This window comes from Bradyrhizobium sp. Ai1a-2 (genome assembly GCF_000426245.1).
In the GTDB taxonomy this organism is placed as follows: Bacteria; Pseudomonadota; Alphaproteobacteria; order Rhizobiales; family Xanthobacteraceae; genus Bradyrhizobium.
In genome coordinates, this window is record NZ_AUEZ01000053.1 from 1 (window position 1) to 57671 (window position 57671).

50 protein-coding genes (1 of these 50 running past the window's edge) are annotated in these 57671 nt (G+C 63.0%); 21 read left to right on the plus strand and 29 right to left on the minus strand.

The annotated features are described in order from the left end of the window. Positions 1-459: 459 nt before the first annotated feature. The 3 genes from K288_RS0128365 to K288_RS0128375 all read right to left on the minus strand — a co-directional run bounded on the left by K288_RS0128365 (position 460) and on the right by K288_RS0128375 (position 4242). A complete protein-coding gene (locus tag K288_RS0128365) occupies positions 460-1545 on the minus strand; it encodes a M48 family metallopeptidase (RefSeq protein WP_027582606.1) in 1086 nt (361 codons plus the stop codon). Positions 1546-1560: 15 nt separating this feature from the next. Next, entirely contained in the window at positions 1561-2712 is a 1152-nt protein-coding gene (locus tag K288_RS0128370; protein ID WP_027582607.1) for a DUF898 family protein, read from the minus strand. 357 nt (positions 2713-3069) lie between these two features. Then, positions 3070-4242, minus strand: a complete 1173-nt coding sequence (locus K288_RS0128375) for an isovaleryl-CoA dehydrogenase (protein ID WP_027582608.1) — start codon at positions 4240-4242, stop codon at positions 3070-3072. 361 nt (positions 4243-4603) lie between these two features. Here K288_RS0128375 and K288_RS0128380 point away from each other — a divergent pair, with 361 nt between their 5' ends. Next, the gene (locus tag K288_RS0128380; protein ID WP_027582609.1) at positions 4604-5875 is read left to right on the plus strand and encodes a cytochrome P450; all 1272 of its coding nucleotides are present in this window, start codon (positions 4604-4606) and stop codon (positions 5873-5875) included. A 22-nt stretch (positions 5876-5897) separates the two neighbouring features. After that, the gene (locus K288_RS0128385; protein WP_027582610.1) at positions 5898-7172 is read left to right on the plus strand and encodes a cytochrome P450; all 1275 of its coding nucleotides are present in this window, start codon (positions 5898-5900) and stop codon (positions 7170-7172) included. Between the two features lie 217 nt (positions 7173-7389). Here K288_RS0128385 and K288_RS0128390 read toward each other — a convergent pair whose 3' ends face one another. Next, entirely contained in the window at positions 7390-8310 is a 921-nt protein-coding gene (locus K288_RS0128390; RefSeq protein WP_027582611.1) for a LysR substrate-binding domain-containing protein, read from the minus strand. Positions 8311-8440: 130 nt separating this feature from the next. Between K288_RS0128390 and K288_RS0128395 the strand changes: the two genes are divergently transcribed. Genes K288_RS0128395 through mdlC form a run of 4 tightly spaced genes read left to right on the plus strand, consistent with a single transcriptional unit; the run spans position 8441 to position 13286 of the window. After that, positions 8441-9607: an acyl-CoA dehydrogenase family protein gene (locus tag K288_RS0128395; RefSeq protein WP_027582612.1), complete on the plus strand. Its 1167-nt coding sequence runs from the start codon at positions 8441-8443 to the stop codon at positions 9605-9607. 10 nt (positions 9608-9617) lie between these two features. After that, entirely contained in the window at positions 9618-10748 is a 1131-nt protein-coding gene (locus K288_RS0128400; RefSeq protein ID WP_027582613.1) for a CaiB/BaiF CoA-transferase family protein, read from the plus strand. Next, a complete protein-coding gene (locus K288_RS0128405; protein WP_027582614.1) occupies positions 10745-11599 on the plus strand; it encodes a MaoC family dehydratase N-terminal domain-containing protein in 855 nt (284 codons plus the stop codon). The genes K288_RS0128400 and K288_RS0128405 overlap by 4 nt, the downstream gene beginning before the upstream one ends. Positions 11600-11657: 58 nt before the next feature. Next, a complete protein-coding gene (gene mdlC, locus K288_RS0128410; protein ID WP_027582615.1) occupies positions 11658-13286 on the plus strand; it encodes a benzoylformate decarboxylase in 1629 nt (542 codons plus the stop codon). Positions 13287-13350: 64 nt separating this feature from the next. On the opposite strand, the gene K288_RS0128415 is transcribed toward mdlC, so the two are convergent. Beyond that, a complete protein-coding gene (locus K288_RS0128415) occupies positions 13351-13692 on the minus strand; it encodes a hypothetical protein (RefSeq protein WP_027582616.1) in 342 nt (113 codons plus the stop codon). A 255-nt stretch (positions 13693-13947) separates the two neighbouring features. Here K288_RS0128415 and K288_RS0128425 point away from each other — a divergent pair, with 255 nt between their 5' ends. Then, the gene (locus tag K288_RS0128425) at positions 13948-14466 is read left to right on the plus strand and encodes a hypothetical protein (protein ID WP_152535713.1); all 519 of its coding nucleotides are present in this window, start codon (positions 13948-13950) and stop codon (positions 14464-14466) included. A gap of 179 nt (positions 14467-14645) precedes the next feature. After that, the gene (locus K288_RS0128430) at positions 14646-15563 is read left to right on the plus strand and encodes an MBL fold metallo-hydrolase (RefSeq protein WP_027582618.1); all 918 of its coding nucleotides are present in this window, start codon (positions 14646-14648) and stop codon (positions 15561-15563) included. Between the two features lie 346 nt (positions 15564-15909). On the opposite strand, the gene K288_RS0128435 is transcribed toward K288_RS0128430, so the two are convergent. Continuing rightward, positions 15910-16230, minus strand: coding sequence for a hypothetical protein (locus K288_RS0128435; RefSeq protein WP_027582619.1), 321 nt, complete (start codon positions 16228-16230; stop codon positions 15910-15912). A 588-nt stretch (positions 16231-16818) separates the two neighbouring features. Here K288_RS0128435 and K288_RS0128445 point away from each other — a divergent pair. Further along, positions 16819-17046, plus strand: coding sequence for a hypothetical protein (locus K288_RS0128445; RefSeq protein WP_027582620.1), 228 nt, complete (start codon positions 16819-16821; stop codon positions 17044-17046). A gap of 42 nt (positions 17047-17088) precedes the next feature. Here the strand turns inward: K288_RS0128445 and K288_RS0128450 are convergent, their stop codons facing one another. From K288_RS0128450 to K288_RS0128515, 14 genes are all read right to left on the minus strand, one after another. Further along, positions 17089-19125 carry an alkyl sulfatase dimerization domain-containing protein gene (locus K288_RS0128450; protein ID WP_244443285.1) on the minus strand — a complete coding sequence of 679 codons (2037 nt, stop codon included), beginning with the start codon at positions 19123-19125 and terminating at the stop codon, positions 17089-17091. A gap of 186 nt (positions 19126-19311) precedes the next feature. After that, positions 19312-20274, minus strand: a complete 963-nt coding sequence (locus tag K288_RS0128455; RefSeq protein ID WP_027582622.1) for a dihydrodipicolinate synthase family protein — start codon at positions 20272-20274, stop codon at positions 19312-19314. An 81-nt stretch (positions 20275-20355) separates the two neighbouring features. Next, on the minus strand, positions 20356-21018 hold the full coding sequence (locus K288_RS0128460) for an ATP-binding cassette domain-containing protein (protein WP_043160946.1): 663 nt from the start codon (positions 21016-21018) through the stop codon (positions 20356-20358). Continuing rightward, positions 21015-21758: an ABC transporter ATP-binding protein gene (locus K288_RS0128465; protein WP_027582624.1), complete on the minus strand. Its 744-nt coding sequence runs from the start codon at positions 21756-21758 to the stop codon at positions 21015-21017. The genes K288_RS0128460 and K288_RS0128465 overlap by 4 nt, the downstream gene beginning before the upstream one ends. Then, the gene (locus K288_RS0128470) at positions 21758-22732 is read right to left on the minus strand and encodes a branched-chain amino acid ABC transporter permease (protein WP_244443286.1); all 975 of its coding nucleotides are present in this window, start codon (positions 22730-22732) and stop codon (positions 21758-21760) included. Before K288_RS0128470 ends, K288_RS0128465 begins: the two co-directional genes overlap by 1 nt. Beyond that, positions 22732-23631 (minus strand): branched-chain amino acid ABC transporter permease, encoded by a 900-nt coding sequence (locus tag K288_RS0128475; protein WP_027582626.1) that lies wholly within the window; start codon positions 23629-23631, stop codon positions 22732-22734. Before K288_RS0128475 ends, K288_RS0128470 begins: the two co-directional genes overlap by 1 nt. A gap of 50 nt (positions 23632-23681) precedes the next feature. Continuing rightward, a complete protein-coding gene (locus tag K288_RS0128480) occupies positions 23682-24983 on the minus strand; it encodes an ABC transporter substrate-binding protein (RefSeq protein ID WP_027582627.1) in 1302 nt (433 codons plus the stop codon). 153 nt (positions 24984-25136) lie between these two features. After that, a complete protein-coding gene (locus K288_RS0128485) occupies positions 25137-26006 on the minus strand; it encodes a GNAT family N-acetyltransferase (RefSeq protein ID WP_043160948.1) in 870 nt (289 codons plus the stop codon). A gap of 84 nt (positions 26007-26090) precedes the next feature. Continuing rightward, positions 26091-27704, minus strand: a complete 1614-nt coding sequence (locus K288_RS0128490) for a GMC family oxidoreductase N-terminal domain-containing protein (RefSeq protein ID WP_043160964.1) — start codon at positions 27702-27704, stop codon at positions 26091-26093. A 312-nt stretch (positions 27705-28016) separates the two neighbouring features. After that, the gene (locus tag K288_RS0128495) at positions 28017-29267 is read right to left on the minus strand and encodes an adenylate/guanylate cyclase domain-containing protein (RefSeq protein WP_027582630.1); all 1251 of its coding nucleotides are present in this window, start codon (positions 29265-29267) and stop codon (positions 28017-28019) included. Further along, entirely contained in the window at positions 29264-29653 is a 390-nt protein-coding gene (locus K288_RS0128500; protein ID WP_027582631.1) for a response regulator, read from the minus strand. The genes K288_RS0128495 and K288_RS0128500 overlap by 4 nt, the downstream gene beginning before the upstream one ends. Positions 29654-29655: 2 nt before the next feature. Beyond that, the gene (locus K288_RS46800; protein WP_043160950.1) at positions 29656-32700 is read right to left on the minus strand and encodes a GAF domain-containing protein; all 3045 of its coding nucleotides are present in this window, start codon (positions 32698-32700) and stop codon (positions 29656-29658) included. A 459-nt stretch (positions 32701-33159) separates the two neighbouring features. Next, positions 33160-34476 carry an MFS transporter gene (locus tag K288_RS46805; protein WP_084799763.1) on the minus strand — a complete coding sequence of 439 codons (1317 nt, stop codon included), beginning with the start codon at positions 34474-34476 and terminating at the stop codon, positions 33160-33162. Between the two features lie 155 nt (positions 34477-34631). Continuing rightward, positions 34632-35423 carry an SDR family NAD(P)-dependent oxidoreductase gene (locus K288_RS0128515; RefSeq protein ID WP_051334778.1) on the minus strand — a complete coding sequence of 264 codons (792 nt, stop codon included), beginning with the start codon at positions 35421-35423 and terminating at the stop codon, positions 34632-34634. Positions 35424-35486: 63 nt separating this feature from the next. Between K288_RS0128515 and K288_RS46810 the strand changes: the two genes are divergently transcribed. Together K288_RS46810 and K288_RS0128525 are read left to right on the plus strand one after the other, a co-directional pair. Then, complete coding sequence (locus K288_RS46810) at positions 35487-35975, plus strand: MarR family winged helix-turn-helix transcriptional regulator (protein WP_051334779.1); 489 nt, start codon at positions 35487-35489, stop codon at positions 35973-35975. A 264-nt stretch (positions 35976-36239) separates the two neighbouring features. Next, positions 36240-36989, plus strand: a complete 750-nt coding sequence (locus tag K288_RS0128525) for an aldolase/citrate lyase family protein (protein WP_027582633.1) — start codon at positions 36240-36242, stop codon at positions 36987-36989. Positions 36990-37081: 92 nt separating this feature from the next. Here K288_RS0128525 and K288_RS0128530 read toward each other — a convergent pair whose 3' ends face one another. The 4 genes from K288_RS0128530 to K288_RS0128545 all read right to left on the minus strand — a co-directional run bounded on the left by K288_RS0128530 (position 37082) and on the right by K288_RS0128545 (position 40649). Then, positions 37082-37828, minus strand: coding sequence for an alpha/beta hydrolase (locus K288_RS0128530; protein ID WP_027582634.1), 747 nt, complete (start codon positions 37826-37828; stop codon positions 37082-37084). A 122-nt stretch (positions 37829-37950) separates the two neighbouring features. Further along, positions 37951-38904, minus strand: coding sequence for an alpha/beta hydrolase (locus K288_RS0128535; protein WP_027582635.1), 954 nt, complete (start codon positions 38902-38904; stop codon positions 37951-37953). Positions 38905-39127: 223 nt separating this feature from the next. Continuing rightward, complete coding sequence (locus K288_RS0128540; protein WP_027582636.1) at positions 39128-39922, minus strand: SDR family oxidoreductase; 795 nt, start codon at positions 39920-39922, stop codon at positions 39128-39130. A 31-nt stretch (positions 39923-39953) separates the two neighbouring features. Further along, positions 39954-40649 carry a hemolysin III family protein gene (locus tag K288_RS0128545; RefSeq protein ID WP_027582637.1) on the minus strand — a complete coding sequence of 232 codons (696 nt, stop codon included), beginning with the start codon at positions 40647-40649 and terminating at the stop codon, positions 39954-39956. 213 nt (positions 40650-40862) lie between these two features. Here K288_RS0128545 and K288_RS0128550 point away from each other — a divergent pair, with 213 nt between their 5' ends. Then, complete coding sequence (locus tag K288_RS0128550; RefSeq protein WP_027582638.1) at positions 40863-42326, plus strand: YcjX family protein; 1464 nt, start codon at positions 40863-40865, stop codon at positions 42324-42326. Continuing rightward, the gene (locus K288_RS0128555) at positions 42323-43366 is read left to right on the plus strand and encodes a TIGR01620 family protein (protein ID WP_027582639.1); all 1044 of its coding nucleotides are present in this window, start codon (positions 42323-42325) and stop codon (positions 43364-43366) included. Before K288_RS0128550 ends, K288_RS0128555 begins: the two co-directional genes overlap by 4 nt. Before the next feature lie 155 nt (positions 43367-43521). Here the strand turns inward: K288_RS0128555 and K288_RS46815 are convergent, their stop codons facing one another. The 3 genes from K288_RS46815 to K288_RS46820 are packed head-to-tail and all read right to left on the minus strand — an operon-like array spanning position 43522 to position 46972. Next, on the minus strand, positions 43522-44445 hold the full coding sequence (locus tag K288_RS46815; RefSeq protein WP_051334780.1) for a fumarylacetoacetate hydrolase family protein: 924 nt from the start codon (positions 44443-44445) through the stop codon (positions 43522-43524). 3 nt (positions 44446-44448) lie between these two features. Beyond that, positions 44449-45423 (minus strand): tripartite tricarboxylate transporter substrate binding protein, encoded by a 975-nt coding sequence (locus K288_RS0128565; protein WP_160169013.1) that lies wholly within the window; start codon positions 45421-45423, stop codon positions 44449-44451. Next, on the minus strand, positions 45365-46972 hold the full coding sequence (locus tag K288_RS46820; RefSeq protein ID WP_084799764.1) for a glycosyltransferase family 39 protein: 1608 nt from the start codon (positions 46970-46972) through the stop codon (positions 45365-45367). The genes K288_RS0128565 and K288_RS46820 overlap by 59 nt, the downstream gene beginning before the upstream one ends. Before the next feature lie 363 nt (positions 46973-47335). Between K288_RS46820 and K288_RS0128575 the strand changes: the two genes are divergently transcribed. Together K288_RS0128575 and K288_RS0128580 are read left to right on the plus strand one after the other, a co-directional pair. Continuing rightward, the gene (locus K288_RS0128575; protein ID WP_027582641.1) at positions 47336-49072 is read left to right on the plus strand and encodes an adenylate/guanylate cyclase domain-containing protein; all 1737 of its coding nucleotides are present in this window, start codon (positions 47336-47338) and stop codon (positions 49070-49072) included. A gap of 333 nt (positions 49073-49405) precedes the next feature. Next, positions 49406-49606, plus strand: a complete 201-nt coding sequence (locus tag K288_RS0128580; RefSeq protein WP_027582642.1) for a cold-shock protein — start codon at positions 49406-49408, stop codon at positions 49604-49606. 115 nt (positions 49607-49721) lie between these two features. On the opposite strand, the gene K288_RS0128585 is transcribed toward K288_RS0128580, so the two are convergent. Next, on the minus strand, positions 49722-50267 hold the full coding sequence (locus K288_RS0128585) for a hypothetical protein (RefSeq protein WP_244443288.1): 546 nt from the start codon (positions 50265-50267) through the stop codon (positions 49722-49724). A 304-nt stretch (positions 50268-50571) separates the two neighbouring features. Here K288_RS0128585 and putA point away from each other — a divergent pair, with 304 nt between their 5' ends. The 5 genes from putA (at position 50572) to K288_RS0128615 (ending at position 56915) form a co-directional block, all read left to right on the plus strand. Next, positions 50572-53577, plus strand: a complete 3006-nt coding sequence (gene putA / locus K288_RS0128590; RefSeq protein ID WP_027582644.1) for a bifunctional proline dehydrogenase/L-glutamate gamma-semialdehyde dehydrogenase PutA — start codon at positions 50572-50574, stop codon at positions 53575-53577. A gap of 234 nt (positions 53578-53811) precedes the next feature. Continuing rightward, positions 53812-55017 carry a CoA transferase gene (locus K288_RS0128595; protein WP_027582645.1) on the plus strand — a complete coding sequence of 402 codons (1206 nt, stop codon included), beginning with the start codon at positions 53812-53814 and terminating at the stop codon, positions 55015-55017. 370 nt (positions 55018-55387) lie between these two features. After that, entirely contained in the window at positions 55388-55732 is a 345-nt protein-coding gene (locus tag K288_RS0128600; protein WP_027582646.1) for a hypothetical protein, read from the plus strand. A 60-nt stretch (positions 55733-55792) separates the two neighbouring features. Continuing rightward, the gene (locus K288_RS0128605) at positions 55793-56290 is read left to right on the plus strand and encodes a hypothetical protein (RefSeq protein ID WP_152535714.1); all 498 of its coding nucleotides are present in this window, start codon (positions 55793-55795) and stop codon (positions 56288-56290) included. 298 nt (positions 56291-56588) lie between these two features. Then, a complete protein-coding gene (locus K288_RS0128615) occupies positions 56589-56915 on the plus strand; it encodes a hypothetical protein (protein WP_027582648.1) in 327 nt (108 codons plus the stop codon). On the opposite strand, the gene K288_RS52705 is transcribed toward K288_RS0128615, so the two are convergent. Continuing rightward, positions 56816-57328 (minus strand): hypothetical protein, encoded by a 513-nt coding sequence (locus K288_RS52705; protein WP_152535715.1) that lies wholly within the window; start codon positions 57326-57328, stop codon positions 56816-56818. The two genes, K288_RS0128615 and K288_RS52705, sit on opposite strands and share 100 nt — an antisense overlap. A gap of 256 nt (positions 57329-57584) precedes the next feature. On the opposite strand from K288_RS52705, the gene K288_RS46825 reads away from it, so the two are divergent. After that, positions 57585-57671, plus strand: the 5' portion of a protein-coding gene (locus K288_RS46825) for an ATP-binding protein (protein ID WP_051334785.1). It continues 1338 nt past the right edge of the window; 87 of the gene's 1425 nt are visible here — the first part of the coding sequence; its start codon is at positions 57585-57587; the stop codon falls past the right edge of the window.

Genomic DNA, 57671 nt, shown 5'->3' on the forward strand with positions numbered 1-57671 from the left:
AGCATTCCGGCTTTCCCTGCGCGATGGTTTACGGCTTACTTCGTGCTCTCCCCGGTGACCGGGCTTTCTTGCCACCGTCACCCTTAGGGATGTTTCCATCCCCCAGGACTTAGCGCCAGCGTCGGGGCGCCAGGACCACACGACTTCGCCGTCCGTGATGCGCGTGCTCGTCAGTCACACCCATCGCGTCCACCGCACCTCACCGCAACGTTCGTGACGATCGCGACCCGCCCCTCATCCGCCGTGAGACGCGCGGAGTTAAATCACTGATTTGCCCGACGACGGAAGCGGAATGTTTTTTCTGCGAGGGCTGGACAGACTTTGGCTGATTTGCCTGTCGGGTTGTTATGTCGCACCCAAGCTAGCCACATCGTCATTGCGAGCGCAGCGAAGCAATCCATAGCGCCGCGAGCGGAAGCATGGATTGCTTGGCTTCGCTCGCAATGACGACAATGAGCGTCAGAGCCTGGTGCCGGCGCTGCAGATCGACTTCAGCGCGCGCCACTCTTCCGCGGTCAACAATGGTGGGCCGCTGGCGGGGCGGTCTTCGCGGGCCATGCGGGCGAGGCGGTCTTCGGTCATGGGATGGCTTGCGATCAGCGACAGGGCCTTGTCGCCTTCCTTGCCGGTGATGCGGAACATCAATTCGCCCATCGGCTTGGTCGGCCGGCCGAGCCGGTGCATGGTCTCGATCGCGAAACTGTCGGCGTTCTGTTCGGCTTCGCGGGAATGCGATGCGTTCACCAGCGTCCGAGAGGCGAAGATCACCGCGCCGGAGCCGGTGATGTCGCCGAACAAAAGGCCGATCAGAAACGAGGTGCCGCCGTTGTGGATCATGCCGCGCAGGCCGTCGCGATGCTGGAGATGGCCGATTTCGTGGGCGAGGATGCCCGCGAGTTCGTCGACATTTTCGGACTTCGCGAGCAATCCATTCAGGACATAGACCCTGCCGCCCGGCAGTGCGAAGGCGTTCGGGATCGAAGTCGAGAGCACGCCCGATTGCACCGAAGTGTCCATGCCGGCGGATTGGCGCAGCGTGTTGACGAGTTTTTCAAACGCGCGCTGGCCCGCGGGGTTGCCGCACGGCTTGCCGCCGAACACCATCTTCACCTGGCTGTCGGCGACTTCGCCGAGTCGTCGCTCGAACGAGGCCGGCACCAACGCCGCCAGCCGGTCGGCGGCAAGCGGCACGCCGAACAGCACGACCAGGATGATCGACACGGTCGCCGCCAACGACCAGCCGACGATGGTCGCAACACCGCGGCCGCCTAGCAAATGCTCGTCGAGCTTGTCGCAGCGCGCGATGATCTCGGCCGCGAGCGTGGCATCGCGGATCTCGAGCCGCGCCAGCGCCGGCGCCGATACGCAGGAAAGCCGCAGCTTGCCGGACGGACTGTCGGCGCGGCGAATATCGGCATAAGGCCAGGCGGCGAGCCGCTGTCCGTCCTCCTCAATCTCGAGCGCCTCGGCAAGACGCGGCGTGACCATGCGTCGCTTGCTCGACGTGCCGTCGAAATAGACGGCGGCGCTCAGCCCGCTGTCCATCCCGCCGCTCATGGGTCAAAAGCCCCCGACATCGAGGCCGTCGGCGAAACCTTCGCCGAGCGCGTTCGCGAGTTCACCTCGGGCGGAGACGTTGGCCGTCGCCTCGATGCCATGGACGATCGTCGATCCCAGCACCTTCACCCAGAGATCGCGCATCAGATAGACGCGGATCACGACGTTGATAGCCAGCGCGAACAGGACATAGCCAAGGCCCAGGAACACCAGGAACGGAATACTCCTGGCAAATGCCTGCGTCGCGAAGAATTCCTTGAGCGGCGTTGCGTCCATGCTGGCGACCAGCACGGCCGACAGCGCGAGCCAGGCCGCGAAGACGAGGCCGAGCACGATGATCCAGCCGATCACCTTGCAATAGAGCCCGAACAGCGCGCCGCGCTTCAGCGTCGATTCCAGCCGCACACCGCCGAAGCGGATGCCGGACAACCACCATTGCCATTCGACCGCCTTGTAGGCGCCATAGATGAAGGGCGCGAGCGGCGAGAGATAGAATGCGACCGGCACCAGCAGCCAAAGCCACCAGCCGCGCTTGAAAAACTCCCAGCCGCGCCCCTCGAACTTGCCCTGCAGGTCGCCGTAATAGGAATGGCGCATCTTGTAGCGCTCGAGCGCCGCGGCGCGCCACGGCAGCAGCAGGCCGAGAGTGACGACGACCAGGAGCCCCCACAGCGCCGCCAGGCCGGCATAGGCCCAGCCCGAGCCGCTCATCCAGAACCGCACACCGCGCCACACCGTCCGCGTCAGGCGATAGCGACGCGCCCGGAAGATCGCGAACTGTCCGAACAGATAGAAGAACGCCACCAGCGGAATGCTGGCGAAAGCCTGGGCGCGCTCGGCCTCGAGGCCGACCAGGAAGTAAGCGAGGTAAACGGGCACCAGGATCGCGAGCGCGACCAGGAAGCCGATCAGAAGCTCCTTGCCACGGCCGGTATATTCGGCGGCGTCGCCGTCGATCTCGGTGTTCGACCAGAGGTGACGGCGCATGTCGGTGACGAGCCAGAACCGGTAGAACCCGAGCGTGACCAATTCGAGCATGGCGCCACGCCTGACCAGCGCGAAGAACTCACCGCGGCTGCCGGTGAACGCCACCGGCATCGGCGGCGGGACAGGCAGGGGCGGCGGTTGCGGCGGCCCAATCGGGGTCCAGCTCATCTCGTTCACGGGAATCAACTCCAGGCAGTCTCTGCGGCGCGCACAGAACCACAGATTTAGCAAAGGAAGTGTGATCGAGATTTCAGGGGGGAAGTCGAGCGCGACGCGATTTAGCTGCCGGGTAGATGGATAGAGGTACCCCGTGCCCGTCATTCCGGGGCGACGCGAAGCACCACTTGTGCAGGAGGAGAGATGGATTCCGGGCTCACGCCAAGAGGGGCGCCCCCCGGAATGACGAGGGCGATTTGCGGCGACAGGCCGTAGCCCGGGTGAAGCGGAGCGTAACCCGGGGCGCTGGTGAACGCGGACACAGACCCGGGTTGCGCTTCGCTCCACCCGGGCTACGCAGCTCGCTGGCTACGCGGTCTTCTCGAACAGTTCGCGGCCGATCAGCATGCGGCGGATTTCGCTGGTGCCGGCGCCGATCTCGTAGAGCTTGGCGTCGCGCAGCAGGCGGCCGGTCGGATAGTCGTTGATGTAGCCGTTGCCGCCGAGCAGCTGGATGGCATCGAGCGCACATTGCGTCGCCTTCTCGGCGGCATAGAGGATCGCGCCGGCGGCGTCCTCGCGGGTGGTCTCGCCGCGGTCGCAGGCTTTCGCCACCGCATAGACATAGGCGCGCGAGGCGTTCATCGTGGTGTACATGTCGGCGACCTTGCCCTGCACGAGCTGGAAAGCGCCGATCGGCTGGCCGAACTGCTTGCGCTCGTGAACATAGGGCATCACCACGTCCATGCAGGCCTGCATGATGCCGATCGGACCCGCCGCCAGCACCGCGCGCTCATAGTCGAGGCCACTCATCAAGACGTTCACACCGCGGCCGACCTCGCTGAGCACGTTCTCCTCCGGCACCTCGCAATCCTCGAACACGAGTTCGCAGGTGTCGGAGCCGCGCATGCCGAGCTTGTCGAGTTTCTGCGCGGTAGAGAATCCTTTCATGCCTTTTTCAATGATGAAGGCGGTGATGCCGCGCGGGCCTCCGCTGGGATCGGTCTTGGCATAGACCACCAGCGTGTCGGCGACGGGGCCGTTGGTGATCCACATCTTGTTGCCGTTCAGCACGAAGCGGTCGCCCTTCTTCTCGGCGCGGGTCTTCATCGAAACCACGTCGCTTCCGGCGCTCGGCTCGGACATCGCGAGCGAGCCGACATGCTCGCCCGAGATCAGCTTGGGTAGATATTTCCGCTTCTGCGCCTCGTTGCCGTTGCGGCGGATCTGGTTGACGCAGAGGTTGGAATGGGCGCCGTAGGACAGGCCGACGGAAGCGGACGCGCGCGAGATCTCCTCTACCGCGATGCAGTGCTCGAGATAGCCGAGGCCGGAGCCGCCATATTCCTCCTCGACCGTGATGCCGTGCAGCCCGAGCGCGCCGATCTTCGGCCAGAGGTCGCGCGGAAACTGGTTGGTGCGGTCGATCTCGGCTGCGCGTGGGGCGACCTCGTTGCTCGCGAAATCGCACACGGTCTCGCGGATCGCATCCGCGGTCTCGCCCAGGTCGAAATTGAACATCCGTTGCGCGTTGGGAATCATGGTCGGGCGCCTCCAGAATGGCTTGTTGCCCTAGGCTTATTCGCTGCGTGGCGGCTTGTCACGGGGCCTGTTTCTCTCCCTCTCCCCGCTCTTGCGGGGCCGGGACGAGCAGAGCTCGCCCTGAGAGGGTTGGGGTGAGGGGCTCTCCGCGAAGACGGTGAAAAACGACTCGCGGAGGCTCCCCTCACCCGGATCGCATCTGCGACGCGATCCGACCTCTCCCCGCTAGCGGGGCGAGGTGGACGCCGATGCGGCCAAATGTGCCAAACTCGCCCTTGCCCTGCGCGGCGTGGCGGGTTGTAATTCCCCAAAAATGCGCCCGATGGAACAACCAGGCCGGGCCGATCCAAGGAGATGCACTATGCACGGGACGATCAATCGCCTCGAGAACGAAGCCCGGGAGGCCGCCCGCGAGCGGGCCTATTCGATCCCGCTGGATCAATTCGATCCCGGCGATCCCGAACTGTTCCGCACCGATTCGTTCTGGCCCTATTTCGACCGGTTGCGCCAGGAGGAACCGGTGCACTATTGCCGGGACAGCCTGTTCGGGCCTTATTGGTCGGTGACCAAATACAACGACATCATGGAGATCGAGACCAACCATTCGATGTTCTCCTCAGCCGCGTCACTTGGTGGCATCACCATCCGCGATATCGCCCCCGATCTGCGCCGCGAGAGCTTCATCGCGATGGACCAGCCGCGGCATTCGGCGCAACGCCGGACCGTGGCGCCGATGTTCACGCCGACCCATCTCGACGAGCTCGCGATCAACATCCGCAAGCGCTCGACCGAATGCCTCGACAATTTGCCGCGCGGCGACGTGTTCGACTGGGTCGACAAGGTCTCGATCGAATTGACCACGCAGATGCTGGCCGTGCTGTTCGATTTCCCCTGGGAGGACCGGCGCAAGCTGACGCGCTGGTCCGACGTCGCCACCACGCTTCCGGGCGCCGGCGGGCTGGTCGCGACCGAGGACGAGCGGCAGGCAGAGCTGATGGAATGCGCCAGCTATTTCTCGCGGCTGTGGAAGGAACGGATCGAGCAGCCGCCGAAGAGCGACCTGCTCTCGATGATGGCGCACAGCCCGGCGACCCGAGACATGGACCCGAAGAACTTCCTCGGCAATCTGATCCTGTTGATCGTCGGCGGCAACGACACCACGCGGAACACGCTCTCCGGCAGCATCTATGCGCTGAGCCGGAATCCGGACCAGTATGAGAAGCTGAAGCAAAATCCCGATTTGATCGACAGTTTCGTGCCCGAGGTGATCCGCTGGCAGACGCCGCTGGCGCATATGCGCCGCACCGCGCTCGCCGACATCGAGTTCCACGGCAAGCAAATCCGGAAGGGTGACAAGGTCGTGATGTGGTACGTCTCGGGCAACCGCGACGAAGAAGTGATCGACCGCCCCTACGAGTTCATCATTGACCGTGCCCGTCCCCGCACTCACATTTCGTTTGGCTTCGGCATTCATCGCTGCGTCGGCCTCAGACTTGCCGAATTGCAGTTGAAGATCATCTGGGAAGAGATCCTGAAGCGCTTCGACACGATCGAGGTGGTAGAGGAGTCGAAGCGCGTGTATTCGAGCTTCATCAAGGGATATGAGACGCTGCCGGTCCGCATCGCAGGCTAGCGCTTTCAAGGAGCTGACAGCAATGAACGTGCAGACTTCAGTCAGGGTCGACAAGAATGAACTGATGCGCCTGGCGCGCGAGGAGGCCTATTCGACGCCGCTGAAGGATTTCCATCCCGGTGCGCCAAGGCTGTTCCAGAACGACACCTGGCAGCCATGGTTCGAGCTGCTCCGCAAGGAAGAGCCGGTGCATTACTGCACCAACGCGCCGATCGAGCCCTATTGGTCGGTCACCAAGTACAACGACATCATGCATGTCGACACCAACCACGGCATCTTCTCCTCCGATGCGAGCCTGGGCGGCATCGGCATCCGCGACATGCCGGTCGGCTATGACTGGCCGAGCTTCATCGCGATGGACCAGCCGAGACACTCGGCGCAGCGCAAGACGGTGTCGCCGATGTTCACGCCGACGCATCTGGACGAGCTTGCCAAGCTGATCCGCGAGCGTTCGCAAAGGGTGCTGGACGGCCTGCCGCGCAACGAGACCTTCAACTTCGTCGACCGGGTCTCGATCGAATTGACCACGCAGATGCTGGCGACGCTGTTCGACTTCCCCTGGGAGGAGCGGCGCAAGCTGACGCGCTGGTCCGACGTCGCCACCGCGCTGCCCAAGAGCGGCATCGTCGAATCGGCGGAGCAGCGGCGGAAAGAGATGGACGAATGCTACGCCTATTTCGCCAAACTCTGGAACGAGCGCGCCAACTCGGCGCCGCGCAACGATCTGTTGTCGATGATGGCGCATAGCGACGCGACGCGGCACATGGACCCCGACAACCTCATGGGCAACCTCATCCTGCTCATCGTCGGCGGCAACGACACCACGCGCAACACCATGACCGGCTCGGTGCTGGCGCTGAACGAGAACCCGGACCAATACCAGAAGCTCCGCGAAAACCCCGAATTGATCGACTCGATGGTGCCGGAAGTGATCCGCTGGCAGACGCCGCTCGCCCATATGCGGCGCACCGCGCTTGAAGATACCGAGATCGGCGGCAAGAAGATCAGGAAGGGCGATCGCGTCGTGATGTGGTATGTCTCCGGCAACCGCGACGAAGAAGTGATCGACCGTCCCAACGAGTTCACTATCGACCGGCCGCGTCCGCGCACGCATCTGTCGTTCGGCTTCGGCATCCACCGTTGCGTCGGCATGCGGCTCGCGGAGCTGCAATTGAAGATCATCTGGCAGGAGATGCTGAAGCGGTTCGACCGCATCGAGGTGGTCGGCGACCCCAAGCGGATCTATTCAAGCTTCATCAAGGGCTATGAGGCCCTGCCGGTGCGCATCCCGGGGTGACCGTCATTGCAAGGAGCGTGTAGCCCGGATGGAGCGAAGCGTAATCCGGGACCGTTCCGTCCGCGGAAAAAGCCCCCGGATTGCGCTTCGCTCCATCCGGGCTACGGACTCGTCTCGCCGCTATAAAAAGCCGGCATGACAGCCTGCACCAGATGCGAAGGGAAGACCGCGCGGGCATACCTTAAGTCTTCCGTTGTTGGCACGCACCGCAACGGCGTTATGCCAGCTTGATGTCCCAGAGGCCTTCCTTGCGGCAGGCGACGACCTCCTCACGCAGCAGCGTGGTGACGGCGGTGGTCGCGATCGAGGCCGGGCGGTCGATCGGAGAGGCAATGACGAGATCGCGCGACAGCGGCTTTGCGATCGCCGCGGCTTCCAGCCGGCCGTCGGCGACTTCGCTCCGCACCGACGAAGGCGGCAACAACGCAAAGCCGAGCCCCTCCTCGACCAGGCTGGTGAGCACGCGAAAGGAATCCGCCTCGAGCTGGACGTCGAGCTTGATCTTCTTGAGCGCCGCGGCGTGCTCGATCAGGGCGCGGAGCCCATGCGAATGACTGGGCAGCACCAGGCGCTGGCGCAAGAGCCAGCCGATCTCGATCTGCTTCCTGCGCGACAGGCCGCAGCCGCGAGGGCCGACCGCGACAATCTGGTCGCGGCCGAGCGGCTGCACCGCAAGATGCAGGTCGGCGGTGCGGCCGTAGATGATCGAGATATCCATCTCGCCGCGGTGCAGCCATTCGATCAGGTGGCCGCTATAGCTCTCGACGATGCGCAGCGAGATGCCGGGGAAGTTTTCCACGCAGCGGCGGGCGAAGCGCGCCGAAAGCACGCAGCTCACGGTCGGCACCAGGCCGAGCACCACGCGCCCCGACGGCGGGCCCTGCGCCGACTGGAGGTCGTCGCGGATCTGGTCGACCTGGCGGACGATGCCGGAGGTGCGCGCGAGCAACAGGCGACCGGCATCGGTCAGCACCATGCCGCGGCCGTTCCGCGTGAACAACTCAGTGCGCAGCTCGTGCTCGAGCAGCTTGATCTGCCGGCTCAGCGCCGGCTGAGCTATGCGCAGCGTGTCGGAGGCCTTGCTCAGGCTCCCGAGTTCCGCGACGCAGGTAAACGTCCTAAGCTGGCGGAAATCCATGCTTGCCAATCTTGGAATGCTACTTCATACGCTATAACAAAAGAGCATAGGGAGTTTACGCCGGCGCCACAATGGTCCGCCGCGCCTTTCACATCCACCATCCCTTAAACGAACGCGCCGGTGATTTCCGATGACCGCACAAGAACAACATGACGACCTTTCCGACATCCGCGATGCAGTGGCAAAACTCTGCGCGCAGTTTCCCGGCGAATACTGGCGCAAGCTCGATCGGCAGATGGCGTATCCGAAGGAATTCGTCGATGCGTTGACCGAGGCCGGCTATCTCTCGGTGCTGATCCCCGAGGAATATGGCGGCGCCGGACTGAAGCTTTCCGCGGCGGCGGCGATCCTGGAGGAGATCCAGCGCGCGGGGTGCAACGGCGGCGGCTGCCACGCGCAGATGTATACGATGGGCACGGTGTTGCGACACGGCAATGCCGAGCAGAAGGCGAAGTATCTGCCGAAGGTCGCGAGCGGCGAATTGCGGCTGCAGGCCTTTGGCGTGACCGAGCCGACCAGCGGCACCGATACGTCGTCGCTGAAGACTTTTGCAAAGCGCGATGGCGACCACTACGTCGTCAACGGCCAGAAGATCTGGACCAGCCGCGCCGAGCATTCCGACCTGATGATCCTGCTCGCGCGCACCACGCCGAAAGAACATGCCAGGAAGCGCACCGACGGCCTGTCGGTGTTCATCGTCGACATGCGCGAGGTCAAGGGCAAGGGGCTGGAGATCCGTCCCATCAGGACCATGATGAACCACGCGACGACGGAAGTATTCTTCACCGACATGCGGGTGCCGGCGGAGAACCTGATCGGCGACGAAGGCAAGGGTTTTCGCTACATCCTCTCCGGCATGAACGCCGAGCGCATCCTGATCGCGGCCGAATGCATCGGCGACGCCAAATGGTTCATCAATAAGGCGACGAACTACGCCAAGGAGCGCGTCGTGTTCGGCCGGCCGATCGGCCAGAATCAAGGCATCCAATTCCCGATCGCGAAAGCCTACGCCTCGATGCGCGCGGCTGAACTGATGGTGAAGGAAGCGACCCGCAAGTATGAAGCCGGACTCGATTGCGGCGCGGAAGCCAATATGGCCAAGATGCTGGCGGCGGATGCGTCCTGGGAAGCGGCGAATGCCTGCGTGCAGACGCATGGCGGCTTCGGCTTCGCGGAGGAATACGACGTCGAGCGCAAGTTCCGCGAGACCCGGCTGTACCAGGTGGCGCCGATCTCGACCAATCTGATCCTGTCCTTCGTCGCCGAGCATGTGCTCGGCATGCCCCGCTCCTACTGAGGTGAGATGCATGCTGCCGCTCGAGGGACTGACCGTCATCGCCGTCGAACAGGCGGTGGCCGCGCCGTTCTGCTCGTCTCGCCTGGCCGATGCCGGCGCGCATGTGATCAAGATCGAACGGCCCGAGGGCGACTTCGCCCGCGGCTATGACGCCGCCGCCAAGGGCCAGAGCAGCTATTTCGTCTGGCTCAACCGCGGCAAGGATTCGGTCGTGGTCGATCTGGCGACCAAGGAAGGCCGCGGCGCGCTGGAAGAATTGATCGCGGGCGCCGACGTGCTGTTGCAGAATTTGAAGCCGGGCTCGATGGACAAGCTCGGCTTCACGCTCGCGCGGCTGCGCAAGGATTATCCGAAGCTGATCTGCTGCACCATCACGGGCTATGGCGATGAAGGGCCGTATGCGCAGCGCAAGGCCTATGATCTTCTGATACAGGCGGAGAGCGGGCTTGCCTCGATCACCGGCGGGCCGGAAGGCTCCTCGCGCGTCGGCATGTCGATCGTCGACGTTGCGACCGGTGCGACGGCGCATGCCGCGATCCTGGAAGCGCTGATCGCGCGCGGCCGCACCGGCAAGGGAGCCGACATCCGCATCTCCATGTTCGATGTGATGGCGGACTGGCTGACGGTGCCGCTGCTCAATGCCGAGGACGGCAAGCCGCCGCAGCGCATGGGCCTCGCCCATCCTTCGATCGCGCCTTACGGCGTGTTCCGCTCCAGCGACGGCAAGGAGATCCTGATCTCGATCCAGAGCGAGCGGGAATGGAAGAAGCTGTGCGCCGAGGTGCTGGGACAGCCGGAGCTGCCGGACGATCCACGCTTCGCCAACATGGTCGAGCGCGTGCGCAACCGTGCGCTGACCGACCAGACCGTCGGCGACGCCTTTGCAAAGCTGACGCGCGACGAGCTGTTGCAGAAATTGGCAGATGCCGACATCGCTTTCGCCGAGGTCAACACCATGGCCGATCTCGCGCACCATCCGCATCTGCGCCGGATCGAGGTCGACACGCCGAACGGCCGCGTCGCCTACCCGGCGCCGGCTGCGATCGTCGTCGGCGAACCGCGCCACTATGGCGCGGTGCCGGCGATCGGCGAGCAGACCAGCGCCGCGACATCCTCTCCTGCCCGGGCCAAATCGTCATGAGCGAACAACTCGACCTCGATCACTTGCGGCAATGGATCGGCCGCAGCCAGGAAGCCTCCGACATCGTCACCGCGCAGCTCGTGAAGGGCCTGCGCGCGACACTGTTCCAGGAGATCGGCGAGCCGAAGACGGGCGATGCCGCGCCGTTCACGGTGCATTGGTGCCTGGCGCAACCGGTGTTTCCGATGTCGCAGCTCGGCCCCGATGGCCACCCGACCCGCGGCGGCTTCCTGCCGCCGGTGCCGCTGCCGCGCCGGATGTGGGCCGGCGGCGAGCTCGAATTCTTCGATGCGCTGCGCGTCGGCGACGAGCCGAAGCGGATCTCGCGCATCACCGATGTGAATTTAAAGAGCGGCTCGACCGGCACGCTGTGCTTCGTCTCCGTCCAGCACGAAGTGACGACGCCGCGCGGGCTCGCGATCCGCGAGCGGCAGGACATCGTCTATCGCGAGATGACGAGCACGCCATCGGCCGCATCCGCGAAGGCGCCGCCCCCGCCGCCGGTGGCGAAGCACCGCGAGAGCCACATGGCCGATCCGGTGCTGCTGTTCCGCTATTCGGCGCTGACCTTCAACGGCCACCGCATCCATTACGACCGCGACTACGTCACCAAGGTCGAGGGATATCCCGGCCTGATCTTCCACGGGCCGCTGCAGGCCGCGTTCATCATCGAACTGGCGGCAAAGCTTCATGGCGGAACGCCGCCGAAGAAGTTCGTCTATCGCGGCGTGCAGCCGTTGTTCGAAGGCAGCGAGTTCTCGGTCAATGCCAATGAGAATGGCGAAGGCCTGGACCTGTGGACCGCGAATTCGGAAGGGCAGCCGACGATGAAGGGCACTGCGACGTGGTAGAAAGTCGTCATTGTGAGCGCTCGCGATGACGAAAAAATAAAACTGGGAGAATCGCCTGATGTCGTCCCGCAAACCCGCCGCCACGAACAGCAAGGCCGTCACGGTCAAGGACGCGACGTTCGGCCTGCTCCGCGCCTTCGGCATCAGACGCGTGTTCGGCAATCCCGGCTCGACCGAATTGCCGTTCCTGAGCGACTGGCCCGACGACATCGACTATGTGCTGGGACTGCAGGAATCCTCCGTCGTCGGCATGGCCGATGGCTATGCGCAGGCGACACGGAACGCGGGCTTCGTCAATCTGCATTCGGCGGCCGGCGTCGGTCACGCGCTCGGCAATGTCTTCAATGCCTACCGCAATCAGACGCCGCTTGTGATCACGGCCGGCCAGCAGGCGCGCTCGATCCTGCCACTGCAGCCATTCCTCTACGCCGAGCGCGCCACCGAATTCCCGCAGCCCTATGTGAAATGGGCCGTCGAGCCGGCGCGGCCAGAGGACGTGCCGGCCGCGATCGCGCGCGCCTATTACATCGCGATGCAGCCGCCCTGCGGGCCGACCTTCGTCTCGGTGCCGGTCGACGACTGGAACCGACCGACGCAACCGGTCGAGGTGCGCGAGATCAGCCGCGAGATCGGGCCTGATCTCACGGCAATGAAAGCGCTGGTCGCGGCGCTCGCCGAAAGCAAGCACCCTGCCCTCGTGGTCGGCCCCGCCGTCGACCGCGCGCAGGCCGTCCAGCTCATGGTCAAGGTCGCGGAAAAGACGAAAGCACTGGTGTGGGCGAGCCCGTTCTCGGCGCGCTGCTCATTCCCGGAGCGGCATCCGCAATTCGCCGGCTTCCTGCACGCTTCCCCCGGGCAATTGTCGGAAGCGCTGCGCGGGCACGACCTCGTGGTCGTGATCGGCGCGCCGGTGTTCACCTTCCATGTCGAGGGCCACGCCGCGATCTTCGACGGCGCGACCACGCTGTTCCAGATCACCGACGATGCAAACGCAGCATCGTTCACGCCGGTCGGCAACAGCATCATCGGCACGATCAAGCCATCGCTTGCAATGCTGCTCGAATTGTTGCCCGAGACCAAGCGCGCCGTGCCCGCGGGCCGCGTGCTGCCGCCGGCACCCGCACCCGGCGATCCGATCGCCGCCGAATTCCTGATGCATTCGCTTGTCGCCGCGATGGGGCCGGATGACGTGCTGGTGGAAGAGGCTCCCTCGCATCGCCTCGCGATGCAGAAGTTCATGCCGATGCGCGGGCAGGACAGTTTCTACACCATGGCGAGCGGCGGCCTCGGCTATAGCCTGCCGGCCGCGGTCGGCATGGCGCTCGGCCGCACTAATTGTCGCATCGTCTGCCTGATCGGCGACGGCTCGGCGATGTATTCGATCCAGGCGCTATGGACCGCGGCGCAGCGCAAGCTGCCGATGACGGTGGTGGTGCTGAACAACCTCGGCTACGGCGCGATGCGCTCGTTCAGCCAGGTGATGCAGGTGCGTAACGTGCCGGGACTCGAATTGCCCGATATCGATTTCGTCAAGATCGCCGAAGGCATGGGCTGCCACGCGGTACGCGTGACGAAAGCCGCGGAGCTTCCGGCTGCGTTGAAGCACGGGCTTTCGCATGACGGCACGAGCCTGGTCGAGGTGGTCGTGGATTCCGCGGTGCCGCTGCTCTACACGCAGAGGAGCTGACGTTTCTCAGCACGCCGTCCCTGCAGCACGCGGCCTGCCGACCCATCTCAGGCGGTCGCACACCTCAACTTGGTGCGCTCTCACCGATCAGCTTGAGGTCGATCCTGTCGATCAGCTCGGAACGGGCCAACTCCGCGGCGCTTATGGCGGCCGACGTCTGTTGCAACGTACTGACGTTCGATCCGAGCGATACGATTCCGCCCAGCACCAGGGCTATCGATCCAATGGCAACGACTTGATTAGGTCCGAACAAGCCGAGGATCATAATGATCAGCAATACGATACCGCCTGCGATTGCCGCCTTCGAAACCAAAATGATCTTTCTGCATCGCTCGGCGACTCCGGCAAGGTGCTCGAGCCGAGCTTCGATCATTGATATTTCGTCGATGGGCTCGTCTTCAGTCATCGAACTCAAGATCTTGATGCAGAGATCACGTATCTATCAGATTATTACAAGGTAGACGATCTCCCGAGCGAACTCCGTTGCCTCATTGAAATCGAAGGCCGCGCGCTGCTGAGCGCCTATGGTGGCGCGCAAGCGAGGGAACTTGTCAAGAACGAAGAGAAGCTGCAATCCGGAACCGTTGACGCCGGATCGCGTTAATCTTTCCCGCCAACTGCATTTTGTCTCAGATATTCACAACCATTCATGGAGGCGACGATGCGAGCGACCATTGCGTTTGCCTGTCTTTCGATCCTCGTTAAGCCGGCACTCGCCCAACAGCCGCCCGACATCCAGACGCTTGCCGTCGGCCCTTGGACGATAGCGACAACATATAAAGCCGATAAGTTCGAGAACTGCACCATGACGCGATCCAGCGATGGTCTGGGCATCATGTTCGTACGCAACCAGGAAGGCCTTCTGCTATCTCTCGATTCGCCCAAATGGAGGCTTGAACGGGGCAAAGCCTATTCCGTTCGCCTGTCTACGGGTTCGCGCTCGGTCGACGCGAAGGCCATGGCGGAATCGAAATCAGTGACGATCACGCTGGCGGACGCGCCGTTCAACGAACGATTGCGAATCGCCAACGTTCTCGAGGTTCGAGGCGAAGGGATGACTCTCCGTCTGCCGCTGGATGGAAGTGCGGCAGCGCTTGAACGTCTTGATGTGTGTTTCGACAAGAATCTTCGACAGAGCCCGGAATCCAACCCGTTCGTTGCACCCGCCAGAAGGCCCTGAGTTGCGCTCGGCGAGCTGGGTCATGACGAGTTTGTCGGCTATTCGATGCCCGCAGCCTGAACGACAGGACCTATACCGTGGTATGGTTCGCCCTCTCCTTCGACCCAATCGACCGCAAACACGCCTCAACGTAGCGTCGTCGATGCCGTGTGTAAGGCGGCGGTCAGCAGGAGACAAACATGAACCTAGACAACACCTCACGCCTCGGTAGACCGGGGCTCGACGAGCTGGTTCCGTCGCGCTACGCGCTGCAGGTCGGCGACATTGACGTGCTGGTGGTCAGCGATGGGGTGCTACCGCTGCCAACCAAAATGCTAGGACACAACGCCGACCCCGCCGTCCGGGCGGCCTGGCTGGACGACATGTTCCTGCCGCCGGACGCTTTCGACTGGGCGCTGAACGCGGTCGTGGTGCGGAGCGGCGGCAAGACCATCCTCATCGACGCGGGGCTAGGGTCCGACCCGGACTTGCACTTGCCGCGGGCCGGGCAGTTGGTCAAGCGACTGGAGGCCGCCGGCATCGATCTTGCGTCCGTGACCGACGTGGTGCTGACCCATATGCACATGGACCACGTTGGCGGGCTGCTTGTCGACGGGGTGAAGGATCGGCTGCGTCCGGATCTGCGGATCCACGTGGCGGCCGCCGAGGTCAAATTCTGGGAGTCGCCCGATTTTTCCCACACCGCCATGCCGCCGGGGTTCCCGGACGCGCTTCGGTCGGCCGCCAAGCGGTTCACGAAGGAGTACCACAACCAGTTGCGGCAGTTCGATGAGGAGCACGAGGTGGCGCCGGGCGTCGTCGTCCGTCGCACCGGCGGCCACACCCCCGGACACAGCGTGGTCCGCCTGGCGTCCGGCGGCGACGCGCTGACGTTCGCCGGCGACGCCGTGTTTACTGTCGGGTTCGAGCAACCCGACTGGCACAACGGTTTCGAACACGACCCCGAGGAAGCGGCACGGGTTCGGGTCCGTCTTTTGCGGGAGCTGGCCGAGACCGGCGAGATGCTGGTGGCCACTCACCTCCCGTTCCCATCCGTCGGCCGGGTGGCGGTCGCCGGCGACGCCTTTCGTTGGGTACCGGCCTTCTGGGACTACTGACCGCTTGTTGGGTTAGGCCGAACCAGGGCATGATGCGTTTTGGTTGAATCAGCCCGTCCACGCGTTTCACCTCTCCCGCTTGCGGGAGAGGTCGGCGCGTAAGCGCCGGGTGAGGGCTCTCTCCACACGGTCGGACAGCGTGAATCGCGGAGAGACCCCCACCCCAGCCCTCCCCCGCAAGCGGGAGAGGGAGCCCAGCAGCGATCGCGGATGCAATTCGACCTGATCTCATCGCGCTCCAGGGCGCGTACTCATAGCGTCAATGAGTTCGCGCCCTGGTTGGCCTGCATCTTCTCTCTCTATCGACTCTGCGAAAGCCCGCGGCGACGCGGGCTTTCGCTCTCTGCTACCAGCCGCGATAGCCACCGCTACCGAAGCTGAAGGTGACGCCCGGTCCTCCGCCGTAGTAGGGCCGTTGATATCCGTAGCTATTGTAGTACGGACGATAGCCATGCCTGTGGTAGCCGTAATGGCGATAGCCGTAGCGCGGGTAATGACGGTGCATTCCGTAGTGATAGTGGTGATAGCCCCTGCCCCGGGCGCTTATATCAGTGGACTGGCTCTGATAACTGCCGGTCTTTTCCGATGGACGATCCGCTGCATTTGCGGCCGAGCCGCCGATCAGAGTGGCAGCACTCACAGCGAACGCGATAGCTAACTTCTTCATGGTTACACTCCGTCTCAGATGTGGAGTTCAATCCCACAAAGAGCGCCGCGTTCCGGACTGCGACATAATACCCAATCGTTCAGCTACGGTTCATATCCATGAACACTGCATCCTGGCAGATCATTTCGTGTTGCTGGGTCGTGGACAGAATCGGAATCGCATCGCTCGGGGCGATCTCAATGCGAAGGCACCGGAGCATTTCGGTTCTAGAGCGTGATGCGTTTTCGTTGAATCAGCCCGTCCACGCGTTCACCTCTCCCGCTTGCGGGAAAGGTCGGCGCGTAAGCGCCGGGTGAGGGCTCTCTCCACGCAAAAGAACAGCACGACTCGCAGAGACACCCCCACCCCAGCCCTCCCCCGCAAGCGGGAGAGGGAGCGCAGCCTCCAGCGCGGATGCAATTCGACCTGATCTCATCGCGCTCCAATGGAATCAGAACCGAAGCTCTAGATTCTTGTTTTGATCGCTCCATGGGATGGAACGACTGCCATTTCTTCCCGTTTGTACGATGAGCGTCGCGGTTTCTCCAACGGACCGAGAACGAGGGACGCGGGGCCACGTTTCGCGCTTATCAATATACGGAGATCGTCATGCGCTCTGTTGTTCTGGTTCTCGTCATTTTGCTGAGTGAGACTTCGCTATCTTTTGCTCAGGGGCACATGGGCACCCCACAAGAGCAGCAGGCCTGCAGGCGCGATGCGCAGCGCTTCTGTCGCAAGCAATTGGGGGATGACAACGCGGTTCAACAATGCCTGCAGCAGAACAGGACCAGACTGAGCAAAAACTGTCAGAGAGTATTTGCCAGCCGCGGCATGTGAGAGGTCTCCGTTCCGCGCTCAAACTCGTTGCGACGCTATTTGTCATGGCGTCACGATGTTGAACCAGAAATATTGGTTCAGATCGACGAGATAGCTCATGAACTCACCGAACTTCGCCTGGTTACCGGCAAACTTGACCTGCCCGGTCTTGACCGCGTCCTCGAACGACACCTGCTTGGTCAACACCTTGGTCAAAGTGGCACGATCCACGGTTACGGTGACGTCGGCCTTGGGGTTGGTGTAATCGGGCCAATGATTGAGCACGGAGTTCTCCAGGAAGAGCGCGTGCTTCTCATTGATGTCAGGGAATATCCAGTTGATCGCAAGCGTCTTGCCGTCCGCCTTCCTGGCATCCAGCTGCACGCCCATGTAACCGAACAATAGCTCGGGCGACATGCTGGCAACGATGTCTGCGCTGGCTGGATTGCCTGTCGCCCGTTTCCTGACGCCATGCCGAAGCTCATCGGCGCCTGTCAGATAGAAGCCCCGCCAGGGGCCGGATTCCGCCTGATAACCCATCTGTTCCAGGATATCGGCCTGCAGATTCTTCGCCTCCTGATTGTCAGGCTGGGCAAACACCAAATGGTTCACCAGTTCGGCGCCCCATCGATAGTCGCCCTTCTCGAATGCCTCGCGTCCGAGCTTCATCACAGCGTCGGGTCCCCCCATCGCCGCTACATACTTGCCTGCGACTTCGACCGGTGGCAGCGGGTTCAAGGTCGCGGGGTTGCCGTCGAAATATCCCAGATAAAAATTGTAGACGGCACGTACGTTGTGGCTTTGGGTGCCATAGTAACCCTGGCTCGCCCATTGATTGGCGAGCGATTGAGGCAACGTCACAAGGCCCGGCAGCTCCCTCATGGTGTAACCCATGTTCGCGTAGTGCAGGGTCTGGTCGTGCATGAATTTGTAGGTATCGCGCTGCACCTTCAGGAGCTGCGTAATTTCGTTGTTCCCCCAGGTGGGCCAATGGTGCATCGTGATCTGCACATCATACTTATCACCCCACATCTGAAGGGCCTGGTTGAGGTACATCGGCCACAGCCGCGCGTCTCGTGTCTTGGCGCCGCGCAGCGTATAGAGATTGTGCATCGTGCGCGTGGCGTCCTCGGCCGTGTTGATCAACTTGAACTTCGGCAGATACCACATCATCTCCGCCGGAGCCTCCGAGCCCGGCGCCAGCAGGAACTCGTACTCAATGCCGTCGATGACGCGCTTCTCGCCGGTCTTCGTGATCAGATCTGTCGGCGCGATCAGCGTGACTGTGCCGCTCGATGTCGTGACGCCCAGCCCCGCCGTCACGGAGCCCTCCGGTCCGGGGGCAACCAGGTTTCCGTACATATAGGACGCACGGCGTCCCATAGCGGGGCCTGCAAACAGGTTCTCGGCGACGAAGTTCTCGAGAAAACCTTCGGGCGCGAAAATCCTGACCTTGCCCGACTTCACGTCGGCTTCGTCGACGATGCCCCGCACGCCGCCAGCGTGATCGACGTGGGAATGCGAATAGATCACGGCCACGACCGGTTTTCTCGGCCGGTTTTGGTAGTAGAGGTCGAGTGCAGCGCGCGCGGTTTCGGCCGATATCAAGGGATCGTATATCGTAATGCCCTGCTCACCCTCGATGATGGTCAGGTTCGACAGGTCCGCGCCACGCACCTGATAGACGCCTGGAACCACTTCATAGAGGCCAGCTTCCATCAGAAGCTGCGACATACGCCATAGGCTCGGATTGACGGTGTCCGGCGCGGCGGTGCCATCCTTGATGAAACCAGCGAACCTCGAGAGATCCCAAACAATCCTGCCATTCTTGTCCTTGATGACACCGCTATCAGGCAATCGCGCGATCAGGCCACGCTTGGCGTTTGTGAAATCCGCATTGTCCGACCATGGCAATGAGGACGTGGAGTTCCTGTTGAACTCCAGCGTGGATAGCGACGCCGGCTTGGAATCGCCGGACGTCTGCGCCTGCGCAACCGTAGCCGCCAGCGCCAGGGTCAATGCTGCGGAGATGACACTGAAGGTGCACTTGATGTAGGAGCGCGGCAACGATCGGCCGCTTGAGATGATCGTTTGCGTCAAAGTCGCTCTCCTTCGTCCTCTCCCACAGCGATTGCTAGTATCGGCAGCAGGCGCGCTCCTCCGAATTCTGGGCAATCTTCGTGTGCTTTTCTATCGGGAGCGGGAAAGCGATCCTATGCAACTTCGGCAATCGGCCGACGATTCACATCTTGGCCTCCGACGGGCCATAGGCCGGCACGCAAATCGCTATGCCGCGTTGTGCCTCAGTACTGTTCCCTGGTCGAGCAGTCCTGCTTCCACCAGCGCCGCCCGGATACGCACGATTTCCGCATCCGTTATCTTGACCAGCGGCGGACGCACCACGGCGCGAGGAAGTTTTTCAAGCAGCACCAAAGCTTCCTTCATGCGGTTGTGCATGTCGACGAAGGGATCGGCATAGAACACGCGCGCCAACGGATAGATCCGGTCGTTCAGCCGACGGGCTTCCGCAAGATCGTTGGCCTGTACCGCGCGATAGAGCCTGGCTTGAAGATCAGCGATGACGCTGCCGCTGCCGGACAGCAGGCCATTGCAGCCGAGCACCAGGGAACTCAACAGCCATGCACTGTTGGTCGACAGCACATTGATGGAAGGCTTGCGCCCCTGCAATGCGCGAATCTGGCTCTCGTGCTGCGGCACCAGTGGAGTCCAATCCTTGATGGCGCGGATCGTAGGCACCTCATCGAAAAGCCGCTCCAGCGTCGTCGCCGGATAGCCCTGCCCCGTCGCCAACGGATATTGAAACACGATCATCGGCAGGTCAGACGCATCGCGGATGGTCTTGAAATGGGCCAGCGCCATCTCGGCCGATTGGCCAAGCGTGAACGGAGCCGGCGGGAACACCAGCAGCGCCGAAGCGCCGCCGGACTGTGCCTGCTGCGCGATCCGCGCCGCCTCCAGGCTGCCGTCCGCCCAGACCCCGTGGATGATCGGTAAAGTGCTGCCGACTTCCTCGGCCGCGATCTCCATGACGCGACGCTGCTCGTCCCTCGTGCAGGATGCAACCTCCGTGGAGTGAGCGTTGATCGTGATCGCCGACAATCCGTGCACCGCCGCGACATCGCGCAAGTGAGCCCGGAAGCTCTGCTCGTCGATCGACAGATCGTCTTGGAACGGCAGCAGCACCGCCGGGATCACACCTTGGGGCACGAAATCGGGATAGCGCGCCATGTGTCGTCTCCTTCACGGTTCCAGCCACAAGCCTAGCGTTTTCCGGCCGGTCAGCCGAGTCACGATCGTAGCTTGTTGGCTTCAATCGCCTTCGATCTCACCTCGTTCGATGGTGAGGGTGACGTCGGCAAACGTCTCAAGCAGCTTCGGATTCGACTCCGTAATCAGCATCGTGATGTCCTTGTCCTGCGAACGAAGCCGGCGAAGCGCTTCGGCGTATCGCTGCGCGAGAACAGGCGCAAGTCCCTGAAACGGCTCGTCGAGAATGAGAAGCCGGGTGCCCAGCATGAGCGCCCGACCGAGCGCGACCATCTTGCCTTGTCCGCCCGAGACCGATCCCGCCGGGCGCCTGGCAAGCTCTTTCAGCTCCGGCAACACGGAGTAGGCCCGCTCCAGCCTTCGTCGTGTCTCGTCCGGAGAGAGCTTCGCGACGCGACCAGGCAGAAGGATGTTCTCTTCCACGGTAAAAGCCGAAAACAGGCGGCGATCCTCCGGCGCATAGCCGACGCCCAGCGACGGGCGGCGGTGCGGCGGAATCGGCCCGAGGTCCTCGCCACCGAGCCGCACCGCGCCGATGGCTTTGGTGAAGCCCATGATGGTGCGAACGGTCGTGGTCTTGCCGGCACCGTTGCGCCCGATGAGCGCGGCGCTCGCTCCGGGCTGCAGCGAGAAGCTGACATTGCGCAGCACCGGCGCATCGGCGATCGCGACGTTGACATTCTCGAAACTCAGCACCGGCGTCATATTCCGATTACCTGCTGCTGGACTTTCGGGTCCGCCAGAACCTCCGCCGGCGTGCCGATCTTCTGGATCTTCCCTACGTTCCACACTGCGACGCGGTGGGCGTAACGCTCCACCATGTCCATGTCGTGCTCGACAAAGACCGACGTAACCTTCTCCTTCGCGAGCGCGGTGGTGAGGATATCCATGATTTCGAGCTTCTCGGATGACGCGACGCCCGAGGTTGGCTCGTCCATGAGCAGGAGCCTGGGCTTCAGCGCGAGCGCAAGCGCGATATCAACCAGCTTGCGTTGCCCTTCGGGCAGCTCTCGCGCCGTTCGCTCGGCATAAGACCTGACGCCGACGAGCTCCAGCAGCCGCTCCATTTCGGACGCCTCCGGCAATCGCGCGAGGGCCTTGAAGCCTGACGGGTACCCCTGCCGCGAGGCCGCCGCGATCAGCATGTTTTCCATGACGGTCTGGTCGAGGAAAAGCTGCGGAATCTGGAAGGCGCGAGCAATGCCAAGCTTGGTGATGGTCCGCGGAAGATGCGCCGTAATATCCTGGCCGAGAAAAGTCACCGTACCGGCCTGCGGACGCAGATAGCCCGTCGATATGTTGAGGAACGTCGTCTTGCCGGCGCCGTTCGGTCCGATGATGGCGAGGTTCTCGCCTTCATGGACGTCAAGGTTGATCCCGTCAGCGGCGATGACTCCGCCGAAGCGGATCTTGATGTCCCTGGCAGAGAGCAGGACGTCGGCCATCAGCGCCCTCCCTTGCCGGACTGGCGATATCGCTGCCTGAGACCGATCAGTCCGTTCGGCGCGTAAAGGATGATCACGATCAGCACGACTCCGAGAATGAGCTGCCAGGAATCCGCGAGGTGAGCAGCCGCATAGAACCGGACGCACTCGAACATCGCCGCCCCCGCAAACGCACCGAAAGCATGGGCTCCGCCGCCAAGGATCGCGATGAACACGAACTCGCCCGATTTGGTCCAGAAGCCAAACTCCGGCGTGGCGATCTGCTGGATGATTGCCACCAGCGTGCCGCCGATTCCGCCGAGGAACGCGGAGATCACGTAGCCGATGAGCAGCACGCGGCGGGCCGACATTCCCAGATATTCGAGCCGGGTCTCATTCGACTTGATCGCCCGCAACATATGCCCGAGCGGACTCTCGAGGTAGCGTTGCACACCGTAGAATGCTGCAGCCGCGATCAAAAGGCTCACGTAAAGAATGACGTATTGGAAGGTTTCCGGCGTGAAGACAAATCCCAGCAAGCCGGGACGCGCCACGCGGATGCCATCAGCACCATTGGTGTAGGGGAACATCTTCTCAAGCAGTGACCACAACACCATCGAGAACGCCAGGTTGAGCATTCCGAAGAAGATTTCCCGGTAGCGAACCACGAACAGACCGACAATCAGGCCAAAGACGGTGGAAGATATGCCTCCGAGCACGAGATAAAGCAGGATATCGCCGCCGCCGACATATTTGCCCCAGAACGCCGACGTGTAGGCGCCAATGGCGAAGAACATTGCGTGTCCGAAGGATACCTGTCCCGCCTGCAGCAGCAGAACGATTCCGAGCACGACGATGCCCTTCGCGAGGATAAGCGCGAACAGCGTCGCCCAGCTCGCCACGAACAGCGGTGCGACCGCGCTGACCAGAAAGAAGATGACTGCTGCCGTCGTGATCGGCTTGATGCGGCGCGTCATCAGATCTTTCTCACTCATCAGATCTTTCTCATTTGGGTTGCGCCGAACAGTCCGTACGGACGCACCAGAAGCACCAGCACCATCAGCAGATAAGGCACGAGGACTTCGAACTCCGGCTGGAGATAGATGACAAAGGCGCGCGTCAGCCCGATCATGAGCGCGGTGAGAGCGGCGCCCTCGATCTGCCCGAGGCCCGCAGTTGCGGCGACCGCGAAAGAGAGCACGATCATGTCGGCGCCCATCCCGGGCACGAGCGATGTCGTCGGCGAGGCAAGCGCCCCGCCGAGCGCCGCCAAGCTCGCGCCGATGATGAACGTCACGAAATAGACGCGCCTGGCGTCGATGCCGATCGACGTGGACGCCTCGCGATCCTCCGTCACGGCCATGATCACGGCCCCGGCGAGGGTGCGGCGCAGGAAGTAGCGCAGGCCGAACAGCGTCGCGACCGCCACGGCTGGCAGCAGGATGACCTGGTAGGACGTGTAGTTCACGCCGAACACGGTCACGTTCGGCAGCAGCTTCAACGGCTCGGCCGCGAAGATCGGCTGCACGCCCCAGATCAAGCGCTGCAGATTATCCATGATCATGAAGGCCGCAAACGTGATCAGGAGCTGCAGGACATCGTCCCTTCCGTATAGCGGCCGCAGCAGAACGCGCTCAATGAAGCCGCCGCAAACGACGCCGATCACGATGGAAGCCGCCAGCAGCGCGGGATAGGTGAGCCATGGCGACAGCGGCGCGACCTTGATGCTGAACGTCGCGGCGAGATAGGCGCCGAAGGCATACAGGGAGCCGTGCGCCACGTTCACCACGCGAAGCACGCCGAAGATCAGGCTGAGCCCGACGGAGACCAGGAACACCAGGGCGGCGTAGCTGATCCCGTCGAGGACGGCCAGTATGGCGAGAGTCGAGTTCATGGAGACCTTCAGGCCGTCCCCCGGAGAGCCGGAGGACGGCTATTGGAGTGCTATTGTTTGAAGGTCGGCACGTCCATCTTGGCGAATTCCGGCTTGAGCGTCTTGAGCCACTCGACCGATCGCACGCCCGCCGGGTTGGTGATCACCTTCGGGTCGAAGATCATCATATTGTCGAGCAGTTTGAAGTCGTAGCCCGGGAAGGACTTGGTGACGCCGACAAGCTGGGCTTCCAGACCCTGATTGTCCTCGGGCCTCAGCGTGACCGGCCTGCCGAAGCCGGTTGCGAACTCCGTGCCGGCAGTCGCATCCACGACCTGCTCCCGCGTGGGCCAGTTGCCGTCATTCGCCTTGATGGCCTTGTCATAGGCCGTTTGCAACGCCGTGAATGCCTGCGCCATGTGATAGACCGGATAGATCGGCCATGCGCCGGTCTTGGCCTTGAACGCTTCGTTGAAGGCTTTGAAGGCCGGGTCGTTCTTCTTTTCCGGGTGCAGGAACCAGTGATCGCCCCGTGCACCGACGATCAGTCCCTCCGGCAGGTCCTTGCCCAATCGCTGGATCGACGATTCTCCGATACCAAGCACGAATGTCGATTGCTGCAACAGGCCGCGTTGACCCGCCTGGCGAACCAGGGTGTCGAGGTCACCGCCCCAGGCGGTCGTGAGCACGACGTCCGGTCGGAGCGCCAGCAGGCGAGAGACCTCCGTGGAATAGTCAGGCGCACCGAATTTCGGGAACAGCTCTGCAACCACCTGGACGTCGGGCTTCATCGCCTTCAACGCAGTGGAGAATATCTCCCAGCTTTCGCGACCCCACGCGTAGTCCTGATTGACGACAGCGATCGTCTTGAAGTCGGGCTTCGTCTTGAGGAGATAGATGAGCACCGCCAACATCTCGGGAGTGCCGTTCGCCTGGGTCCGGAAATTGTAGCGATACTTCTTCGTCTCGAGAATGGAAGCAGCGCCGCAATCCCACATGAAGTTCATGACCTTCAGGTCTTCGGCGACCGGAACAAGCTGGTTGCAGCTGCCCGAGGAGATTGCAGCGAACGTCGCGTCAACCTTGTCGTCCTGCACGATGCGCCGATAGTTCGAGACCAATGCTTCGCCGCCGGCGCCTTCGTCGATGAACGAAAGCTTGACCGGCACGCCGCCGATGCCGCCTTTCTTATTGAGATCCTCCGCGATCATCTCCGCCGCGGCCTTGGCCGGAACGCCGAAAACGGAAGCCGGCCCCGACAGGAATGTCGCAATGCCGATCTTGATTTCCTGGGGTTTACCCTGCGCAAGAGCGGCACCTGCAAAAATTGCAGTTGCTGCGGCAGCCGCAAATGCGGTCTTCAAATATTGCATTGGAAGCCCTCCCTGTTCTTTTTCGACTATTTGTATCTGGCCTGGCGGCCATTTTTCTTACCGCAACGCTACTATAATTTGCGTCCTTTGCCAGCCTTTACTGGCTGACCTCAGCACCGCTTTTGGCCCGAGGCGGACCCGCGCGCGAGGGCGCTAGCCCAGCTCAAAGGTGGTGACGCCGAAGACCCGCTCCAGCCGCAATGGCGGCACGGCGCCGGTATACATGCGCGCGGTCTCGAACACCGGGGCAAGGCCCAAGTCTTGCGCCAATGCGACGGCCTCGCGGTTGACGCTGGGAACGTCGAGGAAAATCTCGCCGCCGCCCACGCGGGCCAGCAAAGCCGACAGAACCACCTCGGCGGCGGCGCGGTCGTCGGCCACCAGCGGGCCGATCTTGCGGCCGCTCCGGCACGGACGGATCACGCCCCAGCCGGCAAGCCCTCCGTTCCGGACGAGCGCGCAACCGACATGTCCGGGCGAGCCGATCCACGCGCGCAGGAACGCGGTGCGCCGAGCCGGAAACACCGTTGCGTCATACGCCTCCACGGTCGCCAATGGGACGTCGGCGAGCGCGACGACATCTGCCTGCGGCACATCGAGGGCCGCGGCGGTGCCGCCATAACGGACATTGGCATAAGCGAGCTCGAACCCGGACTTCCCATAGTTTTCCTGCTGCGCCACCACGCCGTCGAGCCCGATCACACGCTCCCCGGCATGCGCGATGGCCGCGTTCCATATGCGCAGCCCATAGCCACGGCCGCGCAAATCCCTTCGGACGATGTAGAAGCCGAGGAAGGCGAAGCTCTCATCGTAATTGACGCAGGAGACGGTCGCGACCGGAGCGCCGTCGAGTTCGCCGATGAAGAAGCCCTCCGGATCGGCCGCGGCGAAGCAGGCGGCGTCGGCGAGACCCGGATTCCAGCCTTCGGCCGCCGCCCAGTCCACGGCTATCGAGATTTCGTCCGGCCGCATGTTGCGGATGCGCAGGCCGCTCGTGGCTGGCGATCGTGCAGATGGACTCATGGGCCGATATCACCACGAGTGACCTGTTGCCTGCAAATGAAGAAACGCCATGGCGGCGGCGCCTGGGCCACTATCGTGCCGGAGTCAAGCCATGCTTTCCAGGACCTGTCCCTGTTGGCGCCGGATCAGATCAGAGGCCTTCTCCGCGATCATGAGAACACATGCATTTATGTGCCCAGATACGATTGTTGGCATGACTGACGCGTCGACGATCCGAAGCGAGGTCGCGCCAAGGACGGAAAGCTGGCTGTCCACGACGCGACCGATTCCGCAAGTGCCGCACGGATGGTTTGCGGTGATCGCCGTGCTCCGAATCCACTGTTCAATGTCGCCGTCCGATTGGACGCGCGACGGTCCGGCTGATTTTCCTGCCAGCGAGGCGACCGCCGGATGAGCAGCCAATTCGAGACCGATCTTTGCTCCACGCAGCAACGTCGCAAGGTCATCCGGGTGCTCGAGGAATCCATTGCGGATTCTCGGTGCATCAAGCGGGTTGGTCGATCTCAACGAAACCTCCCCGCGACTTTTTGGATGCAGCAATGTCGGACGGATCGCAAAGCCGTCTTCAAAAGCCGGACGAATCCCCGGGAACCAGACGTAGGGCTGCGCGGCCGTCGACCGAAACATGAATTCGATGTCCGGCGCCTCGAGCGAGGGATCGGTCTTGACGAACCCGAAGAGATACCTGGGAAGCATTGTCCCGGGTCCGGTCCCAAATAGATAAGCTCGGACCAGGGCTAGCGAAATTCGGTCAAGGCGCATCGTCCTGTGGAAGGCACCCGGCGTGGGGCGGCTCCAGTTGAACCATGCAGCAAGGTGATCTTGCAAATCCTGGCCTACCGGCAGATCGACAAGCGTTTCGATCCCAAGAGAGGCGAGATGCTTCGTCGGCCCGATACCCGACAACATGAGCAAATGTGGCGTGTGATACGCGCCCGCACACAATATGACCTCTCGATCCGCCATCACGTAGGCGCTTCGCCCACCGCTGACGTACCGCACTCCCACCGCTCGGGTCCCCTCAAAAACGATTTGAGTCGCTTGCGCTTTGGTATGAAGTACCAGATTTGCGCGCTTCAGCGCGGATCGAAGGTAGGCTGAGGCTGTCGTCTCTCGACGGCCTTTCCAGGTGGTATTTTGGATTATCCCGAACCCCTCGTGCGTTTCTCCATTGAAGTCGTTCGTGAATGTGAAGCCGAGGTCGCGCGCAGCGGCGAGCCAGGCGTCGAACAGCGGATCGCTTGGGCGCGAGAACTCGACGTGTATCGGCCCCGATCCGCCGCGCCAAACGCTTTCTCCTTCCTGCCACGTTTCACAACGTTTGAAGTAAGGGAGAACATCGTTGTAGGACCATCCTTGGGCGCCCGCGCGAGCCCAGCCGTCATAGTCGGCACGATCGCCGCGCGTGAATGCCATCACGTTGATCGAGTGTGACCCGCCCAACACTTTCCCGCGCTTGGCGGGAATCGCCCGGCCATTGAGCCTCTCATCAGGCTCGGCCATCAGGCCCCAATCGTAGATCGCATACTCATGAAGCTTCCCTAGTCCGATCGGAATGCGAACCAGCGGATTTCGATCGTATCCACCCGCCTCGAGCAAGAGAACAGTTGAATTAGGATCCTCGGAGAGTCGGCTCGCCAGTACACAGCCCGCGGAGCCTGCTCCAACAACGACATAATCGTACGATCGTCGTTTCAATTTTCGACGCTCCAGCACCACGTTCAGAGCGCGATGTTCGCACAAGGCAATGCAACGGCCCTGTCGTCAGAAGTAATCGATCATCAAGAATCAACAAGCCAGATGCCGTAGCGTTGAATGCCGACGTCCTATGTGAATCGTCATTCGGATCGATTTCCACTTTGCAGGTTACGTTTCAGATGTAACGGAACTTGGTTCCGGACGCCGAAACGGAAAGCTCCTCGGACAAGCCGTCCATAAGAGGAACGACCGCTCGCCGGTCAGTCGAGATGACGAAATGGAGGAAGCTACCGGCGCATAACGAGCGCCTGATCAATGGAGTTCGATGCGGATGCCTTTGGCGCCGTTGAGCAGCCGCCTCAAATGATAGCTGGCGAGCGGATCGTCGGCATGCGTTCCGACCAGTGCGGCGAAAGCCGGCATGGCCGCAGCGTCACCCGACTCGAGCTTGGCAAAGGCGACCGCATATTGCGTCGTGGCCGGCGCATCGAATTCCGCCGACGATAACGGCTCGTGGGCGCGCAACGGCTCGCTGCGTCCGCGCAGGACAAGATCGCCGATCGGTCGTCCCTTGAAGTCCTGTGCCGCGTTTGCGACCGCGTCACTGACGCAAATCCGCGTGCCCAGCGCCTTGTTCGCGGCTTCCAGCCTGGCGGCGGTGTTGATCGTGTCGCCATAGGCCGTGTAGTCGAAGAAGCGGTTGCCGCCGAAATTGCCGACCAGCGCGGGGCCGGCGTGCGCGCCGATCCGTGTGGCGCCGAAATTCACGCCTCTTTGCTTCCAACGCCCGCGAAACGCCTCCGCCCATTCGTCGAGCGCCTGTGCGCAGGCGATGGCGCGGGTCGCGTAGTCGGGCTGATCGCCAGGCGCGTTGAACAGCACCTGGATTGCATCACCGATCACCTTCGCCACCGTCCCTTCATGAGCGAAGACGACATCCGTCAGGCCGCCGACATATTCGTTGAGCATTTCCGCCAGCACCTCGGGCAACGCCGTTTCGACGAGCGAGGTAAAGCCGGTGATATCGGTGAAGATCACGGCGATCTCGCGCCAGCGCACCTCCATGTCGTTATTGCCGTCCCCGGCGGCGAGGCGCTTGGCGAGCTCGGGCGAGAAATAGCGCGACAGCGACGCGTGCGCGCGCTCCGCTTCCATCTGGCGGCGACGTGCCTCGCGCAGGATCTCGATGTGACGCATTGTCTTCTGGATCGTCATTTCCAGGTCGGAGAAATCGATGGGCTTGGTCAGGAAGTCGAAGGCACCGCGATTCATCGCAGTGCGTATGTTGCTCATGTCGCCATAGGCCGAGACGATGATGGTCGACTTCTTGTCCTCGGCCTCCTGCAGTTTCTCCAGCAGCGACAAGCCATCCATGCGCGGCATGTTGATGTCGGAGACCACGAGATCGACATGAGGATGCTGCTCGATCGACTGGAGCGCTTCAAGCCCGTCGCGCGCGAAGACGAAGCTCACCAGTCCGTCGCGAATCTGCCGGCGGAATTTCTGGAGCACCAGTGCCTCCAGATCGGGCTCGTCGTCGACTACGAGGATGGTAGCGGTCATGCGGATTGTTCCAGCCTCGCGTCGATCTCCTGGCGGACCTGGCTGAAGTCGATCGGCTTGGTCAACAGGTCGTCCGCGCCTCGCTCCAGCGCTCTCTTGCGCGTCGCGGCGTCTCCGTAGGCCGTGATCATGATCACGGGAACGTCGGGCCGCCGGGCGCGGACCTCTGGCAGCATATCAAGCCCGCTCATCCCGGGCATGTTGATGTCGGAGAAAATCAGGATCAGCGAATGCTCGCCGACGTCGGAAATGCGGGTCAGCGCTTCGGACGCCGTCCCGGCAAAATCCATCACAAAGCGCTGGGCCCGAAGATCGCGGCGAAATTGCTGGCGGAACAAGGTCTCCACATCAGGCTCGTCATCCACCACCAGGACCATCACACTCACGGCTAACCTCTGATTCTATCCGAAAAATTGCTTCTGCGCGGCAGCAGGATGGTGAACTCGGTAAACTCGCCAGGCTCGGTCTCGACATTGATCGTACCGCCGTGCTGCTTCACGATAATGTCATGGCTCATGGAAAGTCCGAGGCCGGTACCCTCGCCTGGCGGCTTGGTCGTGAAGAACGGGTTGAACATCTTCTCCTTTACCTCGGGCGGAATGCCGACGCCGTTGTCGCGGATGCGGATTTCGACATAATCGCCACGGCTGAGTGTGCTGGCGCTGACCTCCGGTTCAAATCCGGGAGCATTTTCGCTGCCGCGCTTGGCGACCGCATAAAAGCCGTTGGAAATCAAGTTCAGCAGCACCCGCGTGATCTCCTGCGGAAACACCTCGACCGTGCCGGCGTCCGGATCGAGCTCGCGCCTGAGGGTAACGTTGAACCGCGGCTTCTCGGCGCGCGCGCCGTGATAGGCAAGGTTCAGACTCTCCTCGACCAGCGCGTTCACGTCGGTCGGCCGGTGCTCGCCGCCACCCTCTCGCGAATGTAGGAGCATGTTCTTGACGATGGAATCGGCGCGTTTGCCGTGCTGCACGATTTTTTGCAGATTGTCTTTCACGAGCCCGCTCAGTTCGTCGACCTCGCCGCGAATGTTGTCGGCGAGTGACGCTGATGCCAGCAAATCGCTCAGTTCGCCTGTGAGTTCCGCGGAAAGTGAGGCGAAATTGTTGACGAAGTTGAGCGGATTCTTGATCTCGTGCGCAATGCCGGCCGTGAGCTGACCGAGGGAGGCCAGCTTCTCGGTCTGGACCAGGCGATCCTGCGCGGCGCGCAGATCGTCGAGGGATTTTGCAAGCTCCCTGGTGCGGGCCTGCACCTGCTCGAACAGCCGCACATTGCCGATCGCAATCACCGCCTGGTCGGCGAAGGTCTGCAGCAGTGCCACCTGCTTGTCGGTGAACGGGTGCACTTCGTTGCGGCGGAGCACGATCGCGCCGATGCTTTCGCTCTCGCGCAAGAGCGGCACGCTCAGAATGGTGCGGTGTCCCATCCGGCTCGCGAGCTCACGGCCTTCCGGGAAGTCAGTATCCTGACTGAGATCAGCGACGTGCACCGGGGTCTGTTCGATGAAGGCACGGCCCGCGGTCCAGTTGCGATTGATCGGCCATTTCTCAAGGGGAATCGGGATCGGCCCGTGATGGGCGCTGAATCGCAGATCGTCACCGTCCCTCAGCACCACGGCGGCATCATAGGCGTCGCAGAGCACGCAGGCGCTGTCGACGATTGCCTTCAATGCCGGTCCGACATCTGTCGGCGAGGACGCAATCACCTTCAGGATGTTGGCGCTGCCGGTCTGATGGGTGAGGGCTTCCTGCAGATCGCGGGTCTTGGCCTGCACCTCATTGAACAGCCGCGTATTTTCGATGGCGATCACGGCCTGATCGGCAAATGTCCTGAGCAGCGCGATCTGGTTGTCGGCAAACGCTCCCGCCTCGGCGCGCGAAACGCCGATCGTGCCGATCGCAACGCCTTCACGCAGCATCGGCACGACAATGATGCTTCGATATCCTCTGGCGCGTGCCATGTCCTTGACGGCCAGGGGGACATCAGATTCGGTCTCGATATCGGTGCGAAACGCGATGGTTGAACTCTGCGCGACGCGGCTGTGAATTCCCGAGGACGTGAGCGGCGTGGGGAACGAATTCTCGATCTCCCTGTCGCCGGCCTGGTTTCCCGCCGTGTGGGCGGCCAGATGAAGCATGTTATCGACAACGCGCGTGACGAGCGACGTTTGGCCGCCGAGCAGCCGCTTCGCGCTGTCGGCGATGGCGTCGAATACCGGCTGCACGTCGGTTGGTGAACTCGCGATGACGTTGAGAATTTCGGCGGTCGCGGTCTGCCGCTCCAGCGCTTCCCTGGTCGCATTGAACAGGCCGACATTCTTGATCGCGATCACGGCCTGGTCGGCGAAGGTCTGCAGCAGCCGAACCTGGTGCTCGCTGAACGCGCCGGTCGCCCGGCGCGTGGTGATGATGATGCCGATGACCTCGCCCTCGCTCACCAGCGGGGCGAACAGCATGCTGCGATAGCCGCGCGCACGCGCGATGTCCCGCGCGGCCGGCTCGAGCTCGGTGTCGGGCAGTTGAGCTGCCGTACCGCCTGCCACGAGCTGGTAGGGCGGGAATTGAGCGAAGGGGATTGGAAACGCCGCCTGCAGAGCCCGATCGCCGGCGGGATCGGTCGGGGTGAAGGCCGCCAGATGGGCGGCGCCGCCCGCATAGCGAAGCACCCCGGTCGAAAAGCCGCCGATCAGCCGATTGGCATTGGCCGCGATGGCCTCGAACACCGGCTGCACGTCGGACGGCGAACTTGCCATCACCTTCAGAATATCGGCGGTGGTGGTTTGCCGCTCCAGCGCTTCCCGCGTCTCGTTGAACAGGCGCGCGTTCTCGATCGCGATCGCGGCCTGATCGGCGAACGTCTGCAGCAACTGCACGTGGTCGGCGGCAAACGCGCCGGGCTCGGCACGCGTGACGCTGATCATGCCGACGGGCGTTCCCCTGTTCATCAGCGGCATGAACAAGACGCTGCGGAAACCGCGCAACCTTGCCAACTCCTTGTTCAGTTGCGGGACGTCATCGGCCTCGCTGTCCGGAAATTGAACCGTCTTGCCACCGCGGACCAGGGCAAAGGTCGGAAAGTCGGCGATCTGTCGCGGGAACGATGATTTCAATCCTTCGTCCGCCTCGGGGCTGATCGGCGTGTACGCCACCAGATGAAGTTCGTCGCCGATAAACTGGAGCACGGTGGCGGAGAAGGCGCCGAGCAGGCGCTTGGAGCTGGAGGCGATGGCCTCGAACACCGGCCGGGCATCGGAGGGCGAGGCCGCGATGGTGCGCAGGATCGCGGCGCCGGCGCTCTGCCGATCACGCGCAATCGCAAGCTCGCCTTGCAGGCGTGCATTCTCGGCGGCGCCGGATTGCAGTTGCTGCTCGAGCTCGTCGATCCTGCGCCTCAGCTCGGCGGCGATATCCTGGGAAAGCGCGGTCATTCATGATCCGGTTCGGCGCCACGACGCGAGCGGGCGCAATAACACGGCCGACGGAGGCCGGCCAGCCAAGGGTGCCCGCATTATCACATCCCGCCCGGCCGGGAGCCAGTGCCCGCCGCGGGCCGGCGTCCCCTGCCCGACTGCGTAAACCAGGTTGACCGGACGGCCGCTGGTCACCCTGGCCGAAGCTGCGCAAGGCCCCCACACGCCGGCGATCACTCCGAGATCGGAAGAGAACCGGTTCGCGAGCGCTCTTTGAGTATGCTATCTTAGGTAGCTGGCGCGTGCCGCGGAGCTTCCGGGGCACGCAGAAGCCTCACGCATGACAGCACCAGCCTGATTGAGGTGATCGTGGATTCCGCCGTGCCGCTTGCTCCATACGCAGAGGAGCTGGCGCTAGATTCTTCTTTTGACGCGCTTTCTTCACGCGAACCGGTATCCACTTCGCTCGAAAACGCTTTAGAAACCAGCGTTATCGCTCGCCAACAGGTTCGAGCGAATGGAAATCAATGTCGCGACGATGCCGATGACCACACATAGCGCCACATAGTGGGCAGGCCCGAACCTGTCTTTCAAAGACCACGCCTGGACCAATACGGGCGTCACTCCCCCGGCGATCGCATAGGCCACGTTGTAGGAGAACGAGGCGCCGCTGAACCGTATCGCCGCCGGAAATCCGCGCATCAGCGTAACGGGTACCAGCGTGCTGAGCCCACCTCCGAAGCCGGCCAGCACGGAAATCGCCAGCAGGAAATCCGGATTGGCAGCGGCGGGCGAAAACAGCCCGTAGACCGCTGCGATCATGATCGGACCGAGGATCACCGCCACCCGGCGGGTGCCGAAACGGTCGATCATGATCCCCGTCAGCAGAGCCGACAATCCATAGGCGAATGTGGCGAAATCGGTGGAATAGAACGTCACCAGAGCAGGCACGCCGTCCAGCTTCCGTATCAGGCCCGGCGCCATCAGGATCACCACGGTGGTGATCGCAGCGAGCATCCAGGTGAGCGCCATCGAGATGGCGATCGCCCGCGGGTGATGTCGCCAGACGATCTTGAGCGGCAAGGAACGTTCGAGGGCGCTGCGAGCCTGCATCGCCTGGAATATCGGGGTCTCATTCAACCATTGCCGAAGATAGATGGCGACGAAGCCGAGAAAGCCGCCCAAGAGGAAGGGGAAACGCCAGGCGAAGCTGGCGATTGCAGCGGTCGAATAGGCGGCATGGATCGCGGTGGAGACGATCGATCCAAGCAAGATCCCGGCGACCAACCCGGATGCGAGCAGGCCGCAGGCGAGCCCCGTACGCTGAGCACCCGCGTGCTCGGAAACGAACACCCACGCGCCCGGCGCCTCGCCGCCGATCGCCGCTCCCTGCAGCACCCGCATCAGCGCAAGCAGCACCGGAGCGAGATATCCGATGTCGGCGTAGACCGGAAGACAGCCGATCAGGAGCGTCGGTAGCGCCATCATGAACACCGACAGCATGAAGATCCGCTTGCGGCCGAACTTGTCGCCGAAATGCGCCATGACGACGCCGCCCAGAGGGCGCGCAAAATAGCCGACGCCGAAGATCGCAAACGCTTCGAGCTGGGTCACCCAATCCGGCACGTCGGGCGGGAAAAACAGCCGGCCGATCACATCGGCGAAAAAGACGAAGACGATGAAGTCGTAGAACTCGAGGGCTCCACCGAGCGAGGCAAGGATCAATGTCTTGCGAAGTCCCGCCGCGAGCGGCGCCGGTTGCGCGGCAGTGAACGGTTCAGCCGCTATGGTCATCCGATCCTCGCTGCAGAATGATGCCGGCCGGCAGCAACCGGGCTGCAATCGCCGCAGCATCATCGTGGGCGGGCCCTATTGCGCTATCGTTGCAGGGCTCGATTATTACACGACGATTGTAACATCACCGAATGGTGCGCGTTGAGTGACCCGGCTCAGGACGCCAGGAATCCTCCGTCGGCGGCAAGCACGTGGCCGACCACGTAGGACGCTGCGTCGGATAGCAGCCAGACCACGGCTTCGGCGACTTCCTCGGGCTTACCCATGCGCCGCAGCGGCAATCCTGCCGCGACGGCGGACATGTCGCCGACACCCGAGCGGAGCATCATGTCGGTCACGACACGGCCGGGGGCGATCGCGTTGACCGTGACGCCGCGCGGCGCGGCCTCCATTGCGGCCGAGCGCATCAGCGAGATCGCCGCAGCCTTCGACGCTGAATAGAGCGAAAGTCCGGCGTTCGGATTCCTGAGGCCGCTCACCGACGCATTGATCACGATCCTGCCCGAGCCTTGCGCGAACATTACCGGAAGCTGATGGCGCAGGCACAGGAACACCGAGCGTACATTGGTGTCGAACACCTCGTCATAGACGGCGCTGCCCTGTTCCTCGATGCCGGCGCGCCGCTCCTGGAATCCGGCATTGTTGAAGGCAGCATCGAGCCTGCCGTGACGTTCGACTGCGATGCGAACCAGGCCTTCGACGTCGTCCTCCCTGGTGACGTCGGTCCTGACCGCCAGGACTTGCGCCCCCAGCGCCTGGCATTCGGCCGCCACGGATTCGATCTCCGCCTCGCGCCTGCCGGCAATCAGGATCGCCGCCGCCCCCTCCGCAGCCATCCTCAGCGCCGCGGCGCGACCGATTCCGCTGCCGCCTCCCGTCACGAGGCAAACCTTGCCCTTCATCCGGTTCGCGGCCGTACTCAAACCGCCGGTTCGTTCCTCGCTCATCGGGCCAGACTCCGTTGTCGCGCCAATAGTTGTATGGTACAACGATCACGCCGGAGTCAAGCCATGCCTTTTCATGACCAGTCCCTGATCGATGACATTCGCGCGGCCTCGCGGCTGATGGTGCGCGAGCTCGGCTTCATGGAGCAGACGCTGGCCGCCACCGATTATCCACCGTCGGCCGTCCACGCCATCCTGGAAATCGGCGCGCGCGGTCCCCTGACCTCGGCCGACCTGTCCGACATCCTCCATCTGGAGAAATCGAGCGTCAGCCGCATGGTGCGCAAGCTGATCGAGTGCGGCGAGCTGAAAGAGACCGTCGACGCTGATGATGCGCGGATCAAGCAGCTATCGCTGACGGCGAAGGGACGGCGCACCCTCTCCGCCCTGCATGATTTCGGCCGGCGACAGGTCTCCGGCGCACTCGAGCGGCTCAGCGAGGCCGAGCGAAGGACCGTTCGCGATGGACTTGTGGTCTACGCACGGGCTCTGCAGGCCAGCCGCAACGAGGACACCGAATCGAAGCTGCGCTATGGCCAGAACCAAGGCGTTTGAACGATGCCGCAGCCGCTGCCTTCAACAAAGTCAAATCAGACGAGCGGCATTTCCGAGATTGCTCTCCAAGCAGACATGTCCCGTATACGCCAAAATCGGCGCAAATGACCTGTAGCGGTCTTGCTGTGCGATTAGCTAGGCTCCACTGATCGTTTCACTGAATTGACCCTAGCCCAAACGGAACGCCTTGTGCTTTGATAGAGGGGCCGGGGAAGATCTGTTTATTTGTAGCAGACTCATTTGTTCGCTCAAGGAGCGCTTGAGATGTCAGAACAAGCTCGCAAAATCCGTGTTTCGTTCATCTGCACAATTCCGTCGCCGGTGGTTACGCAGGCGCTGGCGCAGGCAGGCGCTGACGCAGTCGTCATTGATCAGGAGCATGGCGCAATAGGCCCGGAGAATCTTCATGCGATGATCGCATCAACAGCGGGCACCGATTGTCGCCCTGTTGTCAGGGTCGGTAAGCGGGATGAAGCAATGGTGAAGCTGGCGCTCGACATGGGCGCTGCCGGTATCGTGTTTCCGCAGGTGAACACCGCGCAGGAGGCTAACGAGTGTGTCGCAATGACACGCTATCCGCCTCGCGGAACGCGCGGCTTCGGTCCATTTATCGGACATTCCCGATGGGGCGTCTCCTTTCAAGACTACCTACCAAAGCTCGGTGACACGGTCGTCTGTAACATCCTGATCGAGACAAAGGCCGCGATTGACAATATCGAGGCGATCTGTGCCGTCGAAGGGATCAGCGTCTTGGTCCTGGCGCCGCTCGATCTTTCGGTTGAGCTAGGCTGCCCTGGCCAATTTGACAGTCCTATTTTCCTGAAAGCGGTAGAGCGGTTCGAGCGAGCTACGACTGCAGCCAATGTGCCGAGGAGCACACTCGCTTTGACTGAGCAGCAGGTCCAATCTGCCATAGCGCGCGGTTACGCGACCGTAGGGCTTGGCTTTGACGTTCTGATGCTCAAGAACGCCGCCACAGTCGCAATCAGTTGGGCACGGCAGACTGCAATTTAAAGCGGCGGCGCGCTTTCAATTCGCTCGACCATGAGGCGCCCTACGGGCCTTTACAGCCAGGAGCGTCGCGCAAAGCTGCTGCCGAGCGGAGCTTAGTTCAGTTGCGCTAGAAACGCGTTGATCGCGTCGGCGCCTTGTTTTGGCTGCTGGCACATCCACCAATGACCCGCCCCTTGCAAAACCGCGACCTTTGCGCCGGCGCGCTCGGCACAACGGCGCGCGAGCGTCTCGCCGCCACAGTAGTGATCTTCCGTCGCGATCAGCGCCAGGCCGGGCTTGGCGGCTGCCCGGGGCAAGCTGCTACCGAGATCCCGCATAACAGGTTGAGCGGCCGATCTGTACAATGCCAGGATTGCCTTGCCCATGTCCTTGTTCGCACCAGCGGCCACTTTCTTGGCGATCGCCGAGGTCATGCCCAAGCTCTCGTACCGTTGGGCTCGGGCCTCGACCGACATGGCTGCCGTCTGCGCGACTGCTTGCTCGCCGATTTCCGGCGTCTGCCAGGTCTGCGCCAGGTCGTGCCAGACGTAATCCGCGTCGAATGCGCCCAGAATATCGCTCGCCCAAGATCGTATTAGACCCGCACGGTCCATTGCGATGCGCACGACATGTCCGCCGCCCCAGTCATGCCCCACGAGATCGATCGGCTGCGGCAACTTCTCCAGTTCGCCCGCAAGCCAGTCGCGATAGGCATCGATAGAACAGTCAAAGCCGGCAGGGATGGCGGACCCAAATCCCGGTGGAGAAAGACAAACAACATGATGGTCGCGCAGATGCGGGACGAGATTGTCCCAGATCGCCTCGGTTTCAGGATTTCCGTGGACAAGAACGAGGGTCATCATGCTCCTCCCAAAAACAACGTGCGTCACACATGCGACCCACCGTACCTGGGGTGAGCCGGTGACCGCGTTATTCAGCGCGGACGAAGCGGTGACGCCGCGGGTGCGGCCTCCGCATCCGCTCAAAGGCCTGTCAGGAATCGCTCCAGCGCTGCATTGGTCTCCCCTGGTGCTTCCTGCTGCACCCAGTGACCGATGCCCGGAAGAACCGCCGATCCGCGAAAATCGGTGCAGGCAGCCCCGGGGTTCGCGTAGAGATCCATGCCGGGAATGAACGCGCGAACCGCGTCACGCTCGCCAGCCAGGAAATATGACGGCTGCGTCACCGGCTTGTCGGCAAACTCCGCCAATTCCTTGAAATCGATGTCCTGCACGCGGTAGCGATTGAGAGGGCCGCGGAAGCCGCCGGCGCGGAATGCGTCGATATAGACCTGCAGGTCTTTCTCGCTCATCCAGTCCGGGAATGGCTTCGGATCGATCATCCCGTCGAGCAATTTCGCGTCTACGGGCTTGTGATCGAGCCACTTGTTGACCGGGGCGCCACCTGAGATCGCGAAATAGAGTTTTCGCAAAGCGACGGGGATGTCGGCCTCGAGCTCCTTTTCCGCCACACCTTCCTTCTGGAAATAGAGCATATAGAAGAAGCGGTCCTTGTATGCAGCCCTGACCGCGTCGAGAAAGCCGACAGGGCCTCTCGGGACATACGGCACACTCAAGCCGGCGACCGCCTTCACCTTGTCCGGGTAGATCAGCGCCGTATTCCAGACCATCGGCGCCCCCCAATCGTGACCGAACAGGATCGCCTTGCCGTCACCCAGTTGATCGATCACGGCGGCGATATCGGACGTCAGGTTGCGCATGCTGTAGGCGGCAATCTCCTGCGGCTTGGAGCTCTGCCCGTAGCCGCGCACCTCGAGCGCCGCCACCTTGTAGCCGCGCTTCGAGAAATAATCGATCTGGTGACGCCATGAGTACCAAAGCTCGGGAAAGCCATGAACGCAGAGGATCAGGGGACCGCGGCCGGCGACAGCCACATTCAGGTTGATCGATCCGTTCCGCACCGTGACGAAATCCATGACGTCCTCGCAGATTTCTGGTTCGCGTCTACTCAACTCCCGCGTGGATGCCCGGGTCAAGCCGCGCGCGGCTACATCTGTAACGCAGGCTCCGTTCTTATGGGACGAGACGACAGCGCGGAGAGCCTCTCTCCGTCATTGCGAGCGAAGCGAGGCAATCCATCTCTCCACCCGCGGAGCCATGGATTGCTTCGTCGCTTCGCTCCTCGCAATGACGGGCCGACTACTTCCCGTGCTCTTCGCGCATCTTGGCCTGGATCTTGGCCATGCCGCCGATCCAGCGGTCGTAGTTCTCGGTCTTCTTGCGCATGTAGCCGAGCACCTGCGGGTGCGGCAGGATCAGGAAGGTTTCCTGCTCGATGCCGCGCAATGCGTCCTGCGCGACCTGCTCCGCGGTGAGGTCGCCGTCGCCGGATTGCGGACCCTTCGGGATCGAGCGCAGCATGTTGGTGTCGACGCCTTGCGGGCAGAGGATCGAGACCTTGATGCCATCGGCGCGATGGGAGATCGCGAGGTTTTCGGCAAAGCCGACCGCAGCATGCTTGGTGGTGGAATAAGCGGGGCTGCCGACCTGCGACAACAGGCCGGCCGCGGAGATGGTGTTGAGGAAATAGCCGCCGCCGCGTGCCTTCATGCGCGGGATCAGATGCCGCGCGGCATAGACATGGGCCATCACATGGATCGCCCAGCTCCGCGCCCAGGGCTCATCCGAGGTGCCGCCGGCATTCGCAGAGAGCGGATCGAAACCGCCGCCGATCCCGGCATTGGAACAGAACAGCGCGATCGGGCCGAACATCCGCTCGGTCGCCTCGATCACGTGCAGGATATTCTTCTCCTGCCCGACATCGCATTTGAACGCCGCGCCGCCGACGGAGGCCGCAACCTTTTCGGCCGCTGCATGGTCGAGATCGACCACCACCACTTTCGCGGCGCCCGCACGATGGAACGCCTCGCACAGCGCCTTGCCGATGCCATTGCCGCCACCGGTGACGACCACGACTTTTTCTGCCACCTGCATGGCCCCCTCCCGATTTGTTGTTGTCAGCGCCTCAGCTCGCGAGCACGAGGTCGAGGATCGCCGTATAATGGCAGGCCGCGCCAAGCAAGACAAAACAGTGCCAGATCGCGTTCTGGAAACGCAGTCGCTGCCACGCGTGGAACACCACGCCGAGACTGTACAATACGCCGCCCGCGACCACGAACCACAGCGCCATCGCCGGCAGCACCTTCACCACCGCATCATAGAGCATCAAGCCGCTCCAGCCCATGGCGAGATAGAGCCCGACCGACAGGCGGTCGAAACGGCCCGGCAGCGTCAGTTTCAGCACGATGCCGACGATCGCCACGCACCAGACCCCGATCAGGAGCGCCAGCGCAAAGTAGCTCTCCCTCAACTCCATGATGAAGGGCGTGTAGGTCGCCGCGATCAGCACATAGATCGCCGAATGGTCGAAGCGGCGCAGCACCCATTTGGCCCGCGACACCGGCCAGAGATTATAGGTCGCCGACAGCACCAGCATGGCGAGCAGACCCGTGACATAGACCGAGATCACCGCGACGTCGCGCGGCGTCGCGTAGACAGCCGTCAGCACGATCAGCACGGTGGCAGCAATCAGGCCGAAGCAGATGCCGACGACATGGACAATGCCGTCGGCGATCAGTTCGGCGCGGTCGTAGTTCCAGATCACGGCACCGGCCGCGTGGAACGAATTGGAGGCGAGTTGTTTCAGGCGGAATATCGTCATGACCAGTCGGCGCACCAGTGAGGAGCGAGGGGACATCGGCCTTGGGAGGTTAGCCGATCTAATACCCCATCGTCGTGGCTGTTTTTTGAACCGGCGATGAACGGCTCCGCCCATCCGGGCTGACGAAGTGCTTGATTTTGGTCGCTCAATCGCCACTTTGCCGATTATCGTCCGTCCATTGCCTTCCTCCCGCCCGGGTTGCTCCTCGCCTGCATGGCCTTCAGTCTCACCGATATCGTCGAGGAAGCGCGCCTGTCGGCGCGGGCGCTCTGGGACTATGGCGACAGTTTCTTCAACCCGACCGTGCGGCTCGGCGTGACCGGACTATCGCGTGCCGGCAAAACGGTGTTCATCACGGCGCTGATCCATGGATTGACCCGAGGCGGCCGTTTTCCGGTGTTCGAGCCCTACGCCTCGGGCCGGATCGCCCGAGCGCGTCTGGAGCCGCAGCCGGACGATGCGGTGCCGCGCTTCGACTACGAGAACCATGTCCGGACCCTGGTCGAGGAACGGCGCTGGCCGAACTCGACCACCGACATCAGCGAGCTTCGCCTCGTCATCGACTACCAGCGGCAAAATGGCGCGGACCGCACGCTCACCCTCGATATCGTCGACTATCCCGGCGAGTGGCTGCTCGACCTGCCGCTGCTGAGCAAGAGCTTCGAGCAATGGTCGGCGGAGAGCCTTGCGTTGTCACGCGAGCCGCTGCGCGCCGAACTCGCCGCACCCTGGCATGAGCATCTGAAGACGCTTGATGGCGATGGCCGCGAGAACGAGCAGGCGGCGCTCAGGTCCGCAAAGCTCTTCGCCGACTATTTGCGCGCCTGCCGCGACGAACGCTTTGCCATGAGCCTGTTGCCCCCCGGCCGCTTCCTGATGCCGGGCAGCCTCGCGGGCTCGCCGGCGCTGACCTTTGCACCGCTCGAAGTTCCAATCGATGGCACCGCGCCCGACGGTTCGCTGTGGGCGATGATGCGGCGGCGCTACGAGGCCTACAAGGACGTCGTGGTCCGCCCGTTCTTCCGCGATCATTTTGCCCGGCTCGATCGCCAGATCGTGCTGGTGGATGCGCTCGCCGCCTTCAATGCCGGGCCCGAGGCGCTGCACGATCTCGAGGCGGCGCTGGCCGGCATCCTGGATTGCTTCCGCATCGGTCGCAGCACGATCATGAGTGCGCTGTTCCGGCCGCGTATCGACCGCATCCTGTTCGCGGCGACGAAAGCCGATCACCTGCATCACCAGAGCCATGACCGGCTGGAAGCGATCCTGCGGCGCACGGTGGCGAAGGCCGCCGACCGCGCCGAATATGCCGGTGCCGCGATCGACGTGGTGGCGCTGGCCGCGGTGCGCGCGACCCGCGAAGCGCAGGTGGCGCGCGGCCGGGAGAAACTGCCGTCGATCCTGGGCACGCCGGCGCCGGGCGAAACCGCCAACGGGGAGACCTTCGACGGCGAGACCGAAGTGGCGACCTTTCCGGGCGACCTGCCTGTTGACCCCGAGGAACTGTTCAGGGGCACCTTCCGCGGCCTGTCCGGCGCGACCGCCGACAATGCCGATTACCGATTCCTGCGATTTCGACCGCCTAAACTGGTGCGGGAGGGTGACGAGGAACCCGCGCTGCCCCATATCCGTCTTGACCGCGCGCTCCAGTTCCTGATCGGAGACCGACTGCAATGAGCGAGAAAACGCCCCACCGGCGGCCGGCGACCTTCAAGCTCGACGATCCCTCCGTGATCGTGATCGACGCCGACGAGAAGGGCCGGCCGGCCCGCGGCACCATCCAGATCACGCCGGAGCCGGATCCGGCGCTGCTGCCGGTGCCGGTCGATGCACCGCTCGTACCGGCGCGCCGCGGCTTCCGCTGGGGCACGGTGTTCTGGGCGGCAGCCGGCGGATTGATGCTGCTCGGCGCCGGGCTCGGCGTCATCAACCTGATCGAGGACCTGTTCGCGCGCAACCAAGGGCTCGGCTTCGTCGGGCTTGCATTGGCCGTGGTCGCGACGGTCGCGCTGCTCGTTGTCATCGGACGCGAGGCCTTTGGATTGGCGCGGCTGGCGACGATCGAGAAACTCCATTCCCGCGCCGCGGACGTGGTGCTCAGCGACGACCGCGCGGCGAGCCGCGTGATCGTGAACGACCTGCTCAAGCTCGCGCATGAGAATCCGCAGCTCGCGCGCGCTCGCGCCACGCTGCAAGGCCATGCCGACGACATCATCGACGGCGCCGACATGATCAAGCTCGCCGAACGCGAATTGATGACGCCGCTCGATGAAGAGGCGCGCCGCCTGGTCTCTTCTGCCGCGCAGCGCGTCTCGGTCGTCACCGCGGTGAGCCCGCGCGCGGCGATCGACGTGCTGTTCGTGTTCGTGGCGGCGCTGCGCATGATCCGGCAATTGGCCTATCTCTATGGCGGCCGGCCCGGCGCGCTCGGCATGTTCAGCCTGATGCGCCAGGTGATCACGCATCTGGCGATCACCGGCGGCATGGCGGCCAGCGACAGCCTGATCCAGCAGATGCTCGGCCACGGCATCGCCGCCAAGCTCTCCCAGCGCCTCGGCGAAGGCGTCCTCAACGGCCTCCTCACCGCCCGCCTCGGGCTGGCAGCGATCGAAGTGACGCGGCCGCTCCCTTTCACCGCGCTGCCAAGGCCGGCGCTGGCTGATCTTGCAAAGGACTTGCTGCGCAAACGCGACGACGAAGAGCGCGGAGCCAGTTGATGCGCCCTCGCCCCTTGTGGGAGAGGGCTGCACCGGCGCGGGCCATGACCTCGCTTGGGTGAGGGGTTCTCTCCGCGAACACGGTGACTCGCGGAGACAACCCCTCATCCGGCGCTTCGCGCCACCTTCTCCCGCAAGGGGAGAAGGGTTTAGAGCTACTTCGGCGCGACGACCTTCGTTCGCAGCGACATCAGGCCTTCGAACCCAATCACCATGTCGTCACCGGGCTTCAGATAAAGCTCGGCGGCATTGGGCTGGCCGACGGCGACGCCGCTGGGGGCGCCCATCGCGATCAGGTCGCCCGGCTCGAACACGACGTAGCGGGAAAAGTGCTCCAGCACGTCGGCGATCTTGTAGAGATAGTCGCCAGTGTTCGAGCGCAGCCGCTCCTTGCCGTTGACATGGCAGGTGACCCAGAGGTTCTCGGTATCGGGGACCTCGTCCAGCGTCAGGATGTAGGGCCCGACCGGTGCGAAACCCGGCATGTTCTTGGCGGTCCAGAACCTCGTGCCGGAGGCGACCTCGCGCTTCTGGATCTCTCGCGCGCTGACATCGTTCATCAGCGTGAAGCCTGCGATGTAGTCGAGCGCGTCGGCCTTTTTGACGCCGTGGGCGCGCTTGCCGACGACGTAACAGAGCTCCGGCTCGTAATCGAGCGTGGTGATGTCTTCAGGCTTGACCACCTCGTCGCCGTCGCCCGACATCGTCGAGACCAGCTTGACGAAGCCGGTGGGCTCGTTCGGCATCTCCGTCAGCATCTTGTTGGCGACAAGCTCCTCGCGATGCTTCTTGTTGTTCTTGCCGACGCAGAAGAATTTCGAGGGATCGGCGATCGGCGGCAGGAATTTGACGCCGGCTGCAGGCCGAACCAGCTTCGCACGTTCAGCCGCCGCGACCAGCGCCTTCAGCGCTGCAAGCGTGTGCGCGCCGGTCGTGAGCGCCTGCTTGACCGAGCTTGCCGGCACCGCGAGACGCAATGCATCGGCTGCGGCAACGACATCGACGATGCCATCGCCGACGACGATGCCGAACCGGGCATCGCTGCCCCGCGACGGATCGATAAAGGTTGCAAGACGCATCGGTCACTTTCCTCCCGGCAATTGCACGTCATTGTCTTTCACGAGCTTGCTCCATTTGGCAACGTCGGCGTTGATGTAGCGGCCGAACTCTTCCGGTGTCTGCGGCTTCGGCTCGGCGCCGAGCGTGGCAAGATGATCGCGAAACTCCTGGGTCTGCATCGCAGCGACGATCACTTCGTTGAGCTTCTTGACGACGTCAGGCGGCGTGTTCGGCGGCGCCAGCAGGCCGAACCAGCCGACCGATTCATAGCCGGGCACGGCATCGGCGACGGTTGGAACGTCAGGATAGAATTTCGAGCGCTGCGTGTCGGTGACGCCGAGTGCCTTGAGCTGGCCCGATTGCACGAACTGCTGCACCACTGGCCCCGGTGCGAACATCACGTCGATGCGGCCGCCGAGCAGGTCGGTCACCGCCGGACCGGTGCCCTTGTAGGGGACATGCAACATCTTGATGCCGGTTTCGCTGGCGAACAACAGCCCCGATAGATGCGAAGCGGCGCCGACGCCGGAGGAGCCGAAGGTCAGGCCGTCAGGCTTCTCCCTGGCGTAGCGGACGAGATCGGCGGTGGTCTTCACCGGCAAGTTTGGGCTTGCGACCAGAAGGTAGGGCGGCGCGGCACCGATCACGACCGGCGTCAGGTATTTGTTGACGTCGAAAGCCGCGCCATTGTCGGCACCGGCCGAGACCGCCATCAACGCCCCGGTCGAGGCCATCAGAAGCGTATAACCGTCCGCCGGCGCCTTCATCACCGCACGCGTGCCGATCGCACCGGAGGCGCCCGGCTGGTTCTCGACCACGACCGGCTGCCCCCATTTCTCATTCAGGCTCTTGGCGATGATGCGGGCAATCACGTCGGTGCCGCCACCGGCGGCGAACGGAACGATCATCTTGATCGCGTGGTCGGGGTAATCGGCGGCTCTAGCCGGCAGCGCGAACGCGCTGATCGACAGCGCCAATGCTGCAATACGAATAAACATCCTCATGTTTCTCCCCATAACGTCGCTTGTCGCGACTGTTGATTTGGATCGCAAAATGCTGCGGCAGGTCACCCGCCAGCACGCGCCAGCGGAATAGCGGCGAATCCGGTGGCGGCGAGAGTTCGGGGGTATAGCCGATCAGCTTTTCCAGCGAAAAGCTGTCCATCACCATGCCGCGCCAGACACGCTCGACACGTTCGAGAGGCTGGCGCACAGCGCCTGCCGCATTGAGGAACGGCATTTGGCTGTCGAGTTCGCGCACGACATAGATGCCGGCGCGATCCCGGATGCGGTCCATGCCGGGATCGCGAAAGCCCTGGAAGCGGCCACGCTCGTTGAGCTGGACCACGGGCACGCGTCCATTGAAGAACCAGCGCAGCATCGCGTAGGTGCGGTAGTCAGTGGTCGCGATCCAGGTCGCGCCCTGCTTCTGCAATTGATCTTCGACGCGCGCCGCGAGCTCGCGGTAGCCGGCTTCGCCGCCGATCGGATCGGTGCGGCCAATGAAATTGAAGGGCGTCGCGACATAATAGACGAACACGCAGATGACGAAAGCGATGCCTGACATCACGGCAATCCGCGCCCAGGAGATCGTCGCGCGGATCATCCATTTCGGAAAACCTTCTCGCGGCAGCATGGCGATGTTGATGGCGGTGGCGGCAAAGCCGGCGGGCCACAGGAACATCGGCCAGGTGTCGCCGACCCGAAGCGTCAGTGACTTCCACAGGAAATAGAAGAACGGCACGATCACCGCGGTCGAGAGCAGGATCGCCACCGGCTCGCGGGTGCGAAAGCCGCGCCATGCGGTGAGCGTCACGCCCGACAGCACCACCGGCAGCACCACGAATCCGACCAGGCCGAATTGCAGGGCGAAGAACTCACCCAAGGTGCGGAGCGAGAAGGGATGCTCGGCAGTGGCGCGCACCGCCTGGAAGCGGAACGAGGCCCAATCGTGCTGGTCATTCCAGATCAGCACCGGCGAGAACACGAGGATCGCAATCACGACGGCAAGATAAGGATAGGGGCTGGAAAGCCAGCGCCACCGCCACGCGGGCACCAGCATGAACGCCACAACCGCCGGCAGCAGCATGACCGCGGTGAATTTCGACAACAGCGCAAGCCCACCGAACAGGCCGGCGGCGAGCCACCAGCGCCCGTCGCCGCTTTCGGTCAGCCGCACCAGCGACCACAGCATCGCGACCGCAAACGGGATCATCGCGATGTCGGGCGCGACCTTCGCCATCAAGAGGCCGTAATAGAGCGCGGCCTCGGGCAACAGCAGTGCCAGCACGATCGCCCTGAAATCATGGGTGACGCGGCGGACGATGTCGGCGAGCAGAAGCTGGCTCGCCAGCATCGCCACAATGCCGGCAAACCGCGCGCCGAGATTGGTGTCGCCGAAGATCGCCGTGCCGAAGCGGACAAACCAGGCGATCATGGGGGGATGATCGAGGAACGAAAGCACGCTCTCCTTCGACCAGGTCCAGTAGTAGGCCTCGTCCGTGCGCAGGTCGAGCACGGCCGCATAGACCAGGCGCAGGACCGTCATCGCCGCGATCAGGGCGATCACGACGGACCATGGCGGCGCGGCAGGATAGTCGTCCGCTGTTGCGCGGCCGATTTCGGGTGGGTTCTTCGTCACGGCCGCGCTTTTCCAAGACTCCTAACGGGGTGTCAACGTGTCGCGGGAAAGAATGACGGGTGGGATCCCCCCGCGAGGGCCGGACCTGTGACGCTGGTGTGTAATTTGGGCGTGGCCAGAGCGGCGAGCTCCCACCTCCCCTTGGGAGAGGCGGACTTGAGAGTGCGGAAGCATTATACATTATATCTATAATGGACCGGCACGGGGCCGGGACGCCGAGAGAGTTCAGGGAATAAGGCACCAGTTTTGACGATAGTATCTACGGATCACATGGCCTCCTCTGCGCCCCAGCAGTTACGAGAATTTTTCCGCGGCATCGGCTTGCGGCAGGTTCGGCTCGTCAGCGGCACCATCCTGTTCACGTATCTGGTCAGCCATTTCCTCAATCACGCGCTCGGCAATATCTCGCTGAACGCGCTGGCCTGGGGGGTCAACTGGCACACCGCCTTCTGGCAATTCGCGCCCATCGCCTTCCTCTTCTACGGCGCCTGCCTGGTGCACTCCGGGCTCGGCATCTGGGCGCTGTATCAGCGGCGCCAGTTCGGCTGGAAGGCGATCGAGCCGCTGCAACTGGTGCTGGGCTTGAGCATCCCTTTCCTGATCATCGCCCATATCGTCGGCGTGCGGCTCGGCCAGACGCTGTACGGGCACGAGAAGCTCTATCCGCAGGAACTCTATATATTCTTCATCAGCGCGAGACAGAGGCTGTGGCCGATGCTCGCGGTACTGATTATCGCCTGGGTGCACGGCTGCATCGGGCTTTATTTCTGGCTGAGGCTGCGCCGCTTCTTCAAGCGCGCGGCGCCGTTTCTGCTCGCAGCCGCCGTGCTGATCCCGACGCTGGCGCTGCTTGGAGTCTACCAGGGCGGACGCACCGTGATCGCCGACAGCACCGATCCGGCTTGGCGGCACGACAATCTGTCCGCGCAACATGTCGGCACGCTGGAGCAGGCAGACATGCTCGACCGCATCACCAGCGGCATGACGATCGGCTATGTCGGCCTGCTTGGCCTGGTGCTGCTCGCGCGCGGCGCGCGGGCCATCCTGGAGCGGCGCGGCGGCATGATCAGCCTGTCCTACGGCAATGGCCGCACCGTCCGCGTGCCCAAGGGATTGAGCGTGCTGGAGGCAAGCCTGCGCCACAACGTGCCGCATGCCTCGGTCTGCGGCGGCCGCGCGCGCTGCTCGACCTGCCGTATCCGCATCATCGGCGACTGCAGCACGCTGCCCGAACCTTCGCCGCGCGAGGCCTTCGTGCTCGGCCGCGTCGGATCGACCGATCCATCGATCCGGCTCGCCTGCCAGCTCAAGCCGACCACCGACCTCTCCTTCTTCCAGCTGTTCACCCCGCACACGATGTCGGCCAACGCACATGCGTCGAACCCGACGCGGATCGGGCAGGAGCGTTATCTCGTCAGCCTGTTCGTCGACATGCGCGGCTCGACGCAGCTTGCCGAGACGCGGCTGCCGTTCGACACCGTCTTCATCGTCAACCGCTTCCTCGGCGCGGTGTCGCAGGCGGTGCTCGAAAATGGCGGCCAGCCCAACCAGTTCGTCGGCGACGGCATGCTGGCGCTGTTCGGCCTCGCGAGCAGCCGCCAGCAGGCCTGCCGGCACGCGCTGCGCGCCGCGGCACAGATCGGGAAGAACATCGAGGAATTGAACCAGTTCCTGAGCCATGACCTGCCCGAGCCGATCCGCTTCGGCATCGGCATCAATGGCGGCGAGGTGATCGTCGGCGACATCGGCTATCGCGACCACATGGTGTTCACGGCACTCGGCGACGCCGTCAATGTCGCGGCACGATTGCAGGACATGACCAAACAGCTTGGCTGCGAAGCCATCTTCTCCGAAGAGGTGCGCATCACCGCAGGCCTTGCCGCCGATGCGCTGCCCGAACAGGAAGTCGCGATCCGCGGCCGCAACGAGCCGATGATCGTGCGCACGGTCGACGACACGCGCACACTGTCCGCGCTGGTCAACGGCGATCAGGTCGTTGCGGCCTGATTATCATCCGTTAAATCGCACCGTTCCGCGATCGCTGCCGCATCGTCAACGTCGGCGTGTGCTGATCGCGAATGCCGGCTTGCAAAGCCTCGCTGCGCCTGGTGCCCAGAACTTGCCGCTATCGGCCGGTCTTTTTCCACGGGAATGAACGCCAAATAGGCAAAAGGGCGCAAAACCGCCGCGAAACGGCGTGTTTCCGCCAAAATCACGCGTGAGCTTTGCGCTACCAAGCGCGACGCAATCTGCGTTATTCTGCGTTTTGCGAACATGCCGGGGTGTGCGGGGACCGGCCGGTTCGTTTAATTATTTGATTTTCCGCCGGAGACGACGTGAATGGCTAAAGGTACTGTAAAATGGTTCAACCCGACCAAGGGCTACGGGTTCATCCAACCCGCCGCGGGTGGCAAGGACATATTCGTTCATATCTCAGCGGTTCAGAAGGCCGGACTTACGACGCTCAATGAAGGGCAGACGGTCGAGTACGACGAGATCGCCAACCGCGGCCGGACATCGGCGGAGAATTTGAAGGTCTAGCATTATCGCAAAGGTCGCACTCTCGGGGATGCGTCCGGGAGTGACGCCCAAACAATCGCAACATAGGGAAGCGTTCACAAGGAGCTGAGCGCGCGCATCCGCGCGTCGGCCACTTTCAGTCCTCCGTCACCCATTTGGCGACGGGCATCACGTCCGGCGGCTGCAGATAGCCTCGCGGCCAGAGATCGACGGCCCATTCCACCTTGGTAGCGCGCTCGACCAGCACCGCGGTGTTGTGCGGTGTCTGCAGCACCAGCGTGTTGCCGCGATAATGCGGGTCGCCGACGACGTGATGCTTCAGCAGATTCCATTGCTGCAGCACCAAGAGCAGGCTCGTGGTGTTGCGGGTGGTGTCCCAGCAATCATAATTGTGCTTGTCGTCGAAATAGCGGAAATCGGCCTTCGCCACGCGCTTGTCGGTGCCGATGATCGGGCCCATGCGGCGGTCGAACCAGGTCACCGCTTTCTGCACCGCAGCACGTTCGGCCGCAGCGGAAGCGCGGCCCGCATTCAATATCTGCGTCAGCGCGGCGCGATCGACGGCAGTGAAATCCAGGGTCTCGCGGCGACGGCAGACGAAGCCATAGCAGACCGTCATCGAGCTCGCCGACGGCGGATAGATCGACACCGACGTGTAGAGCGCCTCGACCGCCGCGCTCATCTCGGCGGAAGCCGCCGGATATGCAAAAAGTGCCAGCAGGCCGGTGCAGACGCCTGCGAGCGTTGCGCGTGCGATGCGCTGCATCGATCGATCAGTCTCTCTCATGAACCCTGCACCCCCGACGAAGTGGCAGAATTAACGTGCGAGCCGGATCATGCCAAGCTGTCGCGGCGGAACCTGTGGATCACATCACGCGTGACGATTTTTTTGGATTATCCTTCTGATTTTGCGAGATTAATTCCTCGATTTCCTATCGAATCGGCTTGCCGGAAGACTAGGTTTGGCTTGGGTTTGAGGAGACGCCATGCTGGCCGACAAAATCATTCCACCTTTCAGCGCGGCCTATGCGCCGGACGATGTGGCGATCGCGGCGCGGCTGCTGTCTGACGCACGGCTTGGCGCGGAGCAGGAAGCACGGATCGACTCCACCGCGACGCGGCTGATCGAGGCGATCCGCACCAATGACGATCCGCTCGGCGGCATCGAGGACATGCTGCGGGAATTCGCGCTTTCGACCAAGGAGGGCCTGGCGCTGATGGTGCTGGCTGAAGCCCTGCTGCGGGTGCCGGATGCGCGCACGGCCGACCAGTTCATCGAGGACAAGCTGGCCCAGGGCGATTTCGTCCATCACGAGACCAAATCGGCCGCGTTCCTGGTCAACGCGTCGGCCTGGGCGCTCGGCATGTCCGCGCGGGTGATTCAGCCCGGTGAAACCCCGCAGGGCACGCTCGGGCGACTGACAAAACGGCTTGGCGCGCCGGCAGTGCGCGCCGCCACGCGGCAGGCGATGCGGCTGATGGGCAGCCACTTCGTGCTCGGCGAGACCATCGAGGCGGCCCTGTCGCGGGCGAATTCTCATTCCGCGCACAAGCCGCGCTATTCCTTCGACATGCTCGGCGAGGGCGCGCGCACCGCCGCTGACGCCGAACGCTATCTGAATTCCTATGCGCGTGCGATCGAGGCGATCGGGCGGACGGCGGATGACCGTCCCCTGCCCGACCGGCCGGGGATCTCCGTCAAGCTCTCCGCGCTGCATCCGCGTTTCGAGGCGGTGAGTCATGGCCGCGTGATGCGCGAACTGGTGCCGCGGCTGGTCGAACTGGCGCGGCAGGCCAAGGCGTTCAACCTGAACTTCACCGTCGACGCCGAGGAAGCCGACCGATTGGAATTGTCGCTCGACGTGATCGCTGCGGCGTTCGCCGACGATACGCTTGCCGGCTGGGACGGTTTCGGGCTCGCGATCCAGGCCTATCAGAAGCGCGCCGGCGAGGTGATCGACTATGTCGACCAGCTCGCGCGGAGTGTGGATCGCCGGATGATGGTGCGGCTGGTCAAGGGCGCCTATTGGGACACCGAAATCAAGCGCGCGCAGGAGCGCGGGCTCGACGACTATCCGGTCTTCAGCCGCAAGGCGATGACCGATCTGAACTACATCGTTTGCGCGCAAAAGCTGTTGGCATTGCGGCCGCGTCTGTTTCCGCAATTCGCGACCCACAACGCGCTCACCGTTGCGACCATTCTGGAGCTCGCCGGCGACGGCAGCAGCTTCGAATTCCAGCGCCTGCATGGCATGGGCGAGGCGCTCTATGCGCAGCTTGCCAAGGACCGTTCCGATATCGCCTATCGCACCTACGCACCGGTCGGCAGCCACCGCGATCTGCTTGCCTACCTGGTGCGGCGCCTGCTCGAGAACGGCGCCAATTCATCCTTCGTCGCGCTCGCGGCCGACGAAGCGCTGCCCGTCAAGACGTTGCTGCGCCGGCCGGCCGACATCATCGGCACGGCCGAGCACGCGCGCCATCCGAATATCCCACTGCCGCAGGATCTTTATCGGCCGGAGCGGCAGAATTCGCGTGGCATCGAGTTCGGCGAGCGCGCCGCGCTGAACGCTCTCCTGACGGCGATCGACGCCGAAACAGTGCCAACGGCTGCCAGCAGCGAGGCCACGCCAGAACAAGCGAATGCCGCCGTCGCTGCGGCGCGCAGCGGTTTTGTCCCCTGGAGCCGGACGCCGGCCGAGACGCGCGCGAAAATGCTCGAACGCGCCGCCGAGCTGTTGCAGCAACGCGCCGCGCATTTCATTGCGCTGTTGGAGCGCGAAGGCGGCAAGACGCTGGATGACGCGCTTTCCGAGGTGCGCGAAGCAACCGATTTCTGCCGCTACTACGCCGCGCAGGGCCGCAAGCTGTTGGGCGATGGCGAGGCGATGCCGGGACCGACCGGCGAGAGCAATTTGCTCGTCTTGCGCGGCCGCGGCGTCTTCGTCGCGATCTCGCCGTGGAATTTTCCGCTCGCGATCTTCCTGGGACAGGTGACGGCCGCGCTGATGGCGGGCAATTCGGTGGTGGCAAAGCCGGCCGAGCAGACGCCGTTGATCGCAGCCGAAGCTATCGCGCTATTGCACGAGGCGGGCGTGCCGGCTTCCGCCCTGCAGCTCGTGCAAGGCGACGGCCGGATCGGCGCGGCACTGGTGGCGCATCCTGATATCGCCGGCGTCGTCTTCACCGGCTCGACCGAAGTCGCGCGATCGATCAACCGCACGCTGGCTGCCAAGGACGGCCCGATCGTGCCGCTGATCGCCGAGACCGGCGGCATCAATGCGATGATCGTCGATGCCACCGCGCTCCCCGAACAGGTTGCCGACGATGTCGTGACCTCGGCGTTCCGCTCCGCCGGACAGCGCTGCTCGGCGCTGCGGCTGCTGCTTGTGCAGGACGACGTCGCCGACCGCACGATCGAGATGATCGCGGGTGCCGCGCGTGAATTGAAGCTTGGCGATCCCGGCGATCCCTCGACTCATGTCGGACCGGTGATCGATGCGGGGGCAAAGCAGCGGCTCGACGCGCACATCGTGCGGATGAAGCGAGAGGCGCGCGTGCATTTCGCCGGAACCGCACCGGAGGGGAATTTCGTCGCGCCGCATATCTTCGAACTGGCAAACGCGGGCGAGCTCACCGAGGAGGTGTTCGGCCCGATCCTGCATGTGGTGCGCTACCGCGCGGAAAATCTTGATGACGTGTTGCGCGCGATCGAGGCGACGGGGTATGGGCTGACTCTCGGCATCCACTCGCGCATCGACGACGCCGTCGAGGAGATCGTCGAGCGCCTTTCGGTCGGTAACATCTACGTCAACCGCAACATGATCGGCGCGGTCGTCGGCGTGCAGCCGTTCGGGGGCTGCGGCCTTTCCGGCACCGGCCCGAAGGCCGGCGGCCCGCATTATCTGGCGCGGTTTGCGACCGAGCAGACGGTGACGGTCAACACCGCGGCAGCCGGCGGCAACGCAGCGCTGCTCGCGGGCGGCGAGTAGCCAGTTTCGTAGGGTGGGTAGAGCGAAGCGAAACCCACCATTCGTGCGGCTTGCGACAAAAGCTGATGGGTTTCGCTTCGCTCTACCCATCCTACGGCACTTTGACCACCCGACGGCTTCTCGGCCGTTGCATCCCGCACCTCATATGGGTCAAATGCCCCTCCCTCGGGATCATCGGCAGCGGTAATTCCGCCTCACGAACAACAGAACAAACGTCACGGGAGCGACGGCACGATGGAAAAAGGCATCTTTGAAGGCTTGAAGGTTCTGGACTGCGCGAGCTTCATTGCCGCGCCCGCGGCCGCGACCGTGCTGTCCGACTTCGGCGCCGACGTGATCAAGATCGAGCCGCCCGGGGCCGGCGATCCCTACCGCAACCTGCCGAACCTGCCTGGCTATCCCCACACCGAGCACAATTTCGCCTGGATGCTGGAAGCGCGCAACAAGAAGAGCCTGGCGCTCGACCTCACCAAGCCGGAGGCGCAGGCAGTGCTGTACAAGCTCGTCGCTGAAGCCGATGTCTTCATCACCAACATGCCGCCGCAGGTGCGCGCCAAGCTCGGCATCACGCATGATCACCTCGCCCATCTCAACGACCGCCTGATCTACGCTTCCTTCACCGGCTATGGCGAAAAGGGTGAGGAAGCCAACAAGCCGGGCTTCGACAGCAACGCCTATTGGGCACGCTCCGGCCTGATGGACCTGGTGCGCGCCGATGAGGACACCACGCCGGCGCGCTCCGTTGCCGGCATGGGCGACCACCCCTGTGCGATGGCGTTCTACGGCGCGATCGTCACCGCGCTGTTCAAGCGCGAGCGCACCGGCAAGGGCTCGCATGTCTCGACCAATCTGATGGCGAACGGCGTCTGGGCCAACAGCGTGCTGGCGCAGGCAAAGCTTTGCGGCGCGAAATTCTCCAAGCGCAAGCCGCGCGAAGAGGCGCTGAACGCGGTGACCAACCACTACAAGTGCAAGGACGGCCGCTGGATCATCCTCTCGCTGCTGAACGAGGAGCGGCAATGGCCGACGCTGGCGCGCTGCCTTGGCCGCGAGGACCTCGTCACCGACGAGCGTTTCGCCAGCAAGGCCGGCCGCCATGCGCGCTCGGTGGAACTGATCAAGATCTTCGACCAAGTATTTGCGACAAAGGATCTCGCCGAGTGGCGCAAGATCCTCGACGGCAATGGCCTCGTGTTCGGCGTGGTCGGCATCCTCGATGACATCCCTGATGACAAGCAGATGATCGAGAACGAGGTGCTGGTGCGGTTCGAGAACGACACCATGCTGACCGTCAACAGCCCGATCTTCATCGACGGCGAGAAGAAAGTGCAGCCGCGCAAGCCGCCGGAAGTCGGCGAGCACAGCGACGAGATCCTGCGCCAGGCGGGGTATGACGAGGCCGCGATCAGCAAGCTGCGCGCCGCGGGGGCGGTGGCGTAGTCGAAAACTGCTTTCCTTCTCCCCTTGTGGGAGAAGTCGCTTTTGGCGACCGGGATAAGCTACTTGAAATTACGAAGTAATTTTTCCGGCCGTGTTTTTCATGTATCCCGACGTGTATCCTAAACCGAAGGCCGCTGAGACGCCTTTAGAAGGCCGCTGAGCGGCCTTCTGGCGGGCCGGTCGGTTGTCCTTACCAGCTTCGGCGGACGCGCTCTAGCCTCGCCTGCCGCGTCGCCGGGTCGCCGCGATGGAGACGCGCTCGACGCTGCGGCCTGCCGCCGGCTCCTGAGCCTGTGGGTATCTCGGAAAACAACCTTAGCCCGCAACCGAATGGCGCTACGCTTCTCGCGTGGGGTAGCCGGGGCTTTCAATGGATGATCGCGATCAAGAGCTAAAAGAGGCGCCGTTTCGGCCAGCCGATAAGTCGACATGGCCCAAAGGCATCAGAACGATCGCGTTCGGTGAGATCGATGCGCTTGGAGTTGATGCGAAGGGCGAGCTTTACTGGCACGGCAAGCCGGTCGAAATCCGCCGGCCGCTCGATCTGACGTGGCGACAGGAACTGGTAGCGGTGATCGTTGCCGTCGCGACGGTGTTCGCCGCCATAGGCGCGGTGGCTCAAGGTTTTGCCGCCTACAACGAGTGGGCCTGTAAGGTCGGCTGGAAAGCGGTGGTATGCCCGCCACCGGCAGCGCAGGCTTCACCACCGCAATGAGCGGCCTTCCTGATGACCTGCTGACGGCGGTTTGGGATGAGGGTTGTGAAAGGGCTGTCTATGAACGTCGGTCGCGGATTGTTTCGGGCTTGGATTTTGATCTCTGTTTTTTGGATCATAGGAGCAGGCTTCATCGCCTACACTATTGTCTCGCCGGATACTGTACGCGGGTCGTTTCAACCGTCCGGGCAAACGAAGGGCGGCATAGAGCCGTGGAAGATCGATTGGAGCAAGCCCTTCTACGACACGATGCGTTCGCCAGCCGCTGAAAAACTGAGCGTCGAATTCTTTCCGGTCCAGAGAAGCGATCAAGCTCAGTGGGACAAAGAACGCTCGATGGCCGTGGTTGAAATGCCTGACGGCAGTCACCTCTACATGCATGATCAGTACAACGAAGCAGATAAGAACTACATTGCATCGCAGTTTTGGGAGCGGCGATGGAGCCGCTGGGGTTATGCAGGTGGCGTGATAGCGGCTTGGGCGCTCGTTCCCTGCGGTCTGCTGTTCGTATTGGGATATAGCCTGCTCTGGGTTGGGCGCGGCTTTAAATCGTCTTAGATGCACCCTGCGCGTCCGGTGCCGACGTGCGCCGCGCGATGGCGGACCGTCGAAGAATGGCGGCCCTCCGCAATTGCCTTACGGGTCCTCTGGGATCGATAGAAAACGCGGGGTACGTGCGACGCCGATGTGCCTGGATATTTGCCAATCACCCCATCGCGGTAAATTATCGTTCCGTCCCGCACAGGACGGTGCGCGATGTGGAGGATGTCGCCGATCGAGGCTGCCATCTTCGTGGCGCTTGTCGTCGCCATGGTCGCGCTCGCATGGTTCTTCGCATGATCGACGGAGGCGGACGATGGCGGATCGTGAGAAGTCTCCGGCCTATGCGGCGCTCTCTCCGGGCGCGCGGCGGGTCCTCGCCGCGATCGAGCAGGCGATCGGCGGCGGGAGCTGCGCGGCGGTGAGCTATACCGGCTTTCACCGGGATCACGGCATCTGGCGCAAGTCGGTCTCTCCCGCGATCAAGGCCCTCGACAACCTCGGCCTGATCGATGTCGCGCCGGGGCTGCGCCTTGCGAACGTCTACCGGCTGTCCGATCGCTGGCGCGGCATCGACGCGGACGCGGCGCGGCGGCTCGCATTGCCAACCGTCAGCCGGGCTTCGCCGATTGACTTGCTGTAGCGGTCCCGTGATGCCGCGAGCGAAGCGGCCACGAACGGAAACACATGCGGCGCCGCCAATGTATCGAGGTCCTCGTGGCAGATGATTTCGAGCCGGTTACAGACCATGGTGTGGAAGGCTTTGGACGTGTGCATGAGTTCAACGGCGAACTCCATGGCCTCGCGCTCCATGCTGCGCCTGATCGCCTTCTGCATCGCTGAGACGCAGGCCATTGCCGGGAGCCCGTTGAGGGTATCGGGGATCATTGGCGCTCCGTCTCGCGGTACCGGGCCGACGACGATGGTCTCGCCCGCGACCTTGGACGCGGCGATCGCGCGGGCCTGTTCGAGCGAATAGGCGTGGAGGATGAAAAGCGGCTTCGGGTTCTCGCCGGCTATCGGCTGGAGGACCGTGAAGGGTTTCGGGATTTGCACTGCCTTGCTCCGGTTGCTGGTGATATTCGGGAAAAACCAGCCACCGTTTTGGGATGCAGTAAAACATTGTTTTTGCTTATAAATTCATTATCGAGCATCGTTTTGAGACCTTGGCGTCGCTTGTCTTGACGGGAGCCGTCGCTTTGAGGTCCTCTGGTGAAAGTCACCGGTTTTTTTGGCAATAACAGGTGGTTTCCACCGAATTTATTACATTTCTGGCTTGGTGACACCGATTGTTCCCGGCATAATGGGTGCTATGGCAGCCACAGGTATAGAACTCATTGAAATCGCCGGCGAGCAACGCGACCGGTTGTTGGCTATGGACGAAGGACACTTCGCCGAA

What these genes read in the sequence shown, in the direction of transcription:
- K288_RS0128515 (WP_051334778.1), bottom strand. Translation starts at nt 35,423, where the DNA reads ATGAGCGAGGAACGAACCGGCGGTTTGAGTACGGCCGCGAACCGGATG.
- K288_RS0128385 (WP_027582610.1), top strand. Translation starts at nt 5,898, where the DNA reads ATGAACGTGCAGACTTCAGTCAGGGTCGACAAGAATGAACTGATGCGC.
- K288_RS0128615 (WP_027582648.1), top strand. Translation starts at nt 56,589, where the DNA reads ATGGCGGATCGTGAGAAGTCTCCGGCCTATGCGGCGCTCTCTCCGGGC.
- mdlC (WP_027582615.1), top strand. Translation starts at nt 11,658, where the DNA reads ATGTCGTCCCGCAAACCCGCCGCCACGAACAGCAAGGCCGTCACGGTC.
- K288_RS0128445 (WP_027582620.1), top strand. Translation starts at nt 16,819, where the DNA reads ATGCGCTCTGTTGTTCTGGTTCTCGTCATTTTGCTGAGTGAGACTTCG.
- K288_RS0128470 (WP_244443286.1), bottom strand. Translation starts at nt 22,732, where the DNA reads ATGAGTGAGAAAGATCTGATGACGCGCCGCATCAAGCCGATCACGACG.
- K288_RS0128455 (WP_027582622.1), bottom strand. Translation starts at nt 20,274, where the DNA reads ATGGCGCGCTATCCCGATTTCGTGCCCCAAGGTGTGATCCCGGCGGTG.
- K288_RS0128480 (WP_027582627.1), bottom strand. Translation starts at nt 24,983, where the DNA reads ATGCAATATTTGAAGACCGCATTTGCGGCTGCCGCAGCAACTGCAATT.
- K288_RS46815 (WP_051334780.1), bottom strand. Translation starts at nt 44,445, where the DNA reads ATGCGTCTTGCAACCTTTATCGATCCGTCGCGGGGCAGCGATGCCCGG.
- K288_RS0128430 (WP_027582618.1), top strand. Translation starts at nt 14,646, where the DNA reads ATGAACCTAGACAACACCTCACGCCTCGGTAGACCGGGGCTCGACGAG.
- K288_RS46810 (WP_051334779.1), top strand. Translation starts at nt 35,487, where the DNA reads ATGCCTTTTCATGACCAGTCCCTGATCGATGACATTCGCGCGGCCTCG.
- K288_RS0128425 (WP_152535713.1), top strand. Translation starts at nt 13,948, where the DNA reads ATGCGAGCGACCATTGCGTTTGCCTGTCTTTCGATCCTCGTTAAGCCG.
- K288_RS0128575 (WP_027582641.1), top strand. Translation starts at nt 47,336, where the DNA reads ATGGCCTCCTCTGCGCCCCAGCAGTTACGAGAATTTTTCCGCGGCATC.
- K288_RS0128535 (WP_027582635.1), bottom strand. Translation starts at nt 38,904, where the DNA reads ATGGATTTCGTCACGGTGCGGAACGGATCGATCAACCTGAATGTGGCT.
- K288_RS0128400 (WP_027582613.1), top strand. Translation starts at nt 9,618, where the DNA reads ATGCTGCCGCTCGAGGGACTGACCGTCATCGCCGTCGAACAGGCGGTG.
- K288_RS0128365 (WP_027582606.1), bottom strand. Translation starts at nt 1,545, where the DNA reads ATGGACAGCGGGCTGAGCGCCGCCGTCTATTTCGACGGCACGTCGAGC.
- K288_RS0128540 (WP_027582636.1), bottom strand. Translation starts at nt 39,922, where the DNA reads ATGCAGGTGGCAGAAAAAGTCGTGGTCGTCACCGGTGGCGGCAATGGC.
- K288_RS46805 (WP_084799763.1), bottom strand. Translation starts at nt 34,476, where the DNA reads ATGACCATAGCGGCTGAACCGTTCACTGCCGCGCAACCGGCGCCGCTC.
- K288_RS0128595 (WP_027582645.1), top strand. Translation starts at nt 53,812, where the DNA reads ATGGAAAAAGGCATCTTTGAAGGCTTGAAGGTTCTGGACTGCGCGAGC.
- K288_RS0128545 (WP_027582637.1), bottom strand. Translation starts at nt 40,649, where the DNA reads ATGACGATATTCCGCCTGAAACAACTCGCCTCCAATTCGTTCCACGCG.
- K288_RS0128605 (WP_152535714.1), top strand. Translation starts at nt 55,793, where the DNA reads ATGAACGTCGGTCGCGGATTGTTTCGGGCTTGGATTTTGATCTCTGTT.
- K288_RS0128390 (WP_027582611.1), bottom strand. Translation starts at nt 8,310, where the DNA reads ATGGATTTCCGCCAGCTTAGGACGTTTACCTGCGTCGCGGAACTCGGG.
- K288_RS46800 (WP_043160950.1), bottom strand. Translation starts at nt 32,700, where the DNA reads ATGACCGCGCTTTCCCAGGATATCGCCGCCGAGCTGAGGCGCAGGATC.
- K288_RS0128435 (WP_027582619.1), bottom strand. Translation starts at nt 16,230, where the DNA reads ATGAAGAAGTTAGCTATCGCGTTCGCTGTGAGTGCTGCCACTCTGATC.
- K288_RS46820 (WP_084799764.1), bottom strand. Translation starts at nt 46,972, where the DNA reads ATGACGGTCCTGCGCCTGGTCTATGCGGCCGTGCTCGACCTGCGCACG.
- K288_RS0128530 (WP_027582634.1), bottom strand. Translation starts at nt 37,828, where the DNA reads ATGACCCTCGTTCTTGTCCACGGAAATCCTGAAACCGAGGCGATCTGG.
- K288_RS0128370 (WP_027582607.1), bottom strand. Translation starts at nt 2,712, where the DNA reads ATGAGCTGGACCCCGATTGGGCCGCCGCAACCGCCGCCCCTGCCTGTC.
- K288_RS0128585 (WP_244443288.1), bottom strand. Translation starts at nt 50,267, where the DNA reads ATGAGCGCGGCGGTCGAGGCGCTCTACACGTCGGTGTCGATCTATCCG.
- K288_RS0128465 (WP_027582624.1), bottom strand. Translation starts at nt 21,758, where the DNA reads ATGGCCGACGTCCTGCTCTCTGCCAGGGACATCAAGATCCGCTTCGGC.
- K288_RS0128380 (WP_027582609.1), top strand. Translation starts at nt 4,604, where the DNA reads ATGCACGGGACGATCAATCGCCTCGAGAACGAAGCCCGGGAGGCCGCC.
- K288_RS0128600 (WP_027582646.1), top strand. Translation starts at nt 55,388, where the DNA reads ATGGATGATCGCGATCAAGAGCTAAAAGAGGCGCCGTTTCGGCCAGCC.
- K288_RS0128525 (WP_027582633.1), top strand. Translation starts at nt 36,240, where the DNA reads ATGTCAGAACAAGCTCGCAAAATCCGTGTTTCGTTCATCTGCACAATT.
- K288_RS0128375 (WP_027582608.1), bottom strand. Translation starts at nt 4,242, where the DNA reads ATGATTCCCAACGCGCAACGGATGTTCAATTTCGACCTGGGCGAGACC.
- K288_RS0128475 (WP_027582626.1), bottom strand. Translation starts at nt 23,631, where the DNA reads ATGAACTCGACTCTCGCCATACTGGCCGTCCTCGACGGGATCAGCTAC.
- K288_RS0128415 (WP_027582616.1), bottom strand. Translation starts at nt 13,692, where the DNA reads ATGACTGAAGACGAGCCCATCGACGAAATATCAATGATCGAAGCTCGG.
- K288_RS0128495 (WP_027582630.1), bottom strand. Translation starts at nt 29,267, where the DNA reads ATGACCGCTACCATCCTCGTAGTCGACGACGAGCCCGATCTGGAGGCA.
- K288_RS0128555 (WP_027582639.1), top strand. Translation starts at nt 42,323, where the DNA reads ATGAGCGAGAAAACGCCCCACCGGCGGCCGGCGACCTTCAAGCTCGAC.
- K288_RS0128565 (WP_160169013.1), bottom strand. Translation starts at nt 45,423, where the DNA reads ATGTTTATTCGTATTGCAGCATTGGCGCTGTCGATCAGCGCGTTCGCG.
- K288_RS0128580 (WP_027582642.1), top strand. Translation starts at nt 49,406, where the DNA reads ATGGCTAAAGGTACTGTAAAATGGTTCAACCCGACCAAGGGCTACGGG.
- K288_RS0128405 (WP_027582614.1), top strand. Translation starts at nt 10,745, where the DNA reads ATGAGCGAACAACTCGACCTCGATCACTTGCGGCAATGGATCGGCCGC.
- K288_RS0128550 (WP_027582638.1), top strand. Translation starts at nt 40,863, where the DNA reads ATGGCCTTCAGTCTCACCGATATCGTCGAGGAAGCGCGCCTGTCGGCG.
- K288_RS0128395 (WP_027582612.1), top strand. Translation starts at nt 8,441, where the DNA reads ATGACCGCACAAGAACAACATGACGACCTTTCCGACATCCGCGATGCA.
- K288_RS0128460 (WP_043160946.1), bottom strand. Translation starts at nt 21,018, where the DNA reads ATGACGCCGGTGCTGAGTTTCGAGAATGTCAACGTCGCGATCGCCGAT.
- K288_RS0128485 (WP_043160948.1), bottom strand. Translation starts at nt 26,006, where the DNA reads ATGAGTCCATCTGCACGATCGCCAGCCACGAGCGGCCTGCGCATCCGC.
- putA (WP_027582644.1), top strand. Translation starts at nt 50,572, where the DNA reads ATGCTGGCCGACAAAATCATTCCACCTTTCAGCGCGGCCTATGCGCCG.